Source organism: Clostridium sp. NSJ-49, from assembly GCF_014287725.1.
Lineage (GTDB): Bacteria > Bacillota > Clostridia > Clostridiales > Clostridiaceae > Clostridium > Clostridium disporicum_B.
The window spans coordinates 1-57671 of sequence record NZ_JACOOP010000007.1; the positions used below are offsets into that span (position 1 = coordinate 1).

53 protein-coding genes, 1 pseudogene and 1 riboswitch (1 of these 55 running past the window's edge) are annotated in these 57671 nt (G+C 28.6%); of the genes and pseudogenes, 46 read left to right on the top strand and 8 right to left on the bottom strand.

Features of this window, described 5'->3' with window-relative positions; translation table 11 throughout:
• Positions 1–279 precede the first annotated feature (279 nt).
• Entirely contained in the window at positions 280–1311 is a 1032-nt protein-coding gene (locus tag H8S10_RS03660) for a hypothetical protein (protein WP_186837944.1), read from the bottom strand.
• Between the two features lie 159 nt (positions 1312–1470).
• Here H8S10_RS03660 and H8S10_RS03665 point away from each other — a divergent pair, with 159 nt between their 5' ends.
• Together H8S10_RS03665 and H8S10_RS03670 are read left to right on the top strand one after the other, a co-directional pair.
• Complete coding sequence (locus H8S10_RS03665; RefSeq protein ID WP_186837945.1) at positions 1471–2031, top strand: hypothetical protein; 561 nt, start codon at positions 1471–1473, stop codon at positions 2029–2031.
• A gap of 255 nt (positions 2032–2286) precedes the next feature.
• Positions 2287–3156, top strand: a complete 870-nt coding sequence (locus tag H8S10_RS03670) for an ATP-binding protein (protein ID WP_055263952.1) — start codon at positions 2287–2289, stop codon at positions 3154–3156.
• A gap of 239 nt (positions 3157–3395) precedes the next feature.
• On the opposite strand, the gene H8S10_RS03675 is transcribed toward H8S10_RS03670, so the two are convergent.
• The gene (locus tag H8S10_RS03675; RefSeq protein WP_186837946.1) at positions 3396–5264 is read right to left on the bottom strand and encodes a carbohydrate-binding domain-containing protein; all 1869 of its coding nucleotides are present in this window, start codon (positions 5262–5264) and stop codon (positions 3396–3398) included.
• 289 nt (positions 5265–5553) lie between these two features.
• Here H8S10_RS03675 and H8S10_RS03680 point away from each other — a divergent pair, with 289 nt between their 5' ends.
• Positions 5554–6306, top strand: coding sequence for a polyphosphate polymerase domain-containing protein (locus tag H8S10_RS03680; protein ID WP_186837947.1), 753 nt, complete (start codon positions 5554–5556; stop codon positions 6304–6306).
• Entirely contained in the window at positions 6300–6989 is a 690-nt protein-coding gene (locus H8S10_RS03685; protein WP_186837948.1) for a DUF4956 domain-containing protein, read from the top strand. The genes H8S10_RS03680 and H8S10_RS03685 overlap by 7 nt, the downstream gene beginning before the upstream one ends.
• A 55-nt stretch (positions 6990–7044) precedes the next feature.
• Here H8S10_RS03685 and H8S10_RS03690 read toward each other — a convergent pair whose 3' ends face one another.
• A complete protein-coding gene (locus H8S10_RS03690; RefSeq protein WP_055263956.1) occupies positions 7045–7485 on the bottom strand; it encodes a MarR family transcriptional regulator in 441 nt (146 codons plus the stop codon).
• A gap of 188 nt (positions 7486–7673) precedes the next feature.
• Between H8S10_RS03690 and H8S10_RS03695 the strand changes: the two genes are divergently transcribed.
• From H8S10_RS03695 to H8S10_RS03705, 3 genes are all read left to right on the top strand, one after another.
• Entirely contained in the window at positions 7674–9944 is a 2271-nt protein-coding gene (locus tag H8S10_RS03695; protein WP_186837949.1) for an ABC transporter ATP-binding protein, read from the top strand.
• Positions 9937–11772, top strand: coding sequence for an ABC transporter ATP-binding protein (locus H8S10_RS03700; RefSeq protein ID WP_186837950.1), 1836 nt, complete (start codon positions 9937–9939; stop codon positions 11770–11772). The genes H8S10_RS03695 and H8S10_RS03700 overlap by 8 nt, the downstream gene beginning before the upstream one ends.
• Positions 11773–11990: 218 nt before the next feature.
• A complete protein-coding gene (locus H8S10_RS03705) occupies positions 11991–12794 on the top strand; it encodes a putative ABC transporter permease (protein WP_186837951.1) in 804 nt (267 codons plus the stop codon).
• 77 nt (positions 12795–12871) lie between these two features.
• Here the strand turns inward: H8S10_RS03705 and H8S10_RS03710 are convergent, their stop codons facing one another.
• Positions 12872–13618, bottom strand: a complete 747-nt coding sequence (locus H8S10_RS03710) for an FAD-binding oxidoreductase (RefSeq protein WP_055263964.1) — start codon at positions 13616–13618, stop codon at positions 12872–12874.
• A 265-nt stretch (positions 13619–13883) separates the two neighbouring features.
• Between H8S10_RS03710 and H8S10_RS03715 the strand changes: the two genes are divergently transcribed.
• The 5 genes from H8S10_RS03715 (at position 13884) to H8S10_RS03735 (ending at position 17747) form a co-directional block, all read left to right on the top strand.
• Complete coding sequence (locus tag H8S10_RS03715; protein ID WP_055263966.1) at positions 13884–14477, top strand: GNAT family N-acetyltransferase; 594 nt, start codon at positions 13884–13886, stop codon at positions 14475–14477.
• A gap of 216 nt (positions 14478–14693) precedes the next feature.
• Positions 14694–15098 carry a GntR family transcriptional regulator gene (locus H8S10_RS03720; RefSeq protein ID WP_341379900.1) on the top strand — a complete coding sequence of 135 codons (405 nt, stop codon included), beginning with the start codon at positions 14694–14696 and terminating at the stop codon, positions 15096–15098.
• A gap of 3 nt (positions 15099–15101) precedes the next feature.
• A complete protein-coding gene (locus H8S10_RS03725) occupies positions 15102–16487 on the top strand; it encodes a PH domain-containing protein (protein ID WP_186837952.1) in 1386 nt (461 codons plus the stop codon).
• 80 nt (positions 16488–16567) lie between these two features.
• On the top strand, positions 16568–17371 hold the full coding sequence (locus H8S10_RS03730) for a YhfC family glutamic-type intramembrane protease (protein WP_186837953.1): 804 nt from the start codon (positions 16568–16570) through the stop codon (positions 17369–17371).
• Positions 17355–17747 (top strand): DUF3887 domain-containing protein, encoded by a 393-nt coding sequence (locus H8S10_RS03735; RefSeq protein WP_186837954.1) that lies wholly within the window; start codon positions 17355–17357, stop codon positions 17745–17747. The genes H8S10_RS03730 and H8S10_RS03735 overlap by 17 nt, the downstream gene beginning before the upstream one ends.
• Positions 17748–17866: 119 nt before the next feature.
• Here the strand turns inward: H8S10_RS03735 and H8S10_RS03740 are convergent, their stop codons facing one another.
• Positions 17867–19654 carry an FAD-dependent oxidoreductase gene (locus H8S10_RS03740; RefSeq protein ID WP_186837955.1) on the bottom strand — a complete coding sequence of 596 codons (1788 nt, stop codon included), beginning with the start codon at positions 19652–19654 and terminating at the stop codon, positions 17867–17869.
• Between the two features lie 213 nt (positions 19655–19867).
• Here H8S10_RS03740 and H8S10_RS03745 point away from each other — a divergent pair, with 213 nt between their 5' ends.
• The gene (locus H8S10_RS03745) at positions 19868–20899 is read left to right on the top strand and encodes a MerR family transcriptional regulator (RefSeq protein ID WP_186837956.1); all 1032 of its coding nucleotides are present in this window, start codon (positions 19868–19870) and stop codon (positions 20897–20899) included.
• 353 nt (positions 20900–21252) lie between these two features.
• Here H8S10_RS03745 and aspD read toward each other — a convergent pair whose 3' ends face one another.
• Entirely contained in the window at positions 21253–22887 is a 1635-nt protein-coding gene (gene aspD, locus H8S10_RS03750; RefSeq protein ID WP_186838003.1) for an aspartate 4-decarboxylase, read from the bottom strand.
• Between the two features lie 217 nt (positions 22888–23104).
• On the opposite strand from aspD, the gene H8S10_RS03755 reads away from it, so the two are divergent.
• Together H8S10_RS03755 and H8S10_RS03760 are read left to right on the top strand one after the other, a co-directional pair.
• Positions 23105–23665 carry a zinc dependent phospholipase C family protein gene (locus tag H8S10_RS03755; protein ID WP_186837957.1) on the top strand — a complete coding sequence of 187 codons (561 nt, stop codon included), beginning with the start codon at positions 23105–23107 and terminating at the stop codon, positions 23663–23665.
• Positions 23666–23820: 155 nt separating this feature from the next.
• Positions 23821–24567, top strand: coding sequence for a sulfite exporter TauE/SafE family protein (locus H8S10_RS03760; RefSeq protein ID WP_186837958.1), 747 nt, complete (start codon positions 23821–23823; stop codon positions 24565–24567).
• A 47-nt stretch (positions 24568–24614) separates the two neighbouring features.
• Here the strand turns inward: H8S10_RS03760 and H8S10_RS03765 are convergent, their stop codons facing one another.
• Entirely contained in the window at positions 24615–26180 is a 1566-nt protein-coding gene (locus tag H8S10_RS03765) for a ClC family H(+)/Cl(-) exchange transporter (RefSeq protein WP_186837959.1), read from the bottom strand.
• 199 nt (positions 26181–26379) lie between these two features.
• Between H8S10_RS03765 and H8S10_RS03770 the strand changes: the two genes are divergently transcribed.
• The 3 genes from H8S10_RS03770 to H8S10_RS03780 all read left to right on the top strand — a co-directional run bounded on the left by H8S10_RS03770 (position 26380) and on the right by H8S10_RS03780 (position 28668).
• Positions 26380–27015 (top strand): pentapeptide repeat-containing protein, encoded by a 636-nt coding sequence (locus H8S10_RS03770; RefSeq protein ID WP_186837960.1) that lies wholly within the window; start codon positions 26380–26382, stop codon positions 27013–27015.
• A gap of 223 nt (positions 27016–27238) precedes the next feature.
• Positions 27239–27547, top strand: coding sequence for a PTS sugar transporter subunit IIB (locus tag H8S10_RS03775; RefSeq protein WP_055263987.1), 309 nt, complete (start codon positions 27239–27241; stop codon positions 27545–27547).
• 149 nt (positions 27548–27696) lie between these two features.
• Positions 27697–28668, top strand: a complete 972-nt coding sequence (locus H8S10_RS03780; protein WP_055263988.1) for an HD domain-containing protein — start codon at positions 27697–27699, stop codon at positions 28666–28668.
• Between the two features lie 39 nt (positions 28669–28707).
• Here the strand turns inward: H8S10_RS03780 and H8S10_RS03785 are convergent, their stop codons facing one another.
• Positions 28708–29454 carry a GNAT family N-acetyltransferase gene (locus H8S10_RS03785; RefSeq protein ID WP_186837961.1) on the bottom strand — a complete coding sequence of 249 codons (747 nt, stop codon included), beginning with the start codon at positions 29452–29454 and terminating at the stop codon, positions 28708–28710.
• A gap of 174 nt (positions 29455–29628) precedes the next feature.
• On the opposite strand from H8S10_RS03785, the gene H8S10_RS03790 reads away from it, so the two are divergent.
• The 28 genes and pseudogenes from H8S10_RS03790 to H8S10_RS03925 form a co-directional block, all read left to right on the top strand.
• The gene (locus H8S10_RS03790; RefSeq protein ID WP_242855861.1) at positions 29629–30399 is read left to right on the top strand and encodes a class I SAM-dependent methyltransferase; all 771 of its coding nucleotides are present in this window, start codon (positions 29629–29631) and stop codon (positions 30397–30399) included.
• A 274-nt stretch (positions 30400–30673) separates the two neighbouring features.
• A complete protein-coding gene (locus H8S10_RS03795; protein ID WP_186837962.1) occupies positions 30674–31981 on the top strand; it encodes a PTS sugar transporter subunit IIC in 1308 nt (435 codons plus the stop codon).
• Positions 31982–32002: 21 nt separating this feature from the next.
• Entirely contained in the window at positions 32003–32758 is a 756-nt protein-coding gene (locus H8S10_RS03800) for a MurR/RpiR family transcriptional regulator (protein ID WP_186837963.1), read from the top strand.
• 2 nt (positions 32759–32760) lie between these two features.
• Complete coding sequence (locus tag H8S10_RS03805; protein WP_186837964.1) at positions 32761–33936, top strand: aminotransferase class I/II-fold pyridoxal phosphate-dependent enzyme; 1176 nt, start codon at positions 32761–32763, stop codon at positions 33934–33936.
• A gap of 14 nt (positions 33937–33950) precedes the next feature.
• Positions 33951–34331, top strand: a complete 381-nt coding sequence (locus H8S10_RS03810) for a RidA family protein (protein ID WP_055263995.1) — start codon at positions 33951–33953, stop codon at positions 34329–34331.
• Between the two features lie 227 nt (positions 34332–34558).
• Positions 34559–35740, top strand: a complete 1182-nt coding sequence (locus tag H8S10_RS03815) for a cyclopropane-fatty-acyl-phospholipid synthase family protein (protein ID WP_186837965.1) — start codon at positions 34559–34561, stop codon at positions 35738–35740.
• 94 nt (positions 35741–35834) lie between these two features.
• Positions 35835–36218 (top strand): VOC family protein, encoded by a 384-nt coding sequence (locus tag H8S10_RS03820; protein ID WP_055263998.1) that lies wholly within the window; start codon positions 35835–35837, stop codon positions 36216–36218.
• A 125-nt stretch (positions 36219–36343) separates the two neighbouring features.
• On the top strand, positions 36344–37636 hold the full coding sequence (locus H8S10_RS03825; RefSeq protein ID WP_186837966.1) for an MFS transporter: 1293 nt from the start codon (positions 36344–36346) through the stop codon (positions 37634–37636).
• A 354-nt stretch (positions 37637–37990) separates the two neighbouring features.
• The gene (gene mobB / locus H8S10_RS03830; protein WP_055264000.1) at positions 37991–38494 is read left to right on the top strand and encodes a molybdopterin-guanine dinucleotide biosynthesis protein B; all 504 of its coding nucleotides are present in this window, start codon (positions 37991–37993) and stop codon (positions 38492–38494) included.
• Positions 38492–38629: riboswitch (molybdenum cofactor riboswitch) on the top strand. Its footprint overlaps the gene before it by 3 nt.
• Before the next feature lie 167 nt (positions 38630–38796).
• Positions 38797–40002: a gephyrin-like molybdotransferase Glp gene (gene glp, locus H8S10_RS03835; protein ID WP_055264002.1), complete on the top strand. Its 1206-nt coding sequence runs from the start codon at positions 38797–38799 to the stop codon at positions 40000–40002.
• Positions 40003–40015: 13 nt separating this feature from the next.
• Positions 40016–40591 (top strand): molybdenum cofactor guanylyltransferase, encoded by a 576-nt coding sequence (locus H8S10_RS03840; protein ID WP_055264004.1) that lies wholly within the window; start codon positions 40016–40018, stop codon positions 40589–40591.
• Complete coding sequence (locus H8S10_RS03845) at positions 40592–41083, top strand: MogA/MoaB family molybdenum cofactor biosynthesis protein (protein WP_055264006.1); 492 nt, start codon at positions 40592–40594, stop codon at positions 41081–41083.
• A gap of 202 nt (positions 41084–41285) precedes the next feature.
• Positions 41286–42302 (top strand): molybdopterin-binding protein, encoded by a 1017-nt coding sequence (locus tag H8S10_RS03850; RefSeq protein WP_186837967.1) that lies wholly within the window; start codon positions 41286–41288, stop codon positions 42300–42302.
• 13 nt (positions 42303–42315) lie between these two features.
• Complete coding sequence (gene moaC / locus H8S10_RS03855; protein ID WP_055264010.1) at positions 42316–42798, top strand: cyclic pyranopterin monophosphate synthase MoaC; 483 nt, start codon at positions 42316–42318, stop codon at positions 42796–42798.
• Positions 42799–42812: 14 nt separating this feature from the next.
• Positions 42813–43784, top strand: a complete 972-nt coding sequence (gene moaA, locus H8S10_RS03860; RefSeq protein ID WP_186837968.1) for a GTP 3',8-cyclase MoaA — start codon at positions 42813–42815, stop codon at positions 43782–43784.
• Positions 43785–43788: 4 nt separating this feature from the next.
• Positions 43789–44244, top strand: coding sequence for an MOSC domain-containing protein (locus H8S10_RS03865; RefSeq protein ID WP_055264014.1), 456 nt, complete (start codon positions 43789–43791; stop codon positions 44242–44244).
• 158 nt (positions 44245–44402) lie between these two features.
• Entirely contained in the window at positions 44403–46214 is a 1812-nt protein-coding gene (locus H8S10_RS03870; protein WP_347707664.1) for a WG repeat-containing protein, read from the top strand.
• A gap of 112 nt (positions 46215–46326) precedes the next feature.
• A complete protein-coding gene (locus H8S10_RS03875; RefSeq protein ID WP_186837969.1) occupies positions 46327–47355 on the top strand; it encodes an FUSC family protein in 1029 nt (342 codons plus the stop codon).
• Between the two features lie 104 nt (positions 47356–47459).
• Complete coding sequence (locus H8S10_RS03880) at positions 47460–48488, top strand: FUSC family protein (protein ID WP_207731832.1); 1029 nt, start codon at positions 47460–47462, stop codon at positions 48486–48488.
• A gap of 191 nt (positions 48489–48679) precedes the next feature.
• Positions 48680–50035, top strand: a complete 1356-nt coding sequence (locus H8S10_RS03885; protein ID WP_186837970.1) for an MATE family efflux transporter — start codon at positions 48680–48682, stop codon at positions 50033–50035.
• An 88-nt stretch (positions 50036–50123) separates the two neighbouring features.
• Positions 50124–50699 carry a hypothetical protein gene (locus tag H8S10_RS03890; RefSeq protein ID WP_055264020.1) on the top strand — a complete coding sequence of 192 codons (576 nt, stop codon included), beginning with the start codon at positions 50124–50126 and terminating at the stop codon, positions 50697–50699.
• A 128-nt stretch (positions 50700–50827) separates the two neighbouring features.
• Positions 50828–51373 carry a hypothetical protein gene (locus H8S10_RS03895; RefSeq protein ID WP_055264022.1) on the top strand — a complete coding sequence of 182 codons (546 nt, stop codon included), beginning with the start codon at positions 50828–50830 and terminating at the stop codon, positions 51371–51373.
• Positions 51374–51612: 239 nt separating this feature from the next.
• Positions 51613–52830 (top strand): peptidase T, encoded by a 1218-nt coding sequence (gene pepT / locus H8S10_RS03900; protein ID WP_186837971.1) that lies wholly within the window; start codon positions 51613–51615, stop codon positions 52828–52830.
• Between the two features lie 141 nt (positions 52831–52971).
• Complete coding sequence (locus H8S10_RS03905; RefSeq protein WP_186837972.1) at positions 52972–54270, top strand: L-serine ammonia-lyase, iron-sulfur-dependent, subunit alpha; 1299 nt, start codon at positions 52972–52974, stop codon at positions 54268–54270.
• 78 nt (positions 54271–54348) lie between these two features.
• Positions 54349–54573 (top strand): annotated as a pseudogene (locus tag H8S10_RS03910) (D-alanine--D-alanine ligase); the annotation flags it as partial.
• A gap of 14 nt (positions 54574–54587) precedes the next feature.
• Positions 54588–56042, top strand: a complete 1455-nt coding sequence (locus H8S10_RS03915) for a PLP-dependent aminotransferase family protein (protein WP_347707667.1) — start codon at positions 54588–54590, stop codon at positions 56040–56042.
• Positions 56029–56715, top strand: coding sequence for a pseudouridine synthase (locus H8S10_RS03920; RefSeq protein WP_186837975.1), 687 nt, complete (start codon positions 56029–56031; stop codon positions 56713–56715). The genes H8S10_RS03915 and H8S10_RS03920 overlap by 14 nt, the downstream gene beginning before the upstream one ends.
• Before the next feature lie 121 nt (positions 56716–56836).
• On the top strand, positions 56837–57671 hold the 5' portion of the coding sequence (locus H8S10_RS03925; RefSeq protein WP_055264035.1) for a GGDEF domain-containing protein. The gene runs 47 nt beyond the window's last position; 835 of the gene's 882 nt are visible here — the first part of the coding sequence; its start codon is at positions 56837–56839; its stop codon lies off the right edge, out of view.

Below are 57671 nucleotides of genomic sequence, written 5' to 3' on the forward strand. Positions count from 1 at the left end.
AGAAATGGTATATTATTGCATGAAAAGAAAATAGCGTAAAGGTATATTTTTACAGAGAATAGGAGGCTTATAACCTCCTATTTGTCGTGTCAAAAAACTTGTTCATTTAGAAATAATTTCATATAAATATATGAATAAAAAATAAAAAGACCGTCTACTGAAATGATTTTAAAAATCATTTCAGAGACAGCCCCTTTTAATTTACTTAGAAATATAAATTTAAAAGTAAGAGAATTTTTTATGAAAAATAGATATTAGCTTTTCTCTTTTAACTCTTAACTAAAGAGTTCTCCACCTATCAGAGTTTTTTTCTCGTCTTATAGTATATTTAATATATTTAGATATTTCTGAATAGCCAGGAATTTTTTTGATACACACTGAGAATTTAGCAGAGAAAGCCTTTAAAGCAGTAGGAATTGCCTTTAAAGCTGTATTAAATAACTCTAATGGATTAAGATACTTATCCTTCTCTCTCATCATATTTAATGTATCAACAGCAGCTTCAGAACATTCGTCAACTATATTATTTATACTTTCTTTTATTGACTCATCAAAATCAGAAGGATAAGATACTTCAAGTACTATTCTATAAGATGTTACCCTTGTTTTTTTACAAGGAATTTTACTTTGAACACTATTGCCCTCAACTACACCAATTGTCTCAACTAAATAATCGTCTTTAGTTTCAGGAATATCAATATATGCTAGAGTCTTACTGTAAATTTCTCGTACATCAGATAAAGAAAATTCTTGCTTGGTTGCTTCATATTCAACTTCTGAGCCTCTAGTTAAATCGGAAGTTTCGTAATTATAATTTTCTTCTGCTCTATAACAAATAAATGAATCTATTCTTCTTAAATCAACACCGAAATATACCCAACTTCGACCTAGCCATCTAAATCCTGATACAGAACGACTATCAACATTTAATAAATAACACCAATAACTTCTACTATTAGTTTCCCAGATATATGTGAATTTATAAAGACAAAAACTTATAGAACCTGGACTGACAGCTTTGGTAGATAATCCGTCTTTTTCCCCTTTTTTATCTCCAGAACCGGATAATTTTTGAACTCCTTTATCATTTTTACTAGGTATATAATTTGGAGGACCACCCTGTGGACCACCAGAATTTACAGGAGAACCAGGTGGAGGGGGTGTATTTCCCGGGAAAAAAGGTATGTTTGGCATTGGGAAAAAAGGAGGACCTTGTCTATATTCCTCTTCATATGGAACAAGAGTAAACTCGAAGTTTATATAATCAGAGTTATCATCTTTGGATTCATAGTATTTTCTATCTTCTTTCATTGCAGACTCCTAATAAATTTATCCATAGTTATTATATTAAATAGAGAGGGTTTTGTGACAAAATTGAACTCTATATATAGGTTAATAAAAATTAAATATTACTATGAAACTGTATATGATAAAATTATATAATAAGATATTATGAAAGAGGGATTTGAGATGGAAAGAAGTATTAGAGAGTTTATAGGGATTACTATAATTATTGTTATTTTATTTTTTGCTATGTCTGGAATATCGTCTTTAGGAAAAAATGAGATTGATCCTGAGACCATTGGAAAATTTAAAATTTATTCTAAAGATATAAATACTGATAAAGAGATAATAGTTGAAGAGTTTGGCTTTTATAAAGATGTAGATACTATAGAAAAAAGATTGAAGATAATTGCAAGTAAGTTGTCAGATAGTGAGTTTAAAATGTTGCCAATAGAGCTTATAGGTATTGAAGAGATAGATGGTAAAATTATAGCTACATTTAATCTAAAAGAGAATGAAGAAAATTTAAATGAATCAGACTGGACTAAATATTCAGAACCTAGTTGGTCTAAGAATTTCTTTCAAGGGTCAGCAGGTGGAAGTTGGACTTGTTATACATTACAAACAACTATGCTTCAACCAGAGTATGATGGTAAATGGATAGATGGGGTAAGATTTTTATATAACGGAGAAGAAAATAAAAATTTTCAACATATTGAAGGTTTAGATCAAATAAAGTATAGATAGTTTATTTGATAGAAATAAATAAGTCAGCTTTTATATAAATAGTGATTGAAGTATATTAAGTTGATTTTATATTGCAATTAGAGTAAAATTGTTATGACTAAAGTAAACTCCTTCTTTGAAGGAATGCACTCAGTGTAACTTCAAGTTACAAAATCTAAGATTTTGACTTTTAGTTAAGTCTGATATTTATAACTTTACTTAAAAGAGATTACTTTATTTTAAGATAAAATGAAAATATACTTATGAGGTGATTAGATGAGCGGTATTGCTGGAAGTGGTTGTGAAAGAATAATACCTGAGGAAGAAAGAAAATCTCTTGAGGAGATTGAGAGAAGTATTATTAAAAGATATAGAAAAGGAATTTGGTCTAAGTTTATAAAGGCAATAAAAGACTATAATCTTGTAGAAGATGGTGATAAAATAGCTGTTGCTATATCAGGAGGGAAAGACTCTTTACTTATGGCAAAGTTATTCCAAGAGCTTCATAAACATAGTCAAGTTAAATTTGATTTAGAGTTTATAGCTATGGATCCAGGATACCATCCACAAATAAGAGAATTATTAGAGGAAAACTGTAAGCATTTAAATATTCCAGTTAATATTTATGAGACTAAGATATTTGACATAATAGATGAAAAGGCTAAGGAATATCCATGCTACCTTTGTGCAAGAATGAGAAGAGGTTCTTTATATGCAAAGGCTAGAGAAATGGGATGTAATAAGCTTGCTTTAGGACATCATTATAATGATGTAATTGAAACTACTATGTTAAATGTGCTTTATGCAGGAAACTTTAAGACTATGCTTCCAAAGTTAAAGGCTGATAATTTCCCAGATATGGAACTTATAAGACCTCTTTATTATGTTGAAGAAGAATATATAAAGAGATTTATAAGATATACAGGTTTATGGCCATTAAACTGTGCATGTATGGTTGCAGCTAAAAAGGTTGGAAATAAGAGGCATGAAATTAAAGATCTTATAGCTAAGCTAAAAGAAAACTTTAATGATGTAGATAAATCTATATTTAAAGCAGCAGCTAACGTAAATATGAACTCTATCTTAGGATGGGAAAAAGATGGAGAGAAGTATTCGTTTTTAGATATATATGACGGAGAAGAATAAATAAAGTGCGAAGCACTTTGGTGAAAAGTTTGACTTTGTCAAAGGGGAAAAGTCAACTAAAGTTGAGGGGAAAACATTGCCTATGGCAATAGGGAAAATATCTCTAACGAAATGAAATACTTTTTCTGCTACTACAGTAGCGTTTTCACCTTAACATAGTTAAATTTTCTCTGCTACGTAGTAGCCTTTTCACTTCGACGAAGTCGACTTTTAACTTGCGCACTTAGTGCGCACTTTTTTTATGGTCTTGGGGTACGGTTTCCACCCATACCTCCGCCACCAGGCATTCCACCATTCATGCTTCCTCCTTCTGAAGCACCAGATGAAGTGACACTCATAACAGAGCTAGATAGAATGAAATTTGTAAGCTTTGAACCACCACTATAATTTCCATTTTCATATAGTCCATCAATATCTCCTGAGCTATAGTTTCCACCAGTAGAAACTGTGTAAGTATTTCCAGTTTGAAGTTCAGGAGTAGAGATTATTATAGAACTAAATGTTTTTGATGGTGCAAAGGTGATAATCTCATTGCCAGATTCATCAGTTACATTAACTAAAGTATTAGCTATTCCATTTGTAAATATATTAATAGAAGCTTGAGTAGAAGATGAACTTGGAGATTGGGCCATACCAGAGCTTCCAGCTGCTATAAATGTTCCACCAGTTATATTAAATGTAGTATCATAATCTAAAGCACCATTTCCACTATTTTCAGGACCATTAACAATAACAGTTCCACCAGACATTTCAATTGAACCGTTAGAATCAACACCATCTCCAGCAGCATCTACATACAGATATCCACCAGTTATATTTATTACACCAGTAGAAGAACTGAATCCGTTTTGTCCTGGTCTACCATTAGTTGAAGAGCCATCATTTCCACCAGCAGCATTTAAGCCGTCATCGCTAGCTACTAGTCTGATATTACCATCATTTATATTTATAGTAGAACTTTCAATACCTTCATAAGATTTTGATATATCTATATTTCCACCATTAATATCAAGTAATGTATCAGAATGTATACCATCATCACCTGAAGCTAAAATTATATCTCCTCCATTTATAGTAATGCTATCATTACTATGGATTGAATCATCAGAAGAATCTATAGTAATATTTCCTCCATCTATAGTAATATTAGTTACTGCTTTGATACCTTTAGCACTTGATGAAGAGTCAGTATCTGAGCTTGAAGTTGTAGCACCCCATTGTCCCCATGGATTCATCCTATCATTATTAGTTTTAGTACTAGCATTAGCACTTCCACCACCTGAAGATATTGTAATATTACCATCTAATACTGTTACATTGCTCTCAGCCTGAATTCCATCACAACCTGCAGTTATATTTAATGTTCCAGACTCTATTGATATATAGCCTTTTGTCGTATCTTCTGTATTAGTAGATTTTAATCCATCGCCTTGAGCGTTGACAATTATATTTCCGCCTTTAATAGTAATAGAATCTTTACCTCTAATCCCATCATCTGCAGAATTAACAGTTATATTTCCACCAGTGATTTTTAAGTCGTCTTTACTAGTTATTCCGTCATTATAATTAGCATTTACAGTTAAAGAACCTTCACCCTTTATTGTTAAGTCATCTTTACTGAATATTGCAGAATTAGGCTCATCTGAAGTCGCATCTTGAAGAACATAATTTTCTCCATCAGTTATAGTATTTGTAGTACCTTCAGGTAAAACGATTATTGCATTTTCAGCAGCCTTTACATATATTGGGGCACTATTGGTACAAGTTAAATCTACATTATTAAGCACAAGATAAACATTATTTAAATCAGGACTGTCAACTATTATTTGTCCATCGCTTAAGCTTCCATTGATAGAATAAGTACCTCCAGCTGTTATTGTAACTTTATTATTAGATACAGTGGCACCAGTTCCATCAACTGAGATACTATTTCCTAAAGTAATAGTTGCATCTACTGGCCCCATTTCATCTGAAGTATCAGTAGTAGCTACTGTTGAAGTTATAGTGTTAGAAGTTTCGGTATTATTAGATGTAGCACTTTGTGAACAGGAAACTATTGTTAAACATAGTGCTGTTACTGTAAGCATTGCAATAAATTTTCTTTTCATAATATTTTCCTCCAAAATAAGTTTAATAAATAATTTCTTTTAAATGAAATTATTTAATTTACATTTAAATAATTGAAGTTATTTCTGAAACTTAAAATAAGCAATATGTTTCAGAGGTAATAATTATTTAATACTTAAATTATAAAAAATTAACCTTAAAGAAACCTTAACAGATAAAATCCTTTTATTAAGTGAAAGTTAAAAAAATATTTTTAAGTTAAGCTTCGGTTAAGGTTTCGTTCTTATAATAAAAGCAAATGAACTATTAAACGAAAGGAGACTACGTGGTATGGCAATAAAATCATTTAAAAGATATGAAAAAAAATTTTTAATAAATAAAGAACAATATGATAATTTGATTCCGATATTACTTAAATATATGGATTATGATGAGTATTGCAAAGATGGAAGGAATTATAGCATTTATAATTTATATTATGATACTGAAAACGATGATGTAATAAGACATTCGATTTATAAGCCTTATTATAAAGAGAAACTTAGGTTAAGAAGTTATAGAACCCCAAAAACTTTAGAAGATAAGGTGTTTTTAGAACTTAAAAAGAAAATAAATGGAATAGTTAATAAAAGAAGAGTAGTAATGACATTAGGAGCAGCATATGACTTCTTAGAATCAGGAAAGAGACCTCAGACAGAGGATTATATAAATAATCAAGTTTTAAATGAAATAGAATATTATCTAAAAAACAATCCAGTATATCCCAAGGTATATATAGGTTATAGTAGAAAAGCTCTTTTTGGAAAAGAAGATAGGGATTTTAGAGTTACCTTTGATTCAGAGATTATGGCTAGAAGAGATGATTTATCATTAGAAAGTGGAAGTTATGGTAATGAATTATTAGAGGATAATATGTATTTGATGGAAGTGAAAATATTAGGTGCAATGCCTTTATGGTTTGCCAATATACTTTCAGAATTAGAGATATATAATACGCATTTTTCAAAATATGGAGATGAGTATGTTAAATATACTTTAGAAAGACAAAATAGTGATCTAAGAAGGAGAGAGAAAATATGTTAGAAAAATTAATGACATCAATCAACAGTGGAACATTTACACTAAACAATGTTCTAATAGTAATAGCCACGGCTATAGTATTAGGGTTAGTTATTAGTCTAACCTATATAAAAACACATAAAAAAGAAGGATATGTACCAAGCTTCACAGTTACATTAATAATGCTTCCAGTAATAATTGCTATTATAATTCTTTTAGTTGGAAACAATGTAGCAAGAGCATTTAGTTTAGCTGGAGCATTTTCAATTATACGTTTTAGAAGTGCACCTGGAGATCCAAAGGATTTATCATATGTATTTTTTACTCTAGCAGTTGGGCTTGCAACTGGAATGGGCTTCGTAGGATATGCTGTAATATTCACAATAATTCTTTGTCTATTAATGATTATTATAGAAGTAACAAAATTTGCAGTTCCAAAAAGTAAAGCATTAGAACTAAAAATTACTGTTCCTGAAAATTTAAATTATGAAGGGATTTTTGATGAAATATTAAACAAATATACAATTAGTTGGAATTTATCTAGAGTTAGAACAAGAGATTTTGGAGCTTTATTTGAATTAAGATATAAGCTTAATGTTAAACAAGAATGTGATACTAAAAAGTTTATAGACGAATTAAGATGTCGTAATGGAAATCTTAACATATCTCTTACAAGTGATTTTGTGGATGAGAGAGTATATTCATAAGTAAAGTTTTATATTATAAAGAGCTAGGGCTGCTTATAAATGCAGCACTAGCTTTTTAAATTTTAAGCAATATTTTTTGCATTTTTTTAACTGACTCTTCTAATTCTTTTAAATCATCATCAGACAAAGGTGATATTTTTTTTATTAAGTTAGATTTTACTCTTTGTTCTCGTTCTTTTAAAAAGTTACAAGCTGCCTCAGTAGCCTGAATTCGTATAACTCTTCTATCATTAGGGTCTTGGAATCTATTTATTAAACCTTCACTAACTAACTTATCAATAATAGGTGTCATATTAGGTTTAGATATAGATAAATCATTTCCAATTTGAGATATAGCGCGAGGTCCATTATGAATTAAATAAAATAGAGCTTTTACATGAGATGGTGGTAAGTTACAGTTTTTCAACATTTCTTCATGGTTAAATATCCTTTTATTTAGAGATAATAGTAACATATATAAATCATTTGAAATATTATTTAAATTAGTGTTATCCATTTTTGCCTCCTTAGAGAATTCTTTAGTATTATTATAATTCAATTGATAAAAATATACAAGAAAATAGTTATAGAAATATAACTATTATAAAAATATAATTATATTTCCATAAAAGTTATTGACATATAATAGTTATAAAAATATAATTATTTTATGTTAAAAAATAGTTTGTAAAGGAGATAGAGTAAATGAAGAAGATTATAAAGCACTTAAAGCCTTTTGTTGGAGCAATATTTATTTCTTTTGTATTGCTTTTTGTTCAAGCTATCTGTGATCTTTCTCTTCCAGATTATATGAGTAATATAGTTAATGTTGGTATTCAACAAGGTGGGGTAGACAATGCAGTACCAGAAATAATAAGAGCTTCTGAATTTGATAAATTATTAATTTTCATTAAAGATGAAGATAAAAGTTTAGTTAAGGATAGCTATAATTTATTAGATAAAAGTACTTTATCAGTAGATGAATATGATAAGTATGTAAAAAAATATCCTGAGTTAGCAAATGAAAATCTTTATAAGTTAGATACAAAGAATAAAGAGGATATAAAAAATTTAAATACTGTTATGGGAAAAGCTATAATGGTAACTATGATGTTTGAAAACCAAGGAAATGAATCTATGCTTAATAATATGGCAGGAAATAATACAGATTCAAATCAGATTACTGGAGCATTAAGCCAGATGCCTGAAGGAACAGATGTATTTCAAATGTTATCAATTATGCCTAAAGAACAATTAGATAGTATGTTGTCTCAAGTTGATGAAAAGATATCAGCTGTATCAGATAGCATGATTACTCAAGCAGCAACTACATATATAAAATCTGAATATAATGCTATAGGAATAAATACAGATAAATTACAATCAAACTACATTATTATAGCTGGAGCTAAGATGTTAGGAATAGCATTAATCAGTATGATAGCTACAGTTATAGTAGGATTTATAGCAGCTAGAATTGCAGCAGCATTAGGAAAAAATTTAAGAAAAGATGTATTTACAAGTGTTGTTGGATTCTCAAATAATGAATTTGATCATTTCTCAACAGCATCACTTATTACAAGAAGTACTAATGATATTCAACAGATACAAACGCTTGTAGTAATGCTAATAAGAGTTGTATTTTATGCACCTATATTAGGAGCAGGAGGAATTTTAAAGGTTATTGGAACTAGAACTAATATGGGTTGGATTATTGGAATAGCTGTTTTATCACTATTAACAGTAGTTTCAGTTTTATTTGGATTAGCTATGCCTAAGTTTAAGGTTGTTCAAAAACTTGTAGATAAAGTTAACCTTGTAACTAGAGAATCTTTAACTGGTATGCTTGTAATTAGAGCGTTTAGTACTCAAAAGTACGAGGAAAAGAAATTTGATAATGCAAATAGAGACTTAACAAAAACAAATCTTTTTGTTACTAGAATTACATCTATGATGATGCCAATTATGATGTTGATAATGAATTCTATTTCATTATTAATAGTATGGATAGGAGCTCATAGAATAAATGATGGATTGCTTCAAGTTGGAGATATGATGGCATTTATTCAATATACAATGCAAATTATAATGGCATTTTTAATGATTTCTATGATTTCAGTTATTCTACCAAGAGCTGCTGCATCAGTACAACGTATAGCAGAAGTATTATCAGCAGATGTTTCTATTAAGGATATAGAAAATCCTAAGAGCTTTAATGAAGATCAAAAAGGTATAGTAGAATTTAAGAATGTAAGCTTCAGATATCCAGGTGCAGAAGAAAATGTATTAGAAAATATAAGTTTTATTGCAAAGCCAGGAGAAACTACTGCTTTTATAGGAAGTACAGGAAGTGGTAAATCAACTCTTATTAATCTAATACCTCGTTTCTATGATGCAACTGAAGGTGAAATACTTATTGATGGAACAAATATAAAAGAAGTAAGTCAACATGATTTAAGAGACAAAATTGGATATGTCCCTCAAAAAGGAATGCTTTTCTCTGGAACTATAGAAAGCAACTTAAAGTATGGAGATGAAAATTTATCTGAAGAGGGAATGGTTAAAGCTGCAAATATTGCACAAGCTATGGAGTTTATTTCAAGCAAAGAAAAAGGATTTGAAACTGAAATAGCTCAAGGTGGTACTAACGTTTCAGGTGGGCAAAAACAAAGATTATCTATTGCTCGTGCTCTAGCTAAGAGTCCAGAAATATTTATATTTGACGATAGTTTTTCAGCTCTAGACTTTAAAACTGATGCAACTTTAAGAAAAGCTCTTAAGAGTGAGATATCTGGAAGTACAATGCTTATAGTTGCACAAAGAATTAGTACAATTATGAATGCAGAACAAATTATTGTACTTGATGAAGGAAAAGTAGTAGGAAAAGGAACTCATAGCGAGCTTATGAAAAACTGTGAAGTTTACAATCAAATAGCTTTATCACAACTTTCAAAGGAGGAGCTAGAGAATGAGTAATCATAAAAAAGGTCCAATGGGTGGACATGGAATGAGAAAAGTTGAAAAAGCTAAAGATTTTAAAGGTACAATGAAAAAGCTTTTAAGTTATCTTAAGCCATATTCTTTATCTATAATATTTGTATTTATATTTGCTGTTGCGTCAGCTACATTTTCAATAGTTGGACCTAAAATATTAGGAAATGTTACAACAGAGATTTTTACAGGACTTATGGAAAATGTTCAGGGAATAACAGGTGGAGGAATTGATTTTACTTCTATAGGTAGAACAATACTTTTACTATTAGGTTTATACTTAATAAGTGCTTTATTCTCATTTATACAAAGCTTTATTATGACAGGTGTATCTCAAAAAGTATCTTATAATATGAGAAAAGATATATCTGAAAAGATTAATAGAATGCCACTTAAGTATTTTGATACAAAGACTCATGGTGAAGTTTTATCAAGAGTTACTAATGATGTTGATACAGTAAGCCAAACTTTAAATCAAAGCTTATCACAAATATTAACTTCTATAACAACTCTTATTGGTGTACTTATAATGATGCTATCAATAAGTGGAACTATGACATTAGTAGCACTTCTTATAATGCCACTATCAGTAGGGCTTATAGTTGGAGTAGTTAAGAAGTCACAAAAATATTTTAAAGACCAACAAAAGTTTTTAGGTAGCGTTAATGGGCAGGTAGAAGAAATATATTCAGGACATAATATAATGAAAGCATTTAATGGAGAAGAACGTGCTATAAGAGAATTTGACGAATTAAATGAAGAATTATATAACAGTGCTTGGAAATCTCAGTTTTTATCAGGAATGATGATGCCTATTATGAGCTTTATTGGTAATTTAGGATATGTAGTAGTTTCTATATTAGGTGGATGGTTGACTATTAAAAATAGAATAGAGGTTGGAGATATTCAAGCTTTTATTCAATATATAAGAAGTTTTAACCAACCAATAGCGCAAACAGCTCAGATAGCAAATGTATTTCAATCTACAGCAGCTGCTGCTGAAAGAGTATTTGAATTCTTAGGTGAAGAAGAAGAAACTAAGGATCCTGTATCTCCAGTTTCAACTGAAGAAATAGAAGGAGAAGTTGACTTTGAGCATGTTCATTTTGGATATAATGAAGATAAGATTATAATAAATGACTTTAATGCTAAGATTAAGCCAGGACAAAGAGTAGCTATAGTTGGACCTACAGGTGCTGGTAAGACTACAATAGTTAAATTGTTAATGAGATTCTATGACGTAAATGATGGCGCAATTTTAATAGATGGTCATGATATCAGAGAGTTTAATCGTGGAGAGTTAAGAAGTTTATTTGGTATGGTGCTTCAAGATACTTGGCTATTTAATGGTTCAATAATGGAAAATATCCGTTATAGTAAATTAGATGCTACTGATGAGGAAGTAATAGAAGCAGCTAAGGCTGCTCATGTTCATAGATTTGTTAAGACATTACCAGATGGATATAATATGGTTCTTAATGAAGAAGCAAGTAACGTATCACAGGGTCAAAAGCAATTATTAACTATTGCTAGAGCTATTTTAGCAGATCCGAAGATATTAATACTTGATGAAGCTACAAGCTCAGTTGATACTCGTACAGAAGTATTAATTCAAAAAGCTATGGATAATTTAATGCATGGTAGAACAAGTTTTATAATTGCTCATAGATTATCTACAATTAGAGATGCTGACTTAATCCTTGTTATGAAAGATGGAGACATTGTAGAGCAAGGAAACCACGAAGAGTTATTAGCTAAGAAAGGATTCTACGCAAATCTATACAATAGCCAATTCGAAGAAGTAGAAGCGTAAGTGAGCCTCCAAATCTTAGATTTGGCAAGGCGAACTTACTCATTCAAATGTATTTGAGTAGCGTGTTTCCTTTAGTAACAGTAAAATTATAGAGAAACTCCCTAAAGGGGAGTTTTTTCTTTTAAAGTGATTTGATTAAGAATTAAATTAAAAAGTTAATAATAAGAATATATTAGGCAGTTAATGGATTAATATGTTAACTTGAGGGGGCTGTTAGTATGTATACACTTATTAAATTTATTTTATACTTTTTAATATATAGTTTTTTAGGATGGGTATGTGAAACTATATATTGCTCTATACTTGATAGAAAATTTGTTAATAGAGGATTTTTAAATGGACCTGTATGTCCTGTATATGGTTTTGGGGCATTATTAGTTATAGCTTTATTAAATAAATATAGAGGAGATATTTTTGCTATATTTTTCTTAGGGATGATAGTTACATCTGTTGTTGAGTATATAACTGCTGTAATATTGGAGACAGCATTCCAAACAAAATGGTGGGATTATTCTAAACATAAATTTAATATTCATGGTAGAGTATGTCTTTTAAACTCAACACTTTTTGGATTATTGTCAGTAGTGCTTATAGAAGTAATAAATGTTAGAATTACTACAGTAGTAAATAGTATACCAAAGATGGTTAATGTAGTTTTAGCATGTGTAGCAATGATTATATTTTTATTAGATTTTATTACTACATTAATTGCTATGATTAAGTTAAATAAAAAATTGAATGACTTAATCCAAGTTTTAATAGAGCTAAAGAGTATGAATATTAAATTAAAAGAGTTAAATGAGCATGAATTTGAAGAGGTTATAAAAATGCTTAAAGATAAAAATGAATCAACATATGTAATAGATCAATTAACAAAAATTTATGATAGATATAAAAAGTTAAACGTTAGATCAATATTACAAAGAAGGATACTTAAAGCATTTCCCAATATAGAGCATAAAAAGTATAAAGAACAGTTTATTGGATTAAAAGAAATTATTAATAAAAAGATAAAAAAATAAGTAGCAAAATATTTTGTGAAATTAATTATTAGAAAATAAAGAACTCCCATTTGGGAGTTTTTTATTTGCAGAATATATTATTTATTGGAGAAAAGTTCATAATGAATTCTAGTAGTCGGAACTCCTAATTTTAATAAAGAATTTTCTAATGCTTTCATAAATGGAGGAGGACCACAGAAATAAAAATCAGAGTTCAAATCTACATTGTTTTCCAAATAATCTTTGCTAACATATCCTGAATAATCATAATCTATACCTAGTTTATCATTTTCTAAAGGTTTAGAGTAAAAAATAGTATTTTTTATACCTCGTACTTTTGCTATAGAAGCAATATCATCTTTAAAAGGATGAATTGTGGAATTTTGAACTGCTTGAATAAAATGAATATTATTTCTAGCAGAAGATTCTTCATATAGCATTGATAATAGAGGAGTAATACCAATTCCTGCAGATATTAAAACTAGAGGAGTATTTTTTGAAGAATTGCTTATTGTGAATAAGCCAGTTGGCACCATAGCTTCTATTGAATCGCCAACCTTAAGATTTTCATGTAAATAAGTACTTATTAAACCACCGTCAATTTTTTTAACACTAATTCTATATAGTTCATCATTTGGAAACATTGATAAACTATAAGTTCTAATAATATCTTTATATTTAGGGTCATTAGTTTTTATCTTAAAAGGTAAAAATTGACCTGCTTTATGCTTTACAAGTTTACCACCATCTTTTGATTTAAAATAGAAAGAAATTATTTCTGGGCACACTTCAACTTTATCTACTAAGATAAGTTCTCTAAAACCATTCCAAGAACCGTTAATCATATAAAAACCTCCTTTAATTTTATTATTAATTAATAATAATTATCTACTAATAATAAGCAAAAGTCAATATAATGTGAAAAAATATTCCATAAAGTGGATTAAAGGTATCTAGTATTTGTACATTTATATTAATAATATTTAGAAATAAGAATAAAAAGATAACACAAAAGTACAAACTTATTGGACCATAAAGCCTTAATTTTAAGATTGAGTAAGACTATACTATTAACAAATATAAAAGATTAAAAAGAAGGAAGGATAATTTATGAACAACTTAAATTTAAGAGATGCCTCAGAATGTGATGCCCCCATTATAGCCGAGCTAGTTTATGTTACGGAAGATGATCCACATCATGAATGGGGTGAAGGCAGTAAAGAGGAAATTCTAGACAGGATTGGTTATTTAGTAAAGGTAGAAGGATCAAGATACTATTATAAGAATATAAAGGTAGCTGAGTTAGATGGTAAACCTTGTGGAGTTATAATATTATTAAAAAGTGATGATATACCAAGGCTAGACATTACTACAAGTATAAAATTATTTTTGTCTATAAAAGGAGTAATAAGAAAAATTAAATTTATAAAGGATATTATTTTAGCTTCTAGATTAGACGAATGTGGAGAACACGAAATATATGTAGCTAATCTTGCAACTAATGAAGAGGTAAGAGGAAAAGGTATCGGAAAATCCCTTATGATTTTAGCAGAGAAAATGGCTAAGGAACAAGGGTATGAAAGATGTTCATTATTAGCAAAAGATAAGAGTCTTATAAAATTTTATTCTAAGTTAGATTATAAATTAGAAAAAGAAGAAAGATATTTTTCACACAACTTATATCGAATGGTTAAGGTGATTTAATAATAAAATTTATGTTATTTTATAATGTATCATATCAATATAAAGAAATAAAAGAGTTTTTTATTTTTAAATAATATATAGAAAGAAGATGAAATTATAAATATTAATTCATATATATATTAGGTATATTTCTTTGGGAAATTATTGAGAAATATATTTACAAGTTTGTATACCTTGTATTACTATTAGTAATACAAAGTATACAAAGGATAGGTGATGTTTTTGATTTTAAAATTAGATATGACAAGTAGTATTCCTATATATGTTCAGCTTAGAAATCAGATAGTGATGGGAATTGGAAGAGGGGAGTTAGAAATAGGGCAAGGTCTTCCTACTGTAAGACAAATGGCTGATGATATTGGGGTAAATATGATGACAGTAAATAAAGCCTATAATATTTTAAAAGCTGAAGGATATATTGAAATCGATAGAAGACATGGAGCTAAAGTTAATCCAGCTTTAGATACTAGTAAGGAGTTTAAGGAAAAAGTAGAGCAGGAACTTGAACTTATAATTGCTGAATCAGCTATTAAGGGAATTGATTATAAAGAATTTATGAAAATGTGTGAAGATATTTTTAATAATATGAATGGGTTAAAGATAGTGGGTAATGAGGGGTAGAATATGATATTTGATTTAATATTAGGATCAGCTATTTTAGTGGCATTAATAGCATTTTATTTTGAAAACAATACGGCAACGAAAGCTAAAAATGGTGTTTTGCTTGGAGTAACTTTACCTTATTCTGAAATTAAAAATAAAGATGTATTACAGATTGTAGAAGAATATAAAAAGGGTAATAAGATATTTGCTTTAATAGGTATTATAGTATTTTTTCCTATTGTTCTTATAAAGTATCCATCACTTAAAATGATATATTTGTTTATATGGATATTTTTTATGGAACTATTAAGTTATAAATTATTTGATAAGTATAATAAGAGACTAAAAATTTTGAAGATAGAAAATAAATGGTTCATTTCACAAACTAGACTCTTGACTATAGATACGGAAGTTGCAAGGCTTAAAGATAAAATGCCGGTTTCAGCATTGTGGTTTATTCCGAGTATAATCATATCTCTTATTCCAATAGCTATTGTTGTTATAAATAAAAATTTTAGTTTTGGACTTTTAATATCAGCATCAACAGGATTTATTGGAACTGTAATATTTATAATAGTTTATAGAGTATATTGTAAGAAACCAACAGAGATTTATAGTGAAGATTCAAAGGTTAATATAGCTTATAACTTAATTTATAAGAGAATGTGGACAATGGGAACTGTTGTTGCTGCTACAGTTCAAAGTATAGGAATGTTATTCATATTTTTACCAATGACTTTAAATAGTAATAGCACTATATTGCTTATATTATCAGCAATAGTGCCTGCTACAATTATATTTGTAGGGATTTATTATATTAATAATAAAGTAACAGAAGAGCAAAATAGATTAATAAATACAAGTAATAATCCTATTTATGTGGATAATGATGAATATTGGTTTAGAGATATATATAACAATCCTAATGATAGAAGATATATAGTAGAACCTAGAGTGGGATATAAAATGACGTATAACTTAGGGACTAAAAAAGGTAGAAGAATATTCTACGGAATGTATATTTTCGTAGCTATATTATTAGTTGGAATATCTATTATGACTTTACGTTTAGATTTTAGCAAGATGAAGATAGTTATTAATAATGAAGTAGTTAAAATTGAAACTCCAAGTTATGGCTTTGATTTTAATATAGATCAAATTGAAGAAGTTAAGATGGTAGATAGCATTAAGGTGAACATAAGAACAAATGGAGCAGCTACAGATAAATACTCTATAGGATATTTTGATGTAGAAGGTTATGGAAATTGTAGACTGTATATATATGATAAAAAGAATCCATATATCATGGTTAAAGTAAAGGATGAAGGATATATTTTTATAGCTGGGACAAGCAAAGAAGAAACAGAGAGATATTATGAAGAATTTATAAAAAATGTTATTCGTTAAAGTTCACAACTTATTTATATATTTTGTAGTATGTAAATCCAAACTTGAATAATATTTATTAAGGGGGAGAGGTGAGGGGGATGAATTATTTATCACTAATAATATGTTTTATTGTAAATATAATTATATCTATTGGAATTCCTTTGGGGATATTAATTTATTTTGCAATAAAGAAAAAGCAATTTGTAAAGCCTTTTTTAGTAGGGGCATTGGTATTTTTAGTTTCTCAGGTAGTATTAAGAATACCACTTCTAAATGGAGTGGTAGCTAAAACTGATTGGTTTTATAATATGTCAGTACTAAATCCAATATTGTATGCTGTATTTTTAGGGTTAACGGCAGGAATATTTGAGGAAGTAGGAAGGTTCATCGGTTTTGAAATTGGACTTAAGAAAAATAGGAGATGGTATGATGGAATAGCTTTTGGATTAGGACATGGAGGGATTGAAGCAATTCTATTTGCAGGAATATCAAGTATACAAAATTTATATGTAATATTTAGTTTGAATAACGGAACATTTAATTCATCATTAGTTGGAGCAAGTGAAGAGACTGTAAGAGGAATATTTGATTCAACTAGCAGTATTATGGTTTTATATGGGGGGATAGAGAGAATATCAGCAATTATAATGCATATTGGATTTACAATGCTTGTATTGTATGGAATAAATAAGGGGAAAAAAGCTTTATATTTACTTTGGGCTATATTAGCCCATGGAGTAGTGGACACTACAGTTGTAGTAGTACAACAGGCGGGAGCAAGTATACATATGGTTGAACTAATATGTATTGTATTTGCGATTATACTGTTGTTTGGCACTATTAAGGTTAAAGGTAGATTTGATAATTTTAAAGGGGTTGAAGAGAATGAAAAAGTTTATTAAAGTATTATCAATTATGTTATGCTTATTTATGTTTGTTAGTTGTAGCGCTGGAAAATTAAGTGATGCTTATAATGAAGATGAAGTTAAAGCAGCAGCTGAAGAGGTAATTAATGAATTAAATGATAAAAACTATGATGGGATTTTAGAAGATAGTAGTGATGAATTGAAAATTTCATTACCAGATAATAAGCTACAAGAAACATGGGAAGGGTTTAGTAAAGATATAGGAAAGTTTAATTCTATATCAAATATGACTTTAGCTGAAAAGAACGGATATGCAGTTGCTATAACAAATGTTAAATATGATAATAAAAAGGTTACATTTACATTATCATTTAATAAAGAGATGAAGCTAGCAGGAATATATATGAAATAATAAAGTAGTCCAGTAGATATCTTAAGGTTAATATAAAAGTAACCACCTAGGCAATGGTATAATACCAAAACTAGGTGGTTTTTTTATAATGAAAATATTTTTAGGGCAATTTAATTTAATTAGTTTGCTTTAGCTTCGTTAGCTGCATTTTCACCAGCAACTCTTCCGTAGTAAGAACCAGCAGAGATTGCAACACCACATCCTGGGTATTCAGTACCGAATAATCCTTCAAATGCAGTTTCTCCAGCAGCGTATAATCCTTTGATTGGAGTGTTGTTAGCATCTAAAACTCTTGATTCAACGTCTGTAACTATACCACCAAATGTAACTGTAACAGCTGGGTTAAGTTTTATAGCATAGTATTTGTCGCCTTTGATTGGGTACATTTTATCAGCTGGTTTTCCGAAATCTTCGTCAACACCTTTTTCACATAATTCATTGTATCTATCAACAGTTGCTTGTAATGTAGCTGGATCAACTTCGATTAGTTTAGCTAACTCTTCTATAGAATCAGCACTTACAGTTGATTCTAAACTCATTCCGTATTGAACTGTAGGAGTTGGATCATTGCTTGTTGCAATATAGTATCCTAAAGAACTATTTTCTTTACGCATTGCATCACCAACATGATATTGGTAAGTATATTCATTTACAAATCTCTTACCATCTTCAGTAACAATAAGACCTGATTCTTCGTTTATACCAACACCGCAAGTGTAGCTTACATAAACAGTTTGAGTAGATGGACTATTGAATATTTGAGCTCCAACAGCTTCTGCCATTGTTATACCGTCACCAACGTTACCTGTAGGAACTTGAGTTGAATATCCAGTTGTGAAATCAGCATATCTAGCCATCATTTCTTTATTTTGTGCATAACCACCAGTTGCAATAATAACTGATTTAGCATTAACAGTTACTGTGCTACCATCTTTAGCTAAACCTTTAACACCAACGATTTCGTTATTATCATTAGTTAATAATTCGTTAGCAGTTACGTTGTAAAGTATATCACCATCTAATTCGTTGTACTTATTCATCATTGGAACGATAATTTGTCCACCGTGACCATCAGTCATACCGCCACCACCAAGAGTGTTATGAACTCTGTAAGGTGTTAATGAAGAGTGGATTGGTTCAACGTCTTGAACTTGAACACCCATATCTGTCATCCAGTTGTATGTGTCTAAAGAGTTATCAACAAATCCGTGTAATTTTTCATCATCTATTAAATCGCCACCTACTTCTTTTAGGTAGTCAAACATTAATTCATTTGAATCTTCGATTCCTTCAGCCTTTTGGATGTCAGTTCCGTTAGCCATAAGCTTACCACCAGATCTAGTAGTAGCACCTCCAACTATACCTTGTTTTTCAAGTATTAAAACATCAGCTCCGTTTGCTGCTGCTTCGATAGCTGCAGATATACCTGCAACACCAGCACCAACTACAACAACATCAACATCATAAGTTTGATCTTCAGCTTTAGTAGTTTCTGGTTTTGCTGATAAGTTTTCAACAGTTCCACCAGCTTGAACTACTGTATCTTTTACAGCGTTTAATATAAATGTAGTAGTTAAAGTCGCTCCTGTAACTGAATCAACATCTACACTTTGAGTTTCAACTATTTTATTTGGTATAGTTTCAATTGGAGTTGTTTCCATTCCGTATCCGATACCAAAAGTTTCTCCGTGGCTTACAACTTTAACATCTGTTATTGAACTTTCATCAAAAGTTACATCTACTACCATTTCAGAACCATGCATTCCTTGTGTAGTAGCAGTATAAACACCTGGAGTATATTTGTTTGAACCTTTGCTAGTAGCTCCATCGTTACTATTACTAGAACAACCAGTAACTGTAGAAGCAAGAACTAAAGACGTTAATAATAAACATAAAGCTCTTTTCATTTTTATTTCCCCCTAAATCGTTAAAAAAATATTGTTTTTTATTTCACAATAATCTTATCAGATACCCTAAGAGGAATGTCAAATATATTTTTTTGCGACAAAATAAGGGCATATCCAAGGAAAAGTATAGATTATTTTTTAACAAAGTGTTAATATTTAAGAAAACATATACAAAAAGTGTTACCTTAGGGTACTGTTTTGGAGGGGAAAATTTTGAAATTACAAAAAGTTTTAGAATTGACTAAATTAAGTAAAAAAGCGGTATATTTTTATATAAAGGAAGAACTTATAGAGCCAACTAAAAATATTGATAATGGGTATTACGAATTTTCAGAAGAAGATTTAAGAAAATTACAAATTATCATTTCCCTTAGAAATATTGGTATGTCTATACAAGATATTAAAGATATATTTCTTTATCCAACATTAACTAACTTCTTTATTCATAGACAAATAAATAATCTTAAAAAAAGTCTATATGATAATTTAAGTCAGTTACAAGCTAGCTATCAGTTAATTGAAGATATACCAGCTAATGCAACACCTAAAAATCTTGAAATACCTTTAGATATATTAGAAAGACAAAAAATATCAAATGATTTATTTCTTGAAAAATATTTTCCTAATGTAGACTCTAGAATGATAGCAATATTATTATGTGCACCATTTACAGATATAGAATCTAGTGAATATCATAACTTTTTGTGGGAAAAAATTTCAAATGAACTTGAATTACAATTAGAAAATAACTTAAGCTATCTTAAAAAGTTAATTTATTTATTAACACCAGAACAGATAGAGAGAATTTCTATAGAACAATATAAGTTCAGTAAAAAAATAGCTAATATAACTGAAGAGGAGTTTTATATTTATGAAGAGGAACTTTATAATAAGTGCTTAGAGCTAATCAATAATGTAGAACTTCAAAACTATTGGAAATTAGTATACGATCCTATTTTAATGCCTACATTACATTTCTTCATAAATAGGGGTAGTAAATTATTAGGTGAATATAACCCTATATTTAAAAGGTATTGTGATAATATAGATAAAATAGCACAAGATGTATATATGAGAATTAAAGAAGAGAATATTTTAGATAAACTAAATTTAGCTTTAGATAATAAGTTTAATATTGAAATGTTTAATCATTCTCAGCTTATATGTATATATACATTTACAGATAGTATGTTTACTCAAGTAAAACTAGAGGCACTAAAAGAGTTGCTTAATGAGGAAAAGTAGAAGGATGTTGTTCTCAAAGCTCACTGGTGAAAGGTCGACTTCGACGAGGGGAAAAGGCTGTTAAGGCAGCGGGAAAAGGTTAACTAAAGTTAAGGGGAAAATTCGACTTGGTCGAGGTGAAAAGTTAACTAAAGTTAAGGGGAAAAGGCTACTATCGTAGCGGTGAAAAGTACTAATACTGAGATACTCTTCACTATTGCCAACAGCAATGTTTTACCAGGCACGAAGTGACCTTTTCCCATCAGCGTCAGCTGGCTTTTCTCCTTTGACGAAGTCAAACTTTTCCCTATTGCCACAGGCAATCTTTTCATCTTTGCGAAGCAAACTTTTCACCAAAGTGCTTCGCACTTTATTTAAATAGATATTTTAATTGATTTTGTTAAGGTATATTTAGTTGCTAAATTGTCTAGCATTTGATTTATTGAACTACCAATTATGTAGTATGAATCATCGTTAAGGTTAGCTAATGATACTCTTAATGACCATTCTGAAGAAGCAAATCCATCCCCATTTAGTAATATGATAGAGAAGTTATTAGCTAAAGTATAAATTATGTCTAATGGTCTATAATTAGCCTCTAAATATTCTGCAAAGCCATTATCGTATTTTTCTCTTGCTAAATCTAATAAGTTAAGTTCTGTATAGTAAGCAGCATCATGTGGTTGATTTCTTAATTCTAACTCAAGCCCATCAAATAGAAGCTTTTTACGATTTTTACATATCTCCTTAGTTAAGCTTTTATAGTTGTTATTTGTATCTATTAAAGCAAAGGCACAGAAAAATGCCATTTGAACTTGTTGAGGAGTAGAAAGTCCAGCAGTGTGATTTAAGGCAACTTGTCTACTATCAGCTACAACCCTATCAATAAAAGATATATTTTCAGGTTTTAAAGATAAGTGCATATATCTTTCATTTAATCTATCTTTAGTTTCAGCAGGTAATTCGCTTATAAGCTTATTATATATATTATCTTGACTTAACATTATAGTACCAAGTCTCCAGCCTGTTACTCCAAAGTACTTTGAAAGTGAATATACAGCTAAAGTATTATATGGTAAGTCTGAAATTATTGAAGAAAAATCATCTACAAAAGTACAATAAACATCATCAGTTATAATCATAAGATTTGTATTATGATTTTTTACAATATCAATTAGATTTTCCTTACATTCATCACTTAATGCTATTGATGCAGGGTTATTTGGATTAACTACAAATAAAACTTTTATATCTGTATTTTTTAGTTTATCTAATTCTGATTTAGGGAATTGGAAAGTAGAATATCCTTCATCATCAACTTCATTTGCATGAATGTTTATAACTTCAAAGTTATAGTGTGGTAGATGTGGGATTTCTAAATATGGAGTAAAAATTGGTGTCATTAAAGCAATTTTATCTCCAGGGTTTAAAAGTGAATTAGCTACTAGTGAATCAAAAATATAGCACATTGCAGCAGTTCCACCTTCAACAGCAAAAACATCAAATTCATTTTCGAATTTTTTATCTTGGCAAAGTTCTCTTAATAAATAGTCATGAACTATTTTTTCTATATGTACTAGCATCCTATCAGGGAATGGATAGTTATCACCAATTATCCCATCTGTAAGCTCATAAATAAAATCATCTTGGTTAAAGTCTAAAGTATTTATTCCATACTCTAATATATTTTTTAATAAATTAATACCTGGAGTAGAAGTGTTAGCGTTTAAGAACTCTTTAAATCTATCAGCAATACCTTCTTTTTGAACCATTCCAGCAAGATCGGCTTTACTCCATGTTCTTTGAGTTTCTAGAACTGCAAATTGGCCAAAAGTAAAAAATGCTTCACGGGGTGTAGCTGCTGTCCAGTTTGGATTTCCTCTACCTGCATCTAAAATCTTTTTACCATTTTTTTTAGCTATAGAAATAAGCTTGTCCTTAAATTCGAAAGGACTTATTCTTCCGTATATTCTAGAAAGTTGTTCTTTAGTTAATATTGTATCCAAAATATATATCTCCTTATATAATAATCATAGTTTAATTATTAATAATTTATTCATTTCTATATTCTATAACAAATTTAAAATAAAGTGTAGAAGAAAAAAATAAATATTAATGGCAACAATTACATTAATAAATTTTTATAAATAATTGATTTAATAGTGTATAATAAGATTATTGATATAATCAAAATTGAAACCTGCTTTGCGGGGAGGGGATTTGAAAATGTTAATTAATACGCATTTAATTATAGGTCAGTACTGTTTTAACCTATGTAACGAGAAATATGATTTAATGCTAAATAAGAGACAATTCTTATATGGATGTATTGAACCAGATCTTCACAAGAGAAAAAATAAGATAAATCATACTTATACCGTATCAAAAAAAAAGATGGCAGAGTATAAGGAAGCTATTGAAAATGGAGACATGACTATTGATGAAATTTCATTTACTTTAGGTAGAATAGCTCATTATATCGCTGATTCTTTCTGTAAGTATCATTTAGAAGAATACTATGGAAAAGATATGGGTAAACATTTTATGTATGAGATAACATTGCATAAGAAACTAAAAAATATTTTAAGATATAGAGAAGAAATTTTTGAAGATGTATTAGATGATTTAAGAAAAGATAGAGATTATTTAGAAGAGTTAACTTACAATAGAGAAGAATATGTTTCATTAGAAGAAGATTGTGTTAATGATATATATTTTACGATAAAGACTACTTGCTATCTTTTATATATGACTCAAGTATATTTTGGAAAACTTGTTATAGCATAGTTTAGAACACAAGTCATTTATATAAATGGCTTGTATTTTTTATTTATAATTAAAAATTTATACATAATATTTTAAAAAAATATTTATCTTTACAAATTTTGATGTTATACTCACTAAGGTTATATTTATTAATAGAGAAGTTTGGGGGATAAGAGATGAATTTAAGTCAAGTTATATCATTTTCTATGGTAGTAATGTGTGCATACTTTATTGAAGGTCTTATTGGCTTCGGTGGTACAATTATGGCGTTGCCTATTGCATCAGCTATAGCTGGCCTAAAAGTTACTGTACCTGTTATGACTGTAGTAGTATTAATAGCTTCTGTAGTAATAGCAATAAGAGATTTTAAGTATATTGATAAAAAGCAATTTATTAAGATAACTTCATTAATGATATTAGGACTACCTATAGGGATGTGGTTATTTTCATCATTGCCAGAGAGACCTTTAAAAATAGCTTTAGGGATATTTATGATTATTGTAGGTATAAAAGGCTTATATGATGGTAGAAAAAAAGTAGAAGAAAAAACAGAGAAAGCTAAGAGTAAGTATATAGAAATAATACATAATATTGTACTTTTCCTTGGAGGAATAGTACATGGAGCATTTACTTGTGGAGGTCCTTTTGTAGTAGTTTATGCTACAGCAAATATAAAGGATAAATCAAGCTTTAGAGCTACATTATGTGCCTTATGGGCTACATTAAATGCAATCATGCTTTCTATAAATATATTTAGAGGTGAAATAAACTCTGGAATAATGACAATGGCTTTAATTACTATGGTATTTGTAATTATAGCTATAGTAGTAAGTAATATAGTACATAAAAAAATAAAGGGAGATTCATTTACAAAGTTTGTATATGTAGCTTTATTTATTTCAGGAATATTAATGATGATGTAAAAGAGTGCTTTATAGCACTCTTTTTTTATATAATTTACATTATTATTTTAATCAGCCAAGGTTATAGAGGTTATTTGTTCGTAGATTTCAGAAGTTTTATGATCGTCTACTAGGACAATTATATAATCACCAGCAATAAGTTTTACATTACCTCTAGGTATTATTTCCCTATCACCTCTTTTTATAGCGACCAAAAGACAATCCTTTGGCCAAGAGATATCTTTTATAAGTTTATCTTCAACGGTGCTATCCATCTCAATTACAAATTCCATTAATGTTTTATCGTGTTTGTCGAGATGATTTGCTGCACCTACATTATTTAAAAATCTTTCAAGTAATTTTTCATATATTGGTTCGTTTCTTAAAATATCAGATGTTAGATAGGCTATTATTACAACTACAGCAATACTTAAGAGATTACTAAAGGAACCTGTCATTTCCATTATTAATATAATTCCAGTTATAGGAGCTTTAACTACTGCAACAAAGTAACCAGCCATAGCAAGTGTAATAAAATTAAGTACATAAATACTATTAATACCTAAATAAGTAACTGAAATATCTCCAAAGATTTTCCCAAGTAATGCTCCTAAAAGTAACATAGGTAAAAATATACCACCAGGTACCCCTGAACCAAAGCAAATAAGTAATAATAAAAATTTTATTATATACAAAATTGATAATTGAGAAATTGAATTATTAGCGTTAGCTAGGTGAACAATTATTTCATGACCTCCACCTAGAAGTATTGGACTAATTATTCCGGCGATAGCTGTTATCATAAAAGGAAACATAACCTTGAATTGAATTGGGATACTCTTGAATTTTCCATATAAATTTTGAAAAAGATAAATACCTTTACAAAATATAACTCCAAAAACACCGGTAACTATTCCCAATATAACTAATAGCCAGTAAAGATGTAAGGGTAAAGGAGTAAGTATATTAAAATTTAAAGCAGATTCCATACCAAGAAAGTTTTTTGATATAAAATCAGCGGTGAGAGAAGCAGCCATAGCAGGCAATAATACTAATGGAGAAAATGTTCTATGGACTTCTTCAAGAGCAAAGATTATTCCAGCTAATGGAGAGTTAAAAGCTGCAGATAAACCTGCTGAAGCACCGGCAGTAATTAAGAACTCTTCCTTAGCATGAAGCTTTTCAACAAATTTGTTAGCTAATCCTTCACCGATTGAAGCACCCATTTGAACTGAAGGACCTTCTCTTCCAACTGATAAACCTACAGATAGTGAAATCAATCCACCTAAAAATTTATAAACTAATATTTTAAACCAATTAACACTTATTTTATTTATAACTCTACCTTTAACTTGGGGAATACCAGAACCAGATATCATACTTTCTCTTTTAACCATGTATCCAGTTATTAAACCAAAGAAAGAAACAGTGATAAAAACTATAATTGTTTCATAGATATTATCTCGTGACTTTATATAAAAATCTTCAAAAACAGTAAAAAATTTAGATATTAATATACGATTTAATACTATTACTAGTCCAGTGATCAACCCTATTAAAATACCTTGAACAACAAGCTTAAGATGCATATTTTTTCTGTGGTTTAGTATTTCTTCAATATTCTTACTATGCATAAATATCGTACCTTTCATAACAAATAATATATAGTATTTGCAAATGAAATAATAAAATTCTAAAAGGGATTAAAATACAAATTATAGTAAAAAATAATTAGGTATACAGGTATTGGTTTATTATAGTATTATATATACTATCGGATATGGAGGAAGCAATATATACACGTATCCAAATTTCTTAATAAGGAGAAAATAGATGGCTAGAAATAATAGTGTTAAGGGAAATTTTCATTATAATAAAGTTGAAAAGATGAATAAAAATTTTATGTATAATAACTTAGCTAGAAGTAATTGTTATGCTAGTAGCTTTGCAGGTTCAAATTTTAATTTTGTAAGTTTTAGAGGAGCTCACTTTAAGTCTTGTGATTTTTATGGATGTACTTTTAAAGGAGCAGAATTTATAGGAACTAATCTTAAAAATAGTAAGTTTAGACATGCAAAATTTGAAAATACTATTTTTGAAGAAGTAAATTTAGATAATGTAGACTTTAGAGATGCAGAATTTAAAGATGTTATATTTGTTGGGTGTGATTTAAGTAAATGTACTAATATGGGAATTGATGCATTAAATATTACTATATTTGATGAGATACCTGAATTAAATATAAGTGAAGAATTAGAAGCTGCTATAAATAAGGCTATGACAAATAAATATATTAAAGCATCTAGAGTGTTAGATACTAAGGAAGGTAAGATAAATCCGGTAAAGATTTATTTGCTTGAAAAACAATTTACTGAGGAAGAATTAATAAAAGGATTTAATGATATGATAGAAGAAATAGATAGAGAGTTTCATACATTAAGCTATTTATTAAGATTTTTTAGAGGATAATACAAAGTATTAAAATATAAAATGATGAGTTGCTGTAGATTTTTACCATATAAAAAACTACAGCTTTTTTTATAAAAAATAATATAGAGTTTATTATTGTAATATATATATAGTAAACAGACTTTGATTTAATATAACTACATTGACAAGTAAAAGGTATAAATGTAAAATATAAACAGGAAACGATTTCAGGAATTTCTTGAGACGATGGGGGATAGGATTTATGAAAAAAATATTATTAGTATGCGAAGCAGGAATGTCAACAAGTATCTTACTTAGTAAAATGAGAGAATACGTTAAAGTGAAAAAGGTTGATATCGATATTAAAGCTTTACCGATAACAGAGTGTGAAGAGGTAATAAATGATGTTGACATAGTTTTACTATCACCACAAGTTAGATTTCAAATGCCACAAGTTAATGCATTAGTTAATGGAAGAGTTCCAGTAAAAGTAATAGATGTAATACTATATGGAATGATGAACGAAAAAGCTATATTAGATCAAGTACTAAACTTATTAGACAAAAAATAGAATATATGAATTTATTAAAACATTTGCTGGTATTAGCAAATGTTTTTCTATTAGTGGAATAAAATAGTAAATATAATTTGTGTAAATGTTTGTAATGATTTGGTTAAAATGATAAGATAAAAGCCTAATTCTTATGAGGAGGATAGCTTATGAAAATAAAGGACGATATATATGGTGACTTTGAAATAGAAGGTGTTTTAGAAGAGTTAATAAATACTAAAGAATTTCAAAGATTAAAAAATATTCATCAAGGTGGTGCAAGCTATCTTGTAAATCCAAATTGGAATGTTACTAGATATGAGCATTCAGTAGGAACGATGCTACTTATTAAGAAGATGAATGGAACTATAGAAGAACAAATTGCTGGATTATTACATGATATTTCACATACTGCATTTTCTCATGTGGTTGATTTTGCATTAAATAAAAGTAATGAAGATTATCATGAAGAGATTTATGAAAAAATAATAGAAAATTCAGGTATACCTGAAATCCTTATAAAACATGGGTATGATTATAAGGATATACTATATAATGAAAAGAAATGGACTATATTAGAAAGATCAGCTCCAGATTTATGTGCAGATAGAATAGATTATACTTTAAGAGATATGTACTCTTATGGATATATTTCATTAGTTGCAATAAAAAATTTCTTAGAAAGTTTACAGGTTATAGATGGAGAAATAATTATTACTACTATAAATGCAGCAGAATGGTTCGTAAATACTTATTATAAGGAGGTAATAGGATTTTTCTTAAATCCATTAAATATATATGCTTATAATAGATTATCAAATGCTTTAAAAGTAGCTTTAGATAATGATATTATAACTTTAGAAGATTTACTTCAGGATGATAATTATGTTTTAAATATATTAAAAAATTCTAAAAATCAAGAAATAAGAAGTTTGATTCAATCATTAAATTATAATGTAGATGTTATTGAGAATAAAGAAGAGTATGATATACATCAGGTTAATAAGTTAAGAATTATTGACCCTACAGTTATAATAGATGGAGTTATAAGTAAATCCTCTGAAAAGTCACCGTTAATTAAAATATTAACCCAGCAAGCATTACAAAAATCAAGAGAAGGTGTATTTGTAAAGTTTAATTAAAGTGCGAAAAATTTTCGCACTTTTTTAATTACTATCTTATTATAGGGCTTTTGTATAAAGTTCTTCCCAAACAGGAAAGAATCCAGAATTAATAGCCACATTTTGAGAGATAAAGTGAGTTTCTACAGTTCCGTAGAAAGGAACTTTACCTCTATTTAATACTTCATTTTTTAATAAGGTTACAAGAGTAGTAGCAATCCCTTTTCCTCTATATTCAGGAAAAACGTCAATTCCGATTTGCCACATAGTATCACTATCTGCACTAGCTCCAGCCATTCCTAACATAGTATCTCCATCAAAAGCTGCCACTGCAAGAATATCAGGGTGATTTTTATCAAAAGCAAAGGCTTCACCAAATCTATCATCATTTGTAAATTGATTAATCTCTTCTTTTTCATACCATTTTATAGAGAAGGGAATTTCAATTTTTTCATTCATTGTTTTAGGAAGGTAATAATGATGTATATCAGCAATTTCGTGGCCAAATTCTCTAAGTTTAGTATCTATAGCTTTTAATTTTGGGTATTCAGAAAGCCAGGCAGCATCTATAGTTAAAAGATTTTCTTTACACCAAGGAATAATTTTAGGATCAGCTGAAATAAAAGCTTTACCATTAAAGCATAGTATTTTTAAAAAGCATCCATCATTGTCATATATTCTTCTACCAGAAATAAGACTATTTTCAGTAATTATATTAGTATCTTTAGTAATATCATAATCTTTAAAATTATAGTCTAATGCAAATTGGGCTTTAGCAATTTGTAAAATTTCATTTTTAGTAAGCATATAATCAACATCCTTTATTGGTATTTATTAATCTATAAACTAATTCTAACACAATTAAATGTAATATATTACAAAAAATGGTTGAAAGTTAACAAGGTTTATGTATAATAGAAATAATACAAACTTAGATATTAATTTTGCATGAGAATTATTAAGTAATAGGGGTGAAGGGGTATGATGAAATTAGATGAGATTTATGAGTATTTCAATGAGGAAAAAAGATTGAATACTTCAAATGCAAGTAGTATAGAATTTATAACTACTACAAACTTTATAGACAAGTATTTAAAAGAAGATTCAAAAATATTAGATATAGGAGCTGCTACTGGAGCTTATAGTTTGCACTATGCATCAAAGGGATATGATGTTACGTCTGTTGAACCAGTAAAGAGAAATATTGATATATTAAAATCAAATGTTACTGGAGATATGAATATAAAAGTTCATCAAGGAAATGCATTGGATTTATCATATCTTGAGGATAATAGTTTTGATATAGTTTTATGCTTTGGACCTTTATATCATTTAAAGAGTGATGAAGATAAATTAACAGCTATTAAAGAAAGTAAAAGGGTATGTAAGAAAGATGGTAAAATATTATTTGCTTATCTTTCAAATGATATGGTCTTTGTTACTGAAACTTTTATTTATAATACTAAAAATCACTTATTAGGTGATGAGTATGATAAGGAAAGTTTTAAATTAATAGATGAAACTCCATTTTGTTTTATGACAGTAGGAAAAATGGATGAATTAATGAGAAAGAGCAACTTAAATAAAGTTACACAGTTTGCAGCTGATGGGCTAGCTGAACTTATGGCTGATAAGATTAATGAATTTAGTGAAGCTGAGTTTAATGAATGGATGAGATTTCATCTTTATACTTGTGAAAAGACAGAGTTATTAGGATATAGTAATCATATTGTCTTTGTTGCAAGTAAATAAAATCAAAAATTTATTATAAAATAAATGAATATTTAAGTTAATATACATACTCTGAAATTGATTTCTTTAATGAAAAAATTAATTTCAGAGTATTTTATTATTAAAATAATTATTTTAATAATAAAAGAATAACAAATAGATAAATTAGAATTAAGATAGTGATAAAAAATCCAAAAAAAGCATGGAAAATTTTCCGAGAGTAGGAATTCAAATCTGGAATAAAATCCGTATAATAAAACTTGAAAACGTTATTAAAAATGAGGGGGAAATAAAAATGAACTTTATTTCAAGATTTATTGAAGAAAAAATGGTTCCAGTAGTATCTAGATTTGCTAATCTAAGATATATGAGAGCTCTTAAATCAGGGTTTATGGTTATAATGCCATTAACAATTATTGCATCAGTATTTTTATTAATAACAGACTTCCCTATAAATGGTTATCCAGAATTTATGGCAAGAATATTTGGTGAAGGTTGGGATAGTTTCCTTTCACCTGCATATAGAGCTACATTTGACATAATGGGGATTATGTTAGCTGGAACAATAGCTTACAAATTATCAGAAGATGATAAGATGGATCCGCTACCAGTTATGATTATTTCTATAGTAGCTTACGTAATAGTTACACCTAAATTTGCTACTGCTGAATCAGGAGAAGTAATAAATAAAGTACTTCCAATGGCATGGCTTGGAACAAAAGGTGTTATAACAGCAATTATAATGAGTATAACTTCAACAGAGCTTTATAGATTTGTAGTTAAAAAGAACTTAGTAATTAAATTACCAGAAAATGTACCACCAATGGTATATAAATCATTCGTATCATTAATACCAGGAGTAATAGTTGTTGCATATGCATTACTAATAAACGGAATATTCTTAAGCATGGGAACTTCAATGCATGAATTCATATATGACATATTACAAGTTCCACTTCAAGGATTAACAGCATCTCCAGCTGCTATAACAGTAGTTGCAGGGTTAAATGGATTCTTATGGTGGTTTGGTATTCACCCAACAGTTGTTAACTCAATTGTAAACCCATTATTAAATGCAAACTCAGTAGAAAACTTAGAGTTATTTAAACAAGGTGCTTTAACATTAGAAAATGCAAATATCGGAACAATTCAAATGATTGACCAATTTGCAACTATAGGTGGAGCAGGTATGACTGTGGGACTAGTTTTAGCTATGGTAGTTGTTGCTAGATCTGAAAGAATGAAAATGATGAGAAACTTAAGTACAGTTCCAGCATTATTCAATATAAATGAACCAATAATATTTGGTTTACCAGTAATACTTAACCCATTAATGTTAATTCCATTAACATTAGCACCAATAGTTTCAGTTCTTATTGCAATATTTGCTATGAAGATAGGATTCTTAAGTCCATTTAACGGTGTAGTAGCTCCATGGCCAACACCACCAATATTCAGTGGATTCTTAGTAAGTGGATGGCAAGGTGCATTAGTACAAGTAGTTGCCATAGCAGCAGCATTTGCAATATACTACCCATTTGTGTTAGCTTTAGATAAGCAATATAGAGCTGAAGAATTAACTGAGGAGTTAATAGAAGCTTAGAATTTAAAGTGAGGTGCACATATGAAAATACACAGAAGAATTTCAGAGAACTCAAAGTATTTAACTAAATTAGAAAAAGAGTTATTACAATTATTATTGGAGAATAGCGCGCTATTTAAATATGATAATTTTACAATAGCTAATATTTCAGAAAAATTTTCTATTAGTAATACAACTGTGCACCGACTTTCTAAAAAGTTAGGGTATAAAAGTTTTATACAATTTAAAGATGATTATTTTCAAAGAGATAAATTAGAAAAAGAAAACAAACCCAATATAGATGATACCGATTTTGTAAATCTAATGTTAGATACATATAAGTTAGTTAAGCAATCTGATATCGATGAAATAGTTGAAAAGATGATGAAATGCAAAAGAATAACTATATATGGAATGGGTATGAGCAATTATTTAGGTAAGATATTTCAAATAAAATTACAGCTATTAGGAATACCTGCTGAGCAACATGATGATTCAAGATTTATGAGATTATCTAGTAGAATATTAAATAAAGATGAAGATTTAGTATTTATGTTATCAAGAAGTGGGGAAACACCAGAACTACTAGAGGTATTAGTTGAAACTAACCTTAGAGGGGTTGACGTAGTACTTATAACAGAGTCTAGAAATTCTACCTTTGAAAAGTTATGTAAGTATAAGGTTTATACAGCGTATACTCAGGATTCAGATAGTAATATAGATACTCGATTAAACTTTCATATTGCAATGGATTATATAATAAAGAAATTTATTGAGAAATATGAAGAAAAGAGGTAGCAATGTATAATTTCGAAGACATATTACAAAGAAGAAATAATGGGTCTAAGAAGTGGAATGAAGAGTATATTGAAAAAAGATTCAAAGTAAAAGACGCAGCAAATTATTATCCACTATTCATTGCTGACATGGATTTTAAATTACCTAAAGAGGTAATAGAGCCTCTTATGGAATTTATAGCTTTAGGTGATTTTGGGTACTTTGATATAAAAGAAGAATTTTATAGTAGTATATTAAAATGGTATAAAGATAGATATAGATCAGAAATTAAACGTGAATGGATTGTTCCTTCAATAGGAGCATTATCTACTATGAATGTTATGGTAGATAAGTTGTTTAAAAAAGGTGACAATATACTTGTATTCACTCCAGCTTATGGACCATTTAAAGATGTTGTATCGAATAATGGTATGAATTTAGTTTCTTATAAAATGAAATTAAATAATAATAAATATACTTTAGATTTTAAAGAAGTAAAAGCTTTAGTGGAAAAAGAAGATATTAAGGGGTTAATAATCTGTAATCCACATAACCCATCAGGAAGATGTTGGAGCAAAGAAGAGATAAACGAGATTATTAATATTTGCATGGAAAAAAACATAATTATTATAAGTGATGAAGTTCATGGAGATTTAGATTTAGGAAATAATTTCAATACTTTTAGTGATTATTTAAACCAATATAAAAATATAATAGTTTTATCATCACCGAATAAAACATTTAATATAGCAGGTTTGGAAATCTCAACATTCTTATGTAGTAATGAAGAGATGAGAATTGATTTAGCAAATGAGTTAAGCAAAAGAAAGCTTCATCCAAATAGAGTTGGAACTAGAGCTTTAACCTTATGCTATGAAAATGGCTCACCTTGGGTTGATGAACTTATAATGAACATAAAAGAAAATTTAGATTTAACTGTGGACATGCTTAATGTAGAAGGAATCAGTACTATGGTTCCAGATGCAGGTTATTTATTATGGGTAAAGTTCGATAATATTTCAGATATTGATGATTTCATAATTAAGCTTGCGCAAGAAAAGAAAGTATTGCTTGAAACAGGAAGTAGGTTTATTAAAGATCATGAAGGATATTTAAGAATAAATGTAGCTACAAGTAAAGCAATATTAAAAGAAGCAATTCCAATGATAGTAGAATTCTACAAAGAATATATAAAGTAGTTAGGAGAATAGAAATGAAAAGAGAAGTAATTAATTCAGTTAAGGCTCCAGATGCAATAGGACCTTATTCACATTGTAATAAAGTAGGTAATTTCATATTTACCTCAGGACAATTACCATTGGATAAAGAAACTAAAGAATTAAAAACAGATATTAAAGAAGCTACAAGACAAAGCTTAGAAAATGTTAAGAGTATTTTAGAAGAGGCTGGGTCATCTATTAGAAATGTTGTTAAAGCAACAGTATTTGTAAAAGATTTAACTCAGTTTGCTGAATTAAATGAAGTATACAATGAGTATTTTGGAGAAAATCCTCCAGCAAGAAGTTGTGTTCAAGTTGCTAAACTACCTATGGATGCAGTAGTAGAAATAGAAGTTATAGCAATAGCAGAATAATATTAGATTTCGAAAGTAAATAACACTTTTAATAGGAGAACTATAATGAATTGTATGTGCAGCAATTTAATATAGTTCTCTATTTCTATTTGTTTAATTATAGTTATGTATTACTTTAGAGTAAAGTAATCTACATTTTACATAAATACTAATAAAAAATCCACTTATGGTTAAATTTATAAAATTATGTTCATACTACAAGATATATAAAGGAGGAGAAGTGAAGTATGAACGTAGAAAAGACTTTTCTTAAAACATTTTTGAAAAACTTTGAAGGAGAAGCATTTGCAGTAGATTTTTGGGATGGAGAAGAGGTTGTATTAGGTAATGGGGAACCATTATTTAGGGTACATATAAAAAAGCCATTGAATAAAAAGGATTTATTAAGTAGTACATCATTAGCTTTTGGTGAAGCATATATGAATGGTGATGTAGAATTTGAAGGAGATTTATTCTTAGCGCTAAATACAGTGTTAAAGTACATGAATAAATTTAATAGTGACCATAAGGCATTACCAGAAATATTTCATAAAATAACTAATAAATCAAAGCAGAAAGAAGAAGTTTCATCTCATTATGATATAGGAAATGATTTTTATAGCTTGTGGTTAGACGAAACTATGAGTTATTCTTGTGGATATTTTAAAAATGAAAATGATACATTGTATCAAGCTCAAATGAACAAAATTCATCATATATTAAAGAAGTTAAATTTAAAAGAAGGTCAAAGTCTTTTAGATATAGGTTGTGGATGGGGAATGTTACTTATTGAAGCAGCTAAAAAATACAAGATAAAAGGATTAGGAATAACATTAAGCCAAGAACAATTTAATAAGTTTAGTGAAAGAATAAAGGAAGAAAATTTAGAAGATTATTTAGAAGTAAAACTAATGGATTATAGAGATTTAAAGAAATCAAAATTATCATTTGATAGAGTTGTAAGTGTAGGAATGATAGAACATGTAGGAAGACCTAATTACGACTTATTTTTTGAAAATGTAAATGCAGTTTTAAAAGAAGGAGGAGTATTCTTATTACATTATATAAGTGGAATAAAAGAATCTGAAGGAGATGCATGGATTAAAAAGTACATATTCCCAGGTGGGGTTATACCATCATTAAGAGAGATAATAAATATTTCAGGAGATTACAATTATCATGTTATAGATGTAGAAAGCTTGAGGTTACATTATACTAAGACCTTATTAGAATGGTATAAAAACTTTAATAATAATATAGATAAAGTTAGAGAGATGTTTGATGAAAAGTTTATTAGAATGTGGAGTATGTATCTATGCTCTTGCGCTGCTACATTCAATAATGGAATAATAGATTTACATCAAATTCTATTTACTAAAGGAATAGATAATGATTTACCACTTACAAGAGACTATTTATATAAAGAGTAGTATTTTAATATTTTTATAAAGGGAAATTTCTTGTTAGTGGGTATTTCTTACTGTATATTAGTATTATAAAAATATTAATATAGGAGATGATTTTATGGCAGTTAAAATGTTACATACATGTATAAGAGTTATGGATTTAGAAAAATCTCTAAAGTTTTATAGAGAGGCATTAGGTCTTGTTGAAACTAGAAGAAAAGATTTTCCAGAGCATAAGTTTACTTTAGTGTATCTTTCTAATGAAATTGGAGGATATGAGATTGAATTAACTTATAATTATAATCCAGAAAAGCCTTATGAATTAGGAAATGGATTTAGTCATATAGCAGTTGGTGTTGATGATTTAGAGGGTGAAAGAGAGAAACACAAAACTTTAGGGTATGAAGTTACTCCATTAAAGGGACTTCCAGGGCAAAAGCCAGGATACTATTTTGTAACAGATCCAGATGGCTATAAAGTTGAAGTTATAAGAAATAAATAGTTAGATTAATAGAGATGTAGAGATACATCTCTATTTTTTTAGAAAATTTTAGTTTACATAAAAACTATAATATAAGCTTAACCTAAATAGAGATATATTGAAAAATTAGGTTAAGAGGTGAGGTTGTGGAGAGATTTAAAACTATTAAAACTTATGCTAGCTTTTCAAGAAATGTACAAATAATTGTAATAAGTGAATTGATATTAGCTGCGGCTTTTGGTATATATGGATTTTTACAAATACTTTATTTAAATGAAATTAATATACCCTCTGATAAAATTGGACTCATCTTTTCTTTAGGTTCATTATTTTCAATGGTAGGTTTCTTTGTAGGACCATTTATACATATGTTTGGAAGAAAAAATATTTTAGCTTTAGGATGTTTATTAAGTTCTATAGGAATAGGGGCATATGCTGTATTTACTAGCTATATATTACTTTTACTATCACAAATCTTAACTAATATAGGGCTTTGTTTTATACAAGTTACAGAATTGCAACTACTTTATTCATATACAACACCAGACAAAGAATGTTGTGCATATAGTTATAAATCCTCTGTTAATTTTATTGCTTCAACTTTAGGAACTTTATTGGCAGGGAATATAGATAGATTATCTATATTTAGTATTATAGGATATAGAAAATTATTTTACTTATCAGCAGGTATGACTTTAGTAGCTTTTGTTATGAGGTTATTTTTATTACCTAGGGATGAGAAAAGAAAGCTTGATGAAGGGAAAATTAAGGAATCTATTGGAGATACATTTAAGTTACTTAGAGGTCATAAAAATATAAGGTTTTTTGCAATTTTTTTATTTATTATTGCTATAGGTGGAAGTGCTGCTTGGCCATATAATAATTTAATTATGAAAAATTACTTTGGTTTAAGTAACACAACAATGTCCATAGTTAGCTTCATAATAACAACGGTGGTAATGATGGGCGTTCTAGCTATGCCAACAATAATAGGTAAGATTGGAATAAAAAGATTTGAGTTGATATCACTAATATGCTTGGCAGCAACAATGTTTTTTTTAACATTAAAATTAAATACTATTCCCTTTGTAACTATATTAATATTTAGATGTATTTTTGCAACTTTAGTTGGTTCATCTTTAGATAGCTCAATGATGAGCTATATTGAAATAGAGAATAGAGATGTATTTGCAGGAGTAAAATTATTGGTGAATGGAGTAGCTTCTGCAATAGGTAACTTTACTGGAGGATTTATAATTGAAAATATAAATTTTAGAGGAATATATATTTATGGTTTTTCAGTATTGATTATAGTAATTTTAATGTTTTATTTGAAAATTTCTAAGATTTTTGGAGATAGAGCAATAATATTAGAAAGATATAAAAGAAATTGTACATGTAAACTAAGGCATAGATATGTTGAGAGAAGAAGGTATTAAATAAAATAAGAATCACTTTGATAAAAGTTTGTCTTCGTAAAAAGATGAAAGATACTAATGATATAAAAAATATTGAATATGGCAATGTGATTAAGTGGTTTAAGAGATTTATTATTTCACTAGTTAATTTTATTAGAGGTAGAAAACTTAAAAGATTAGAGAAATCATAACAATAAATATAAAATTAAGGTAAAAATAGAATGTTGATATAATAAGATTTATATAATAGAATTAAAGTATATAAATCTTAAATTCTATTTATATAGGATTTAAGATTTATACTTATAGGAGTATATGCGATTTTGTCAATTAAACTTACTCCTAATGAATCAAAAATTAAAGGGTGACATATAAATGGCAAAGGTAGTCAATGTTATAGGAAAAGGCTCAAATGTTGGTAAGACTATTCTTATGGAAGGACTTATTAATGAATTGAAGAATAGAGGGCTAACTGTATCAACAATAAAACATGATGTTCATGGATTCGATATAGATAAAAAAGGAAAAGATACATACAGACATAGACAGGCTGGAGCAGAAACAGTAGTTATTTCATCTAAAAATAGATTTGCGATGATTAGAGAATTAGAACAAGAAATTAATTTAGATGATATAATTAAAATGGTAAGTGACAAGGATGTAGTACTTGTTGAAGGATATAAAAAAAGTGATTTAAGAAAAATAGAAGTTTATAGAGAGGGAGTTAGTGAAGAGATATTAACTCCTAAAGAAAAATTAATTGCTATTGCTAGTAATGAACATATTAAGTATAGTGATGTACCTATAGTTAAAAAGGATGATTATAAAGTATTAGCAGATTTAGTCCAAAAAGAAAAAGAGTTTAAATTTGAAAAATAGTTTTGTGTTTTCTAGTGTGTAAAAGTCTAAGGAATTTTCTATGACTTTTACGCCTGAATGTTTATCATTCACAGGGCAGTAATTGAAAAGTTATTGTCTCCACGTATTTTGGGAAGGAAAATAAGTAGATTTAATATAGAAATGTATTAAGCTTGTTACTTATACCCAAAATAAGGGTAAAGTAGCAAGCTTTTTAAGTTCAAATTTATGAGTTAGTACTTTGAAGTTATACTGTAGAGGCACTCCTACAAATACATGTGAGTAGTGAGTTCCATTAATTATTTGAGTATGAGGTGCAAGTTATGAAATCTTTTATTAGTTTAGAAGAAGCCATAGAGATTTTAAGTGAAAATGTTAGATTTATTGGAATTGAAGAAGTGTCATTACTTTCTGGAATAGGTAGAATTTTAAGTGAAGATATCTTTTCAAAGATAGATAATCCTCCATTTAACAAATCAGCTATGGATGGATATGCAGTGATTTCTATTGATACAGAGGAAGGAAAAAAATCCTTAAAGGTTATAGACCAAGTTTTTGCAGGTGATGTTTGCAAAAGTGAAGTAAAGCAAGGAACAGCAATTAAAATAATGACTGGAGCTCCTATACCAATTGGAGCTAATGCTGTAATAAAACAAGAAGATGTAACTTTTAAGGATGGTTTTATAGAGGTAAATAAGGTATTAAAAGCTGAAGAAAATATTTGTTTAAAAGGTGAGGATATAAAAGAGGGAACCCTTTTGGTGAAGAAAGGTAAAAAATTAGATTATGCAGACATAGGAATATTAGCTAGTTCTGGAATAAGAACTGTTAATGTTTATAAAAAGCCAAGAGTAGCTTTTATAAGTACAGGAGACGAAGTATTAGATTTAGATGAAGCATTAATAGGAGGAAAGATATATAATAGCAACAAGTATACAATATTAGGAAGATTAGCTGAGTTAGGTTATGAAGTAACCTATGTGGATCATGAAAATGATAGCTTTATTGGGATTGGAAATAAAATTAAGGAAGCTTCAAGAGTAGCAGATTTTATTATAACTACAGGTGGGGCATCTGTAGGAGAAAAGGACTTAATAAAAGAAGTAATAGATTATATTAATGGTGAAAAATTATTTTGGAAAATTAATATTAAACCAGGATCAGCTATGCTTTGTAGCAAATATGATGAAAAAATTATAGTAAGCCTTTCAGGAAATCCAACAGCTGCATTAACTACTTTTGAACTTATTGCTAAAACAACACTAGAAAAGCTAAGTGGAAAAGAACATATAGAAATAAGTAGAGAAAAAGCTATTTTAACTAATGAATTTAAAAAGAAGAGTCCGAATAGAAGGTTTTTAAGAGGAACAGTAACTTCTGATGTTAATGGTCAAAAAGTAGAAATAACACAAGTTAAAAGTGGAAATGGAATTCTTAGCTCTACATTAAATTCTAATTGTTTAATAGAGCTGGAAGCTGGTAATGAAGGCGTTAATAAAGGAGATATAGTTACTATTATTAAATTTTAAGAGGTGAGTTGCTTTGATAAATAAAACACTAGCTATTTTGGCAGGTGGAAAAAGTAGTAGGATGAATTATAATAATAAAGCTTTTTTAAGTTTTAAGGAAAAAACTTTTATTGAGCATATTATTAATGCAGGAAAAAACTTCAAGGAAGTTATTATTGTAGCTAATGATAAAGAAGTTTATGAAAGGTTTAATTTAAGAGTTGTAGAAGATATATATAAGGGAAATGGTCCCCTATCAGGAATACATTCAGCATTGAAAAGTTCTACTACTGATTGTGTTTTATGTGTAGCTTGTGATATGCCTCTTGTAAGTAGTGAGTTATTAGATTTCTTAGGGAATTATAATGAAAATTATGATGTATTAGTGCCTAAATATAAGGATAGATTACAGCCACTTTGTTCAATATATTCTAAAAATATATTAGGTAAAATTGAAGAGAGTTTAATAAAAAACGAAAATAAACTACAAAGATTTATAATGTCTTCAAATTATAAAGTAATCGAAAAACTAGGCAATAGAAAATTTGAAGAGGAAGATTTTTTAAATGTAAACACACCAATAGAATTTAATGAATTGGAGGAAAGATAAATGTATACTGTAGGAATCGTTACGAGTAGTGATAAAGGATATGCTGGAGAAAGAGAAGATAAGAGCGGAGCAGTTATAAAAGAAATAGTAGAAGCTAAAGGTTTTGAAGTTGTAAGATATGTAGTATTGCCAGATGAAAAAGAAATGTTAGCGGAGGAGTTTAAACATATGGCAGATGACTTAGGTGTTAATCTTGTTTTAAGCACAGGTGGAACTGGGTTTTCAGTAAGAGATATAACTCCAGAAGCTACAAAGATGGTTATTGAAAGAGAAACTCCAGGAATATGTGAAGCTATAAGATATTTTAGCTTACAGATAACTAAGAGAGCAATGCTTTCAAGAGCAGTTTCAGGAATAAGAAAAAATACACTTATAGTAAATCTTCCAGGAAGTCCAAAGGCTTGCAAAGAAGCGTTAGATTTTGTATTAGATGATATAAAACATGGAATTGACATATTATTAGGTTCAGCAAGCGAGTGTGCTAGAAAGTAGTTTAGTCACTTGTGGTAAAGTGAAAAGTTTGCTTGCGCAAAGGGGAAAAGTCACTGCGTGAGGAGAAAAGATTGATTTCGTCAATGGAGAAAATATTTGCTGACGCAAATGTCCCAAAGTGCTTATGGCAGAAGGAGAGTTTGATTATTAGAATATTAAAAAGTATGAATAGATAATTAATATAGGAATGGAGTAGTTAGCTATGAAAATGATAAGAGTTGAGGATGCAATCGGGTGTATTTTATCTCATGATGTTACTCAAATAATACCTGGTGAGTTTAAGGGAAGAGTATTTAAAAAGGGACATATTATTAAAGAGGAGGATATACAAAAATTCCTTGAGATAGGTAAAGAGCATATTTATGTATGGGAGCCTAAGGAAGGTGAACTTCATGAAAATGATGCAGCTATAAGAATTTCAAACCTTGTTGTGGGTGAAGGTGTTGCTAAATCAGAAGAAATAAAAGAAGGAAAAGTTGATTTCTTTGCTGATAGAGATGGTGTTTTAAGAATTGATAAAGAAAAGTTATTTACTATTAATTCAATAGGAGAAATTATAGTATCAACACTGCATAATAATACTCCTATAAAAAAAGGTGAAAAGATAGGTGCTACTAGAGTTATTCCTTTAATCATAGATGAAAAGCCAATATTAAAAGCTGAAGAGTTAGTTAATGATAAAGTAATTTGGGTTGATGAAATAAAGCCTAAAAGATGTCTTTTGATAACTACAGGTAATGAAGTTTATAAGGGAAGAATTAAAGATGCATTCTTACCAGTTATAAAAGCTAAGCTTGGATATTACGGAAGTGAAGTTGTAAGACAAGTAATTTTACCGGATGAAAAAGAAAGAATAATTGAAGAAATTCAAAAAGGATTAGAAGAAAAAGTTGATATGATAATTTGTACTGGAGGAATGTCTGTTGACCCAGATGATGTTACTCCAACAGCGATAAAAGAAAGTGGTGGAGAACTTGTAACATATGGTTCACCAGTATTACCAGGTGCAATGTTCTTACTTGCTTACCATAATGATACACCAATACTTGGAGTTCCAAGTTGTGCTATGTATTCAAAGAGAACAGTACTTGACCTAGTATTACCAAGAGTTTTAGCAGATGAAAGATTAAGTTTTGAAGATATAGCTCATTATGGACATGGTGGATTATGTTTAGATTGCGATGTATGTACATTCCCACATTGCTCATTTGGGAAATAAAAGGAGAAAAGATATGAATAACGGATTAACTCATTTTGATAATAGTGGAAATGCAAGAATGGTTGATGTTTCTGAAAAGATAGAAACTGCAAGATGTGCAGTAGCTGTATCTAAGATAAAGGTAAGTAAAGAAACATTAGATCTTATAGAGGCTGGAAAAATAGGAAAAGGAGATGTGCTTGGAGTTGCTAGAGTAGCAGGAATAATGGCTAGTAAGCAAACTTCTAACTTAATTCCTATGTGTCATCCTTTAATGATATCTAGCGTTAATGTTGACTTTGATATAAATAAAGAAGAAAGTGCTATAGATATAACAGCAACAGTAAAAATAGTTGATAAAACAGGTGTTGAGATGGAAGCTTTAACAGCAGCAACAGTTGCAGCCTTAACTATTTATGATATGTGCAAAGCTGTAGATAAGAGAATGGTAATCGAGGGAACTCATCTGTTAAAGAAAACAGGAGGGAAAAGTGGTGAATTCAATTTCTTTGAATAGCCACATAATTAGAGATGAAGGATAAATTTAAAAGAGAAATTGATTACTTGCGATTATCTGTAACTGATAATTGTAATTTAAGATGTATATATTGCATGGATGAAAAAGAAAATAATTTTTTAAAAACATCTGAGAAGTTAAGTGATGAAGAAATATTAAGAGTAGTTAAATCTTGTGCTGAAGTTGGTATAAAGAAAATAAGAATAACAGGGGGAGAACCTCTAGTTAGACCTAATATAACTAAACTTATAGATAGTATAAATAATATTGAAGGTATAGAAGAAATTTATATTACTACTAATGGAATACTTTTAGCTGATAAGGTTGAGGCTTTAGCTAAAAGTGGTGTTAAGGGAGTAAATATAAGTCTGGATTCTTTGAAGGAAGATAGATTTAAGAGTTTAACAAGAAGAGGTGAACTTTCAAAAGTTTTAGAAGCTATTGATAAGTGCATAGAGTTTGGAATAAAAGTAAAGCTTAATACAGTTATGGTTAATGATATAAACCATGATGAGATTAAGGACTTTATAAATCTTACAATAAATAAGCCTATAGATGTTAGATTTATTGAACTTATGCCAATAGGTGTAGGAAAGGTTTATAAAGGAGTTAGTAATCAAGAAATAAGAGATATTATAAAGGATAACTTTGCTAATGCAGTTGAGATAGGAAAAGAAAAAAGTAGCGGGCCAGCTAAATATATAAAGATAGATGGCGCTTTAGGTAAGGTTGGATTTATAAGTGCTATGAGTAATTGCTTCTGTGAAGAATGTAATAGAGTTAGAATTACACCAGAAGGATTTTTAAAGCAATGTTTACACTTTGATTATGGAGTAAGCTTAAGAGACCTTATTAGAGAAGGTATATCCAACGAAGAATTAAAGAAAAAGATTGAAGAGACTATTTATAACAAACCAGAGAAACATTTATTTAATCAAAATAAAGAGCATGAAGAAATAAGATTTATGAATCAAATTGGAGGATAATATTATGTGTAAGGTAATAGCTGTATGTACGAGTGAGAAAAAAGGGACTGCTAAGCAAATGGTAGATGAAGCGAATCTTATTGAAGAATTCGGAATTGAAGGAGATGCTCATGCTGGAAAATGGCACAGACAAGTAAGCCTTTTAGGATTAGAAAAGATAGATGAGTTTAACTCTAAAGGTGGAGGAGTAAACTTTGGTGATTTTGGTGAAAATCTAGTTATATCAGGGATAGAACTTACTAAAATGCCTATAGGACAAAGATTTAAAGTTGGAGAAACTATTTTAGAACTTACTCAAATAGGAAAGCAATGCCATGATAAATGTGAAATATTCTATAGAGTTGGGCAGTGTATAATGCCTACTAATGGAGTATTTACAAGAGTTATAAAAGGCGGGAAAGTAAGAGTTGGAGACGAAGTTATTCTTCTAGAAAGTGAAAGAAAAACTTTAAGTTTATAATAAGAAAAAATGGTAGTATCAAAAGTAGTTTGATACTACCATTTTTGATTTTAAGAAAATATATATTTGGACAAAAATCAACGAGAGTAATAGTTTATTTATTTAATGGCTTTTCATATAATGTAATATTAATTATTTGATATATAAGGAGAGAGTTTGTGGGTTCCAGCGATAGATATAGATTAGAAAAAATCTCAAAGAAAAAAAGAATTAAAGCTAAAAAGAGAAGATGTTCAAAGCAGTTATATCCAGCATTGAAAAATACTAAAAATGGTGCAATATATGGATATATAAATAATAAGGGAGAATATGTAATAGAGCCAAAATTTGAAGGAGCTTATGACTTTAATGAAAATTGTGTAGCAATAGTAATTAAGGATAATAAGTATGGAGTAATTGATTTATTAGGAGAATATAAGATTTATACAATATATGATAGTATAAGCAATTTTAGAGAAAGTAGAGCAGTTTATAGTAAAGATGGCAGCATGGGAATAATTGATGAAGATGGAAATGTAATAACTAAGAAAGAATATGGGATAGTTGGAGAATTTCATGACCATAGAGCTGTAGTTGGAGATAGTAAATCAGGAAATTATAAATATGGATATATAGATAGAGAAGGAAAAGAATTAATACATCTTAAGTTTGAAAGAGCTGATGATTTTAAAGATGATATTGCGTTGGTAAAGGTAAAAGATAACGAGTATAGCTTGATTGATAAAGAAGGAAAAGTTTTAAATAGTTATAAGCATTATTTAGTATCTCAATATGGAGATGGACTTATGATGTTTTCTGAAAAGATAGATGGACCATATGGATATATAGACATAGAAGGAAATGAGATAATTACGCCTAGATTTACATCTACTAGTGAGTTTGTTGATGGAATTGCTATAGTATCAGTTGAAGAAAATTATAATGGACCTTATGGAGTTATAAATAAAAAAGGAGAATATGTTTTAACTCCTATATTTAGTGAAATTAGATATTTAGGAGAAAATAGATTGGCATTGGGTATGCCTATAGGAAAACCATTAGGAGATGATAAATTTATAGCACCTAGTATATTTGCTATAGGTGATACAAATGGAAATATTTTAACTCAATTTAAATATTATGCTGTAGGTAATTATGATAAAGGAGTAACTTACGCTTCTAATAATACCTCTACTTTTTTTATGGATAAGAATGGGAAGGTTATTAATACATTACCAAAGGTAAAGGGAAGTGGAGAGCTAATGATTAAAGATGATATAATATATGCCAATATAGACTATTCACCATATTATTTAACTAGATCAGGTAAGCTTATATATAAGCCAAATGATGAGATTATACTTGATTATGTATATTCTGTAATTAAAGAAAAGTATAAGCCGAACTTTAGCTTTTTAATTTATATTCCACAAATTAAAGGTATTAAAAATAGAAAAGTAGAGAAGAAAGTAAATAGCAAATTAAAAACATTATCCTATTTCAAACCATTTGCAGAAGATCAAATAAGTCATAGTATAAATGAAAATGATGTATTAGACTATAGTTATTATGGGACATTTGAAGTAACTTTCTTTAAGAAGAATATACTTATATTAAGTTTAACTGGATATTATTATCCTTTAGGTGCTGCTCATGGATTATCATCTAAAATAACACCTGTAATAAATCTTGATACAGGAGAGTTTTATAGCTTAGAAGATTTGTTTAATCCAAATTCAGATTGGAAGAATAGATTGGATTCAATTATACAAAGGATGATAGATAAAGAGCCGCAATATGAGTATGTATATAAAGATGGATTTAAGGGAATAGATGAAGGACAAAATTTTTACATTGATGATAATAACTTGTATATTTATTTCCAACCTTATGATATAGGACCATATGCAGCCGGATTTATTATATTTAAAATACCATTTAGTTTAATACAGGATATTATGGTAAATAAAAATATTGACATAAATAAATGATAGGAGTATACTCCTCAAAGGAGATTGCTTTAAGAGCAATCTCTTTCTATAAAAAAATGAAAATTACATAGATTAATACTAAGAATAAAACTAATTAAGGGAGAAAGTAAAAATGGATAAAGCTAGTTTAAAAAAGAATATTATTTCAAAGACAGTATTATTTTTGATAATTATGATTTTGGTAGTAATGTTTAATTTATTATTTGGAGAAGATAATACGCTAGTTGGAGTTACTACAGTAATAACAATACTTATGTTGTTAGGAAAGGACTTAACTCAAAATCCAGTAAAGAATTTCTTAATACTTTTAGGAATTAACTTAGCACTTGGAATAAGTTCATTTATAGCAGCAAATAATGTATGGGTAGGAATAATTATAGATTTTTCAGTTGTATCATTAATAGGATATTATTTTAGTTATGCTATGACTAAAGGGCTTATATTACCCTATGGATTACAATATTTATTTATGTTGAATAGCCCTGTAGATGGACATATTTTTGTAAAAAGAATTTATGCATTAATTTTTGGCGCTATAATTATTATGATAAGCCAATTTATAGTAAATGTTAAGAAAAATAATGTATTTAAAAAAGAGAATTCAATAATAGGTTTTAATAAAGATGAAATTGATAGCGTTTATAAAGAATACGCACTATTTGGTAGGAAGGTAAAAATACATACAATAAGGGCTTCTTATGCTATAAGAGTTGGACTTTTAACAGCTATAACTTCTTTTATAGCATTGTATTTTAAGTTACCAGAAGGACGTTGGATGATATACACAATATTCTCATTAACTGAGTTATACTCAGAGAACTGTAAAATTAGAGCTTGGAAAAGGTTGCAAGGAACTATTATAGGTTCTGCTGTAGTTATAGTAGCTTTTATGTTTATAAAAAATCCTGCATTAAGAGGATTGATAATACTTATAGCAGGATATTTAAGCTCATTTGCTTCAGATTATAGAGATGTAATGATATTAGCAACAATATCAGCAATTACGCCACTTGCAATTACTAATGGATCAGTATATATTGCATTAAAAAGAATAATGTATGTAATAATAGGTACTATTTTAGCATTATTAGCTAATAGATTTATATTAAGAAAATCTCAAAAAGAACATGGTTTACAATAAAATATTTTAAAATAGAATTACTTTTTAGTAATTCTATTTTTTTTATAAAAAAGAAAATAATACATATACTAAAAAAATAGAACAGTATAGAAGGAGATGAAATTATGGATAAATCAGAAGTGAAAAAGAATATTATTGCAAAAACGATATTATTTGTTTGTATTATGGTATTTATAGCAATATTTACTTTAATATTTGGGCAAGAAAATGTGCCCGTAGGTATATGTACTGTAATAATATTACTTATGTTATTAGGAAAGAATTTGACACAAAAGCCATTAAAAAATTTTCTTATACTATTAGGAATTAATCTTGCTATTGGTTTTGGAACATATATTGCAGCTAATAATGTATGGATAGGAATCTTTATAGATTTCTTTACTTTGTCTTTAATAGGATATTATTTTAGTTATGCAATGACAAAAGGCCTAATACTTCCATATGGTCTACAATATCTATTTTTATTAAATAGTCCAGTGCATGGAGAAGTCTTTGTTAAAAGAATTTTAGCATTAGTGGCTGGGGCAGTTATCATAATGATTAGTCAATTTATTGTTAATGCTAAAAAAGAAAATGCATTTAAAAAAGAAAACTCTATAATAGGTTTTAATGAAAATGAAAGTAATAAGGTATATAAGGAGGTAAACATATTTGGTAGGAAGGTAAAAATACATACAATAAGGGCTTCTTATGCAATAAGAGTTGGAATACTTGTGGCTTTAGCATCATTTATACAACAATACTTTAAGTTAGCAGAAGGAAGATGGATGGTGTACACTATATTTTCTTTGACTGAGCTTTATTCAGAAAACTGTAAGATAAAAGCTTGGAAGAGATTACAAGGAACTATTATTGGGTCCATAATTTTATTAATATTGTTTATGTTTATTAAAAATAATATTTTAAGAGGATTAATAATATTAATAGCAGGTTATTTAAATTCCTTTGCAGAAGATTACAGAGATATGGTGGTATTGGTAACTATATCTGCAGTTGCACCACTTGCAATTAGTAATGGGTCCATATATGCAGTAGTTGAGAGAATAATGTATGTTATAATAGGAATAATATTATCATTAATAGCAAATGCTCTAATACTAAGAAAATCAAAAAAAGATATTGAGACACAATAAAATAAGTAAGATACTAAAAAGAATTACAATAAAATATATTACTACAAAAATACTGATATAAATAATAATTTGTATCAGTATTTTTTTATAAAGATATATGGAATAAAAAATAAAATTTTAATATTATTGGTAAAAGTGGTAAAATAGCTTATAGTTAGATTAATTAAAAATTAAAGGAGAAATAAAAAAATATGTACGATATAAGTGAAGCTAAAGTAAGTATTTTTTCAAATAGTAATTTGAAAAAATTAATAATTCCTTTGGTAATTGAACAAATACTAGCTGTTACAGTGGGGTTAATTGATACAGTTATGGTTTCAAATGTAGGAGAATATGCTGTTTCTGCTGTTTCATTAGTTGATACAATAAATATTTTATTAATAAATATTTTTGCTGCCTTAGGTACAGGAGGAGCTGTTGTAGCAGCTCAATTAATAGGTAGAGGATCAAAAGAGAAGGCTAGAACTTCAGCAAAACAACTAATTTTAATAACTACTATTTTATCAGTAGCTATTATGATAATTTGTTTAATACTTAATGAAGCATTATTAAGATTAATTTTTGGAAGTGTTGATTCAAAGGTAATGTACAATGCTAAAATTTACTTTTTCTATTCTGCTATTTCATATCCGTTTATAGCACTATATAATTCAGGAGCTGCTCTATTTAGGGCTATTGGCAATTCAAAAATTTCAATGATAAATTCATTAATTATGAATGTCATTAACATAATACTAAATTCTATATTTATTTTCGGATTAAAGCTTGGAGTTTTAGGAGCAGTTTTAGCTACATTAATAGCTAGAGTTATTGCTTGTATTATAATTCTTTATATGTTAACCAAAAAGAAAAATGATTTATATATAGATAATTATTTAAATATAAAATGGAACTTAAAATATATTAAAAAGATTCTTGCAATAGGAATTCCTTCAGGATTAGAAAATGGGATGTTTCAGTTAGGAAAGATTTTAGTACAAAGTTTAATTGCTACATTTGGCACATATTCTATTGCGGCTAATGCAGTTGCAAATAATATTGCACAAATGATGATAATACCAGGTAGTGCAATTGGACTAGCTATGATAACAGTAGTAGGTCAATGTATAGGGGCTAATGATTATGAAGAATCCGTATATAATACTAAAAAACTTATGAAGATAACTTTTATTTCTATGGCTATATTAAGTTTATTTTTAGGATTAATTTCACCTAAGATATTATGGATATATTCTCTCTCTCCTCAAACTACTACCTTGGCATTAAAATGTATTTGGGTACATGCAATAGTAGGAATGGTTATATGGCCGATATCTTTTACGTTACCTAATGCTCTACGTGCAGCTAATGATGCAAGATTTACAATGCTTGTTTCAATTTTTTCAATGTGGATATTTAGATATTTCTTAAGCTTCTTACTTGCTAGGGATTTAGGATTAGGACTTGTTGGAGTATGGTTAGCTATGACTGTTGATTGGGTTGTTAGGTCTATATTGTTTATTTATAGGTATAGAAGTGGAAAGTGGAAATATAAGAAGTTAGTATAATTAATGAAGGCATAGTGTTATTATATTTACAATAAAGGTATAATACTATATAATAATCATTATTATTTATAGAACGGAGAGAACAATTATGGGTAAGAAAATAGAGCTAGTTTATGAAGATAAAAAATACATAGTTTCAATAGATGGGTCAGAGGTAGAAAAACTAGAAGATGTAGATAAGGCTTTTGAAAGATTTAAACAAGTTATAAAAAATAATGATAGCAATAATGATAAGTCATGGTTATATATTGAGGAGACAATAAAATCATTTGAAAATGAAAATGTAGAAATTAATGGACAATTTAAGACAGTAACTATTGGGCCTTTAAAATATTTCTATAATACTGGTAAGGTGTTTTATATATCAGAAAGTGATATGACTCAATTAATTGGAGGATATGGATTAATTAAGTTTATATTAGAAACTCCTGGATTACAAGAGAAAGAAAACATTGAAAGCTTCTTAGAATTATGTAAAGTTGCAGTTGAAAATGGAGCTAATTATAGATTAAGTGGTGGAAGTATAACAATAATTAGTGCAGTATTAAATTATGGATCTGTAGAATTTAACTTTAACTACAATAAAATAAATAAAGGTATAGCAATTGAAGACGGAAGTTTTGAAGAATTTAAAAAATATGTTTTAGAAACTATTAATAAATAGGGTATTATGAGCCTCTGAGATATAAAAGTATGATATCTCAGAGGCTATTTTTATATATAATTTTATGATGTACAAAAGTAAATAATAAAGAGTAATATATAATAATAATACTTATTGAGTGAGAAGATATGGACTATTATAAGATGTTCGATGATTTTATGAAGAATTGTGGATATGATTTTAGTGAATATAGAGATGATAATTCAAGTGATAACGAAGAAGCGCCACCAGGAGTGGCAGATGAAGAGTGTAGATGTGGAGATAGTGATATTCCAGGTGGTTTTCAAGATTTAAATCCGATGCTATTTATAATAATTGCACAAATAATAGGGGATATTACGGCTAGTAGAATTCCATTTAATGTACAAAATGCTCTAGGAAACTGGCTTCAATTAATAGGTCAAGCTATATTAACTTATAATGCACAACAACAATATTTTCAAGGTGGACCAGGAAGATACTATAATCCTATATATAGAAATGCTTCTAATCCTTTTTGTGAAAATACAGTAGATGAAAGTGGTGCTAATACAGTAGGAACATCTAGCAGGTCATCTGGAAAGAGTAGTACTACAACCTCTAATGATAGTAATAATAAAGAATTGCAAAAGAGAGTGGAATCTCTAGAGAATGAAATAGAAAAACTTAAAAGAAAGCTAGATAACATTAAATGAAATTATTTATGCTATAGAAAGACTTCTAGTGTTTTTATAGCATAATATATTTTTTTATATAAAAAATAAAATTAAGAAAACATTTATATCATATTAAATAAGGTCTATAATATAAGTATACTTAAGAAAACTTACTACTTGTATACATTCGTAGGAGTATACTTAAAGTGTAAGTTTAAATCAGAGATTAAGATTTTCAGTTATAGTTTTACTAAGACGTTACAGAATGGAGGATTAATATGAAAAAGGTAGATGAAAGATTTTTAGAATATGTTAAAGTAGATACAAAAAGTGATACTACAACAGGAACAACTCCAAGTACAAAAGGACAGCTTGTTTTAGCGGATATATTAGCTAAAGAGTTAAAAGAAATGGGGTTAAATGATGTAACTATAAGTGAATATGGATATGTATATGCAACATTAGAAAAAAACTGTAACAAAGAAATTCCAACTATAGGATTTATAGCTCATATGGATACAGCACCAGATTATAGTGGAAAAGATGTAAACCCTCAAATAGTTAAAAATTATGATGGTGGAGATATAAAATTAAATGAAGATACTATTTTATCACCAAAGTTTTCACCAGAACTTAAAAATTATATAGGGAAAACATTGATAACTACAGATGGAAATACTCTTTTAGGTGCTGATGATAAAGCTGGTATAGCTGAAATAATGACAGCTGTAGAATATTTAATTAATCATCCAGAAATAGAGCATGGAGATATTAAAATAGGATTTACACCAGATGAAGAAATAGGAGAAGGTGCAGACCATTTTGATGTTAAATATTTTGGAGCAGATTTTGCTTACACTATTGATGGAGGAGCTATAGGAGAGTTAGAGTATGAAAACTTCAATGCAGCAGGAGTTAAGGTAACTATTAAAGGCGTTAATGTTCATCCTGGATATGCAAAGAATAAAATGGTAAATTCAATAACTATTGCAAATGAATTTGCGTCTATGCTACCTGTGGATGAAGTTCCAGAAAAGACTTCAGGATATGAAGGTTTCTATCATCTTATAGAGCTAAATGGAACAGTTGAAAATACATCAATGCAATATATAATAAGAGATTTCTTTAATGATACTTTTGTTAAAAGACAAGAAAGATTAAAAGAAATAGAAAAGGATTTAAATCAAAAATACGGTGAAGGAACAGTAACTGTAGATATAAAAGAACAATATAGAAACATGAAAGAAATGGTTGAGCCAGTAATACACATAGTTGGTAACGCTAAAAGAGCTATGGAAGAGGCTGACGTTACACCAGAAATTAGACCGATAAGAGGTGGAACAGATGGATCAAGACTTTCATATATGGGATTACCAACACCTAATATGTTTACTGGAGGAGAAAATTTCCACGGTAAATATGAATATATAGCTATAGAATCAATGGAAAAAGCTGTTGAAGTTATTGTAAACATAGTGAAAAATTATGCTAAGTAACACACGCTGAATTAGGTAAGTATTTAAGAAAGGACAATTAGAAATATACATTATGAAGTTAGAGCTTTTCTAATAGAAATATTAATAGTTATTATAGTAGATAAAAAATTACGATAGATAAGAAGTAAGCCTGACGGCGAAATGTTAGGAGTGTTATTTTTGCTAGATGAAAAAATATACAATGGATATTTAGAAATACTTAAAGAAGAAATTGTACCTGCAATGGGATGCACTGAACCAATAGCTATAGCCTATGCTTCAGCTAAGGCTAAGGAGGTTTTAGGTGAAATGCCTAAAAAAGTTATAGTATGGTGTAGTGGTAATATAATTAAAAATGCTAAGTGTGTAACTGTTCCAAATACAGGAGATTTAGTAGGTATAAAGGCAAGTGCTATAATTGGAATTTTAGCTGGTGATGCTAGTAAAGGATTAGAAGTAATTAATGTTGTTGATGATGTTAGCATTGAGAAAGCTAATGAACTTGTTACAACAGATTACTGTGAGGTTAAGAGATTAGATACAGAAGTTCAACTTCATATTTTAGTAGAAGCATATGGTGAAAATGACAAGGTTACTGTAGAAACTAAATATGCTCACACAAATATATGTAAAATAACTAAGAATGATAAAGTTTTACTTGAAGTTGAAGAATCTCCAGATAAATATTTAGGTGTATTTGTTGATAGAGGTATATTAAATGTAAAAGATATATATGAATTTGCAAATACAGTTAAAATTGAAGATGTTAAAGAGCTTTTAGATAAGCAAATAGCTTATAATATAAGCATAGCAGAAGAAGGTTTAAAAGGTACTTACGGAATAGGAATAGGGAAGGTTATTTTAGAAAGCTTCCCAGGAGATTCTGTAGTTACTAAATTAAAAGCTTATGCAGCAGCAGCTTCTGAAGCAAGAATGACTGGAAGTTCGTTGCCTGTTATGACTAATAGTGGAAGTGGAAATCAAGGGATGACAACTTCTATTCCAGTTATTATTTATGCAAAAGAAAAAGGTCTTAATGATGAACAATTATATAGAGGATTAACTTTCTCTAATCTTATGACTATTCATCAAAAGACAGGGATAGGAAGACTTTCAGCTTTCTGTGGAGCAGTTAGTGCTGGATGTGCTAGTGGAGCTGCTATAACTTATTTAGAAGGTGGGTCATTAGAACAAATCAATAAAACAGTAACAAACACTCTTGCAAATATATCAGGAATAGTATGCGATGGAGCTAAAGCTTCATGTGCAGCTAAAATAGCAACAAGTATAGATGCTGCTATGATGGCACATTATCTTGCTATGTCAGATCAATCATATCGTGCTAATACAGGAATACTTAAAGAAGATATAGAGGATACTATAATAGCTGTTGGTAGACTTGGAAAAGAGGGTATGAAAGAAACAGATAAAAAGATATTAGATATAATGCTAGAAGAATAGGAAAAGGAGCCACATTAGTATAAAAGTTATACTAATATGGTTCTTTTAATTTTTACTTAAACTCATAGAAATGATGAAATGCAGAGAAAAGTAAATAATATATCTAAAGAAATATGGGACTTATTGGGTTGCAAGAGTTATGCACGAATTGATATGATAGTAAGTAATGGAGAACCATATCTTTTAGAGGTAAATACTTTACCAGGAATGACAACATCAAGTTTAATTCCTAAAAGTGCAGAAGCAGTAGGTATGAGTTTTACAGAATTATTAGATAGGATAATAGAATATTCCTTAGAGTAGGAGTTGAAATAGTGATTTTTTCTAGCTTAGAATTCAATAATAATGAACCTATATATCTACAAATTGAAAATTATATTAAATATATGATAAAAAATAATATGGTAGTTACAGATGCAAAATTACCATCATCAAGAGATTTAAGTAAGATTTTAGGAGTAAGTAGAAATTCTGTAATAGTTGCTTATGAAAACTTAGAAGCTGATGGTATTGTGTATACTATAAAAGGCAGAGGAACATTTGTATCTAAAAATAAAGAAGATTATAAAAATGGATGGAAGTTATCTTGGGATAATATGATAAATAACTATGGAAGATTAGCTGAAGAGCTAGACATAGTAAAAACAGAAATACCTTGGGAAAGAGGGATGATTTCTTTTAAAAGTATCTCTCCTGATGGTTCTCTATTTGATATTGATGAGTTTAAAAAGTCTTTTCTAAATAGAATATCTTTAGAAGGAGATAAGATATTAAACTACGGATATGCTAAGGGATATAAGCCTTTAATAGATTATCTTTTAGAGTATATGAAGCAAAAGGGAGTTAGTATAGAAAATAAAGATATCATTATTACAAACGGGTTTACAGAAGGATTAGAAATGATTTTAAATACTTTTTGTAATCCAGGAGATAAGATACTATGTGAAAATCCAACTCATAATACATCTATAAAAATAATGAAAATTCTTGGTTTAGATATAATTGGAGTTAAGATGAATCAAGATGGAATAGATATAGAAGAGTTAGAGAATAAATTAAAGAACAATAAAATTAAGTTTGGATATTTGATTCCGTCATATCATAACCCAACAGGAATAGTTATGAAAGCTGAAAAGAGGCAGCAAGTATATAAATTGTTTAGAAAGTATGATATTCCAATAATTGAGGATGGATTTAATGAGGAGCTTTTATATAATAGTACTCATATTTCACCTTTATCGTCTATAGATAAAGGTGGTAATGGTGTAATTTATATAAGTAGCTTTTCTAAAATCCTTTTCCCAGGATTGAGAGTAGGGTGGATATTGGCAGATAAAAGGATAATAGATGTTTTAGAAAGTGTTAAGAGATGTAAAAATATCCATACTTCATTTTTAGATCAAGGGATTCTTTATGAATATTTAAAGAGTGGAGCTTTTGATAAAAATGTAAAAAAGATAAGAAAGGTTTATAGAGAAAAATATGATTTTGCATTAAATTGCATTAATAAATATATTAAACCTGATTTTATATGGGGGGAAGGAGCTCTTCATATTTATATTGGAATAGAAGGAGTAAAATCAAGAAAACTTCTAGAAGAATGTTATAAGGAAAATGTTATATTTACTCCAGGGGATATATTCTCTGTAGATAATTCTTGTGAAAATACTCTTAGAATAGGATTAACAAGATTAAGCTTAAATCAGATTGAAGAGGGAATAAAGATAATTGGAAAAAATGTAGAAAGGATAAAATTAAATGAGGATAAATAAACTTCTTAGCAATTATGGGGTTTGCTCAAGAAAAGAAGCTAATAGAATAATTGAAGAAGGTAGAGTTATAGTAAATGGCGAATTAGCCTTTCCGGGGCAGTGGGTAGAAGAATATGATGATATTCTTTTAGATGGAGAAAAATTAAAGCCAAAGGAAAGAATTTATATAGCCTTAAATAAACCAGTTGGAATAACTTGTACAGCGGCAAATGATGTAGAGGATAATATAATCCAATATATGAATTATCCTGAATATATATTTCCAGTAGGAAGATTAGATAAATTATCACAGGGACTTATTTTGATGACTAATGATGGTGATTTAGCTAATAGTATTTTAGAGGCAGATAATAATAAAGAAAAAGAATATATAGTAACAGTAGATAAAGAGCTTGATAATAAATTTATTGAAGGAATGTCAAATGGAGTAGATATAGGTGGAGTTATAACGAGACCTTGTAAAGTAAGTAGAGTAAATGATAAGACATTTAATATCATTTTAACTCAAGGTTTAAATAAACAGATTAGAAGAATGAGCAAAGCTTTTGGGTTTAATGTAGTTAGATTAGAGAGAGTTAGAATAATGAATATAAAAATAGATGGTATAGAATATGGGAAATGGAGAAAGCTAACCGAGGATGAGATTAGTGTGTTGAGAGAACATGCTAAATAAAGTATTAGTGATGAAAAGATATACTAAATAGAATTAATTTTAGATAAGATTATTTGTAATATATTAAAAGAGGATTATAATAAAGTAAGTACTTCACTATATGGAGGTGGGAGGTAGTATTTTGAGTAATATATGTAGCGGATTAGCGGAATGTGAATATTTAAAATTACTATTTGATAAGGTACGAGTAATAAATCCTTTGAAAAATGAAATAATTCATATCTTTAGTAAAGGTGTAAATGAGAGTGATGGTAAATGCTATAGCATATGGAATAAAAGTAATATGTGTGAAAATTGCATATCTATGAGAGCTTATAATGAAAATAAAGTTTTTACTAAAGTTGAGTATAACGATAATAGAGTATTTGCAATTACAGCAATTACTATGAACAAAGGTAGAGAGCATTATGTAATAGAATGTATTAAAGATATAACAGATTCTATGCTTATAAATGAAGTTTCATGTATTGCTATAAGTGAAATTTGCGAGGAAATTGAAAAATTAAATAAGCTAGTTATTACTGATGAATTGACAGAATGTTATAATAGAAGGTACATAAATGAAAGATTTCCTCTAGAAATAAAAGAATCAAAAAGAAAAAATGAGAAATTAACTATTGTACTTATGGATATAGATAATTTTAAAAAAATTAATGATAAATATGGGCACCAATCAGGAGACTATGTTTTAAAAGAAATTGGAAAAATTGTAAAAAGCAATATTAGAAAAGAATATGATTGGGTTTCTAGATATGGTGGAGAAGAGTTTTTAATAGTATTTAAAAATATGGATACTGAAAATTTTATAAAATCTACAGAGAAAATTCGTAAAAGTATAGAAGAGCATAAGTTTATATATAATGGAGTTGAGATTAAATTAACTGCGAGCTTTGGAGTAGCTGAGTTATCTGATAAAATTGATGAAATGGATATGCTTATAGCTGAAGCAGATAAAA

Bases quoted from the DNA above. Each gene is read 5' to 3' on its own strand.
- H8S10_RS03770 (WP_186837960.1), top strand. From the start codon at position 26,380: ATGGCTAGAAATAATAGTGTTAAGGGAAATTTTCATTATAATAAAGTT.
- H8S10_RS03765 (WP_186837959.1), bottom strand. From the start codon at position 26,180: ATGCATAGTAAGAATATTGAAGAAATACTAAACCACAGAAAAAATATG.
- H8S10_RS03730 (WP_186837953.1), top strand. From the start codon at position 16,568: ATGAATTATTTATCACTAATAATATGTTTTATTGTAAATATAATTATA.
- H8S10_RS03700 (WP_186837950.1), top strand. From the start codon at position 9,937: ATGAGTAATCATAAAAAAGGTCCAATGGGTGGACATGGAATGAGAAAA.
- moaA (WP_186837968.1), top strand. From the start codon at position 42,813: ATGAAGGATAAATTTAAAAGAGAAATTGATTACTTGCGATTATCTGTA.
- H8S10_RS03710 (WP_055263964.1), bottom strand. From the start codon at position 13,618: ATGATTAACGGTTCTTGGAATGGTTTTAGAGAACTTATCTTAGTAGAT.
- H8S10_RS03895 (WP_055264022.1), top strand. From the start codon at position 50,828: ATGGACTATTATAAGATGTTCGATGATTTTATGAAGAATTGTGGATAT.
- H8S10_RS03690 (WP_055263956.1), bottom strand. From the start codon at position 7,485: ATGGATAACACTAATTTAAATAATATTTCAAATGATTTATATATGTTA.
- H8S10_RS03905 (WP_186837972.1), top strand. From the start codon at position 52,972: ATGTTAGGAGTGTTATTTTTGCTAGATGAAAAAATATACAATGGATAT.
- H8S10_RS03735 (WP_186837954.1), top strand. From the start codon at position 17,355: ATGAAAAAGTTTATTAAAGTATTATCAATTATGTTATGCTTATTTATG.
- H8S10_RS03685 (WP_186837948.1), top strand. From the start codon at position 6,300: ATGTTAGAAAAATTAATGACATCAATCAACAGTGGAACATTTACACTA.
- H8S10_RS03715 (WP_055263966.1), top strand. From the start codon at position 13,884: ATGAACAACTTAAATTTAAGAGATGCCTCAGAATGTGATGCCCCCATT.
- H8S10_RS03680 (WP_186837947.1), top strand. From the start codon at position 5,554: ATGGCAATAAAATCATTTAAAAGATATGAAAAAAAATTTTTAATAAAT.
- H8S10_RS03670 (WP_055263952.1), top strand. From the start codon at position 2,287: ATGAGCGGTATTGCTGGAAGTGGTTGTGAAAGAATAATACCTGAGGAA.
- pepT (WP_186837971.1), top strand. From the start codon at position 51,613: ATGAAAAAGGTAGATGAAAGATTTTTAGAATATGTTAAAGTAGATACA.
- H8S10_RS03665 (WP_186837945.1), top strand. From the start codon at position 1,471: ATGGAAAGAAGTATTAGAGAGTTTATAGGGATTACTATAATTATTGTT.
- mobB (WP_055264000.1), top strand. From the start codon at position 37,991: ATGGCAAAGGTAGTCAATGTTATAGGAAAAGGCTCAAATGTTGGTAAG.
- H8S10_RS03790 (WP_242855861.1), top strand. From the start codon at position 29,629: ATGATGAAATTAGATGAGATTTATGAGTATTTCAATGAGGAAAAAAGA.
- H8S10_RS03705 (WP_186837951.1), top strand. From the start codon at position 11,991: ATGTATACACTTATTAAATTTATTTTATACTTTTTAATATATAGTTTT.
- H8S10_RS03920 (WP_186837975.1), top strand. From the start codon at position 56,029: ATGAGGATAAATAAACTTCTTAGCAATTATGGGGTTTGCTCAAGAAAA.
- H8S10_RS03795 (WP_186837962.1), top strand. From the start codon at position 30,674: ATGAACTTTATTTCAAGATTTATTGAAGAAAAAATGGTTCCAGTAGTA.
- H8S10_RS03805 (WP_186837964.1), top strand. From the start codon at position 32,761: ATGTATAATTTCGAAGACATATTACAAAGAAGAAATAATGGGTCTAAG.
- H8S10_RS03775 (WP_055263987.1), top strand. From the start codon at position 27,239: ATGAAAAAAATATTATTAGTATGCGAAGCAGGAATGTCAACAAGTATC.
- H8S10_RS03660 (WP_186837944.1), bottom strand. From the start codon at position 1,311: ATGAAAGAAGATAGAAAATACTATGAATCCAAAGATGATAACTCTGAT.
- moaC (WP_055264010.1), top strand. From the start codon at position 42,316: ATGAATAACGGATTAACTCATTTTGATAATAGTGGAAATGCAAGAATG.
- H8S10_RS03720 (WP_341379900.1), top strand. From the start codon at position 14,694: ATGTTTTTGATTTTAAAATTAGATATGACAAGTAGTATTCCTATATAT.
- H8S10_RS03740 (WP_186837955.1), bottom strand. From the start codon at position 19,654: ATGAAAAGAGCTTTATGTTTATTATTAACGTCTTTAGTTCTTGCTTCT.
- H8S10_RS03890 (WP_055264020.1), top strand. From the start codon at position 50,124: ATGGGTAAGAAAATAGAGCTAGTTTATGAAGATAAAAAATACATAGTT.
- H8S10_RS03875 (WP_186837969.1), top strand. From the start codon at position 46,327: ATGGATAAAGCTAGTTTAAAAAAGAATATTATTTCAAAGACAGTATTA.
- H8S10_RS03675 (WP_186837946.1), bottom strand. From the start codon at position 5,264: ATGAAAAGAAAATTTATTGCAATGCTTACAGTAACAGCACTATGTTTA.
- H8S10_RS03845 (WP_055264006.1), top strand. From the start codon at position 40,592: ATGTATACTGTAGGAATCGTTACGAGTAGTGATAAAGGATATGCTGGA.
- H8S10_RS03755 (WP_186837957.1), top strand. From the start codon at position 23,105: ATGTTAATTAATACGCATTTAATTATAGGTCAGTACTGTTTTAACCTA.
- H8S10_RS03725 (WP_186837952.1), top strand. From the start codon at position 15,102: ATGATATTTGATTTAATATTAGGATCAGCTATTTTAGTGGCATTAATA.
- H8S10_RS03810 (WP_055263995.1), top strand. From the start codon at position 33,951: ATGAAAAGAGAAGTAATTAATTCAGTTAAGGCTCCAGATGCAATAGGA.
- H8S10_RS03885 (WP_186837970.1), top strand. From the start codon at position 48,680: ATGTACGATATAAGTGAAGCTAAAGTAAGTATTTTTTCAAATAGTAAT.
- H8S10_RS03760 (WP_186837958.1), top strand. From the start codon at position 23,821: ATGAATTTAAGTCAAGTTATATCATTTTCTATGGTAGTAATGTGTGCA.
- H8S10_RS03880 (WP_207731832.1), top strand. From the start codon at position 47,460: ATGGATAAATCAGAAGTGAAAAAGAATATTATTGCAAAAACGATATTA.
- H8S10_RS03850 (WP_186837967.1), top strand. From the start codon at position 41,286: ATGAAAATGATAAGAGTTGAGGATGCAATCGGGTGTATTTTATCTCAT.
- H8S10_RS03695 (WP_186837949.1), top strand. From the start codon at position 7,674: ATGAAGAAGATTATAAAGCACTTAAAGCCTTTTGTTGGAGCAATATTT.
- H8S10_RS03800 (WP_186837963.1), top strand. From the start codon at position 32,003: ATGAAAATACACAGAAGAATTTCAGAGAACTCAAAGTATTTAACTAAA.
- H8S10_RS03820 (WP_055263998.1), top strand. From the start codon at position 35,835: ATGGCAGTTAAAATGTTACATACATGTATAAGAGTTATGGATTTAGAA.
- H8S10_RS03780 (WP_055263988.1), top strand. From the start codon at position 27,697: ATGAAAATAAAGGACGATATATATGGTGACTTTGAAATAGAAGGTGTT.
- H8S10_RS03865 (WP_055264014.1), top strand. From the start codon at position 43,789: ATGTGTAAGGTAATAGCTGTATGTACGAGTGAGAAAAAAGGGACTGCT.
- H8S10_RS03815 (WP_186837965.1), top strand. From the start codon at position 34,559: ATGAACGTAGAAAAGACTTTTCTTAAAACATTTTTGAAAAACTTTGAA.
- glp (WP_055264002.1), top strand. From the start codon at position 38,797: ATGAAATCTTTTATTAGTTTAGAAGAAGCCATAGAGATTTTAAGTGAA.
- H8S10_RS03785 (WP_186837961.1), bottom strand. From the start codon at position 29,454: ATGCTTACTAAAAATGAAATTTTACAAATTGCTAAAGCCCAATTTGCA.